Raw genomic sequence first — 55,193 nt, 5'->3', positions numbered from 1 at the left:
GGATTTGTTGCTTGAGCTGGGCCAGCAGGGGGTTGTCTTGAAACATGTGTTGGGAACCTGTCGAAATATCGGCCTGACTATACGTATTTACCCTCGAATTGCCAAGAACACCTTGTCTTTTGCACTATTTTGGTGCGTATTTTTTGGTGCATTTATCAACAACCCGGGCCATATACCAGGGTGGTATTTTGCGCTTCCGGCTGCCCCTGGGCGTTCACGCCGCTGTGCAGCAAATAGCGCAGGCTGTCGAGCTGGGCCGGGCTGTTCGGCGTCAGTTCCCCCGCCAGTTGCGCAATGTGCCGGTGGCCCAGGCCGCTTTCCAGGTTGCCCGCCAGCATCACGTCCAGCCCCTGTGCTCGAGCACCGTCGGCCAGTTGCCGGCACAGGGCGGGCTCGCCCAGCAGAGAGGGGCGCAGCACCAGGGCACGCAGCCCCTCAAAGGGCGCCGGCACCCGGCCGCCGCAGCGGTCGGCGCTGAGCGCCACCGGCCAGCCGTGTTGCCGGGCCAGTGTCCGCGTGTGGGCGTCATCGAGGCCCGGATCCAGAATCCAGTCAATGGCGCCGCCGTCAATGCGCTGCCACAGGCCGGACAACTGCGTTTCGCTCAGTCGGCCGCCGGCGTCCAGCGTCAGTTTCAGGCCGGGCACCAGCAGGGTCAGTTCGCGCACCAGGCCGGCATCAAACTGCACATCGCCGCTCAGGGTCAGCCAGGCTCGAGTGGGATGCACTCGGCGGCAACGCCAGGCGCGAATAATGGGTTCCCGCTCACCTTCCAGCAGCGGCAGGCTGGGGGCGGCCGCCGCGGTGGGAGGCGTGAGCACGCAGCCCAGACCAAAGCGAACCCAGGCTTGAGTGGCCTGGTGTTCAAGGCCTTGCGTCAGCCGCTCGCAGGCGGCCAGCAGTTCGGCTTCGGTGTCTGCCAATTCGGCGGTCACCGGCGGCGCCACCTCGCCCCAGTGGCCGTCAATATTCACGTAAAAACCGTGGCGACGGCGCACGGCAACGCCGTCAATCTGCTTTTCCTTGGTCAGCGGCAGGGCATAGCGATAAACCGAAATGGGCATGGGCGTGGCTTCCGAATAATTACTTTTATATAAAGGTAACACGCCGGCGCGACCGGCAACAGTATTCCTGGCAGTGCGACAGGCCATGCCAAAAAGTTTGCGATCGCTGCTTTTTCGGCTGTGGCGCAAGGGGGACAAGTCCTTTGCTTTTGTGAACTCGGTCTGGTTATACTGCGACCATCTTGTCGGAGTGCCCTTATGGGCTGAGACCGCGAAAGCGGGATCCGTTGAACCTGATCAGGCTAATACCTGCGAAGGGAAGCAAGTAAAGAATGTGCCACCGGATGTAGGCAGTTCTTTATCAACACTCCCGACAAGCATTTCACCAAATGGACGCAAAAGTGAGATCGCTATGTCAAAAAAAGTAAACCGTCGTGAAGTTCGCAGCCAGGCCCAGGAATACATTCACAACCTGAAGGGCGAACCCTTTCCGAACTCATCCCGTATTTATCTTGAAGGCTCACGCCCGGACCTGAAGGTCGCCATGCGTGAAATCGCCCTGGCCGACAGCTTCAAGGGCGGCAGCGAAGAAAACCCCATTTTCGAGCCCAATGCGCCGGTGCCGGTGTACGACACCTCCGGTGCCTACGGCGATCCCGAGTCCGAAATCGATGTGCGCCAGGGTCTGCCCCAGCTGCGCCACCAGTGGATTCTGGAACGCAACGACACCGAGGAGCTGGAAAACGCCACCTCCCATTTCACCCAGCAGCGCATGGCCGATGACGGCCTGGATCACCTGCGCTTTGAGCACCTGCCCAAGCCCCGCAAGGCCAAGCTGGGCCAGTGCGTAACCCAGATGCACTATGCCCGCAAAGGCATTATCACCCCCGAGATGGAATACATCGCCATTCGCGAAAACATGGGCCGCGAGCGGGTGCGGGACGAGCTGCTGCGCAAGCAGCATCCGGGTGAGAGCTTTGGCGCCAACCTGCCGGAAAACATCACCCCCGAATTTGTGCGCAAGGAAGTGGCCGAAGGCCGCGCCATCATTCCCGCCAACATCAACCACCCGGAAGCCGAGCCCATGATCATCGGCCGCAACTTTCTGGTGAAGATCAACGCCAACATCGGCAACTCGGCGGTGACCTCCTCCATCGAGGAAGAAGTGGAGAAACTGGTGTGGTCCACCCGCTGGGGCGCCGACACCGTGATGGACCTGTCCACCGGCCGCTACATTCACGAAACCCGTGAGTGGATCCTGCGCAACAGCCCGGTGCCCATCGGTACCGTGCCCATCTACCAGGCGCTGGAAAAGGTCAACGGCGTGGCCGAAGACCTGACCTGGGAGGTGTTCCGCGACACCCTGATCGAACAGGCCGAGCAGGGCGTGGACTATTTCACCATTCACGCCGGCGTGCTGCTGCGCTATGTGCCCATGACCGCCAAGCGCGTCACCGGCATCGTGTCCCGCGGCGGCTCCATCATGGCCAAGTGGTGCCTCACTCACCACAAGGAAAGCTTCCTGTACGAGAACTTCCGCGAGATCTGTGAAATCTGCGCCGCCTACGATGTGTCCCTGTCCCTGGGTGATGGCATGCGCCCGGGCTCCATCGCCGACGCCAACGACGAGGCCCAGTTTGCCGAGCTGCACACGCTTGGTGAGCTCACCAAGATCGCCTGGGAATACGACGTGCAGGTGATCATCGAAGGCCCCGGCCATATTCCCATGCACATGATCAAGCGCAACATGGAAGAGCAGCTCGAGCACTGCCACGAAGCGCCTTTCTATACGCTTGGCCCGCTGACCACCGACATCGCCCCGGGTTACGACCACTTTACCTCCGGCATCGGCGCCGCGCTGATCGGCTGGTATGGCTGCGCCATGCTCTGTTACGTTACTCCCAAGGAGCACCTGGGCCTGCCCAACAAGGAAGACGTGAAACAGGGCCTGATCACCTACAAGATCGCCGCCCATGCCGCCGACCTGGCCAAGGGCCACCCGGGTGCGCAAATCCGCGACAACGCCATGTCCAAGGCGCGCTTCGAGTTCCGCTGGCACGATCAGTTCAACCTGGCGCTGGACCCGGACACCGCCCGGGAATATCACGACGAAACCCTGCCCCAGGAGTCGGGCAAGGTGGCGCACTTCTGTTCCATGTGCGGACCCAAGTTCTGCTCCATGAAGATCACCCAGGACGTGCGCGATTATGCCGCCAGCCTGGAAAACAACATTCAGGTGCAGCTGGTGGGCATGGACGGCCAGCCCGAACTGGTGCAGGCCGGCATGGCGAAAATGTCGGAAGAATTCAAGAAACGCGGCGGTGAGTTGTATCACCAGGCCGATAAACTGGAGCGAGAATCTCTATGACAAAACCCATCGTCTGGACCATAGCCGGTTCCGACTCGGGCGGCGGGGCCGGCATTCAGGCCGATCTGCACACCATTCATGCACTGGGCGGCCACGGCTGCTCGGTGATCTCCGCCATCACCGCCCAGAATTCGGTATCGGTGTCCATGGTGGAGCCGGTACTGATGCAGGCTTTTACCAGCCAGCTGGTATCCCTCTCCACCGACATGCAGGCCGCCGCCATCAAGATTGGCCTGCTGCCCGGTGGCCTGCGTGCCGAGGTGCTGGCGCGCTACCTCAAGGAATACCGCCGCCAGTGGCAGCCCTGGGTGGTGCTGGATCCGGTGGCCATTGCCAGCACCGGCCAGTCCATGGCCGAGCCCAACCTGCTGCCGGCGATCAAGGCACACCTGCTGCCGGAAGTGGATCTGATCACCCCCAACGCCGTGGAGCTGGAAGCCCTGTCGGGCATCGCGCCCGACTCGCCCGAGCGCCTGCGGGCCGGCGCCGCCGCCCTGCGGGAAATGGGCGCGGGCGCCGTGCTGGTCAAGGGTGGCCACCTCGGCTGGACCGGGGATCAGTCCATCGACTTTTACAGCGACGGCGAGCGGGAAATCTGGCTGGCCAGCCCGCGCCTGGATACTCGGCACGGTCATGGCACCGGCTGCACCCTGTCGTCGGCCATTGCCACCGCCGTGGCCCAGGATTACCCGATTGAAGACGCCCTGGTGTTGGCCAAGGCCTACGTCAACCAGGGCCTGAAAGCCGCCGAAGCCATTGGCGCCGGTGCCGGCCCGGTGGCCCACCTGGGCTGGCCCACCAACCTCGACGACTTCCCCACCGTGGTCATGCCCGGCAGCAAGCTGGCCGAGCGGCTGGGCATCAGTGGTCCGCATCCGCAGGCCGCCTTTGCCGCCATGGACACTCACAAGCTGGGTCTGTACCCGGTGGTGACCACCGTGGCCTGGCTGGAGCGGCTCTTGAAACAAGGTGTTCGCACCCTGCAGTTGCGCATCAAGGACAAGGCCGATGCCGAGGTGGCGGAAGACATTTGCGCCGCCGTCGAGCTGGGCCGGCGTTATAACGCCCGGCTGTTTATCAACGACTACTGGCGGCTGGCCATTGAGCACGGCGCCTACGGCGTGCACCTGGGTCAGGAAGACATCGAAGTCGCGGATCTGGAGGCCATTCGCGCCGCCGGCCTCAAGCTGGGGCTCTCCACCCACGGCTATTACGAAATGCTGCGGGCCCGGGAGCTGAAGCCGTCCTACCTGGCGCTGGGGCATATCTTCCCCACCAAGACCAAGGACATGCCGTCTCGTCCGCAGGGCCTGGAGCGGCTGCACCGCTATGTGGCGCTGATGCAGGGCGAGTTTCCGCTGGTGGCCATTGGCGGCATCAGCAAGGATCGGGTACCGCTGGTGGCACAAACCGGCGTGGGCAGCATTGCCCTGGTTACCGCCATTACCGAGGCGGCCGATCCGGACGCGGCGACCCGGGAACTGCTGCACATGGTGGAGGGCTAAACATGCTCAGCGATAGCGAATTCATGCGATACAGCCGGCACCTGTTGCTGGAAGAGGTGGGTGAGGAAGGCCAACTCAAGCTGAAAAACGCCTCCGTGCTCATCGTCGGTCTGGGCGGGCTGGGCTCGCCCGCCTCCCAGTATCTGGCGGCGGCCGGGGTGGGCACCCTGTGGCTGGCCGACTTCGATCAGATTGAGGTCAGCAACCTGCAACGCCAGACCCTGTATGACACCGACAGCCTGAAAATGGCCAAGGCCGAGGTGGCTCGGGAAAAGCTGCAAAAGCTCAATCCCGAGGTCGAGCTGGTGGCGGTGAATCAGAAGATGGACGAGCACAGCCTGGCCGGCTTTGTGGGTGAGGTGGATCTGGTGCTGGACTGTACCGACAACATGACGGTACGCCAGGCCCTGAACGCCACCTGCTATGCCCAGGGCAAACCCTTGCTGGTGGGCGCGGCCATTCGCTTTGAAGGCCAGCTGCTGGCGCTGGATCCGTCCCGCGACCATGGATGCTATCGCTGCCTGTATGGCCCTGAAATGGAAGAACGGCTGACCTGCAGCAATGCCGGTGTCATTGGCCCCGTGGTGGGCACCATCGGCCTGTTGCAGGCACTGGAAGCCATCAAGTATTTAACCGGCACCGGCACCGTGCCCTGGGGTGAGCTCAAGCTGTTTGACGCCAAGGCCCACCGCTGGCACGGCCTTCGAGTGCCCAAGGATCCGGCCTGTCCGGTATGTGGACCCAAGGGGAACTAACACCATGCATATTATTCTCAACGACGAACAACATCCCCTGACCGAGGGCACCACCCTGGCGCAACTGCTGGCCGAGCTGGAGCAGGACAAGCCCGGGGTGGCGGTGGCGCTTAACCGTGAAGTGGTGGCGCGCAGCCTGTGGGCCGAACGCCAACTGGCCCCCAACGACAACATTACCCTGTTCCACGCCATTGCCGGAGGCTGACATGAGTCTGAAAATTGCCGATAAAACCTTTGAATCCCGCCTGTTTACCGGCACCGGCAAGTTTGCCAACGGCCGCCTGATGCAGGACGCCCTGCAAGCCTCCGGCTCCCAGCTGGTGACCATGGCGCTGAAGCGGGTGGACCTGAACAACCACAGCGACGACATTCTGCCGCCGCTCTTGAAGCTGGGCGTGAACCTGCTGCCCAACACCTCCGGCGCCAAGGATGCGGACGAAGCGTTGTTTGCCGCCCGTCTGGCCCGGGAAGCCCTGGGTACCAACTGGCTGAAGCTGGAGATCCACCCGGATCCCAAATACCTGCTGCCCGACCCCATCGAGACCCTGAAAGCCGCCGAGCGGCTGGTGCAGGAAGGTTTTGTGGTGCTGCCCTATTGCGGCGCCGATCCCGTGTTGTGCAAGCGGCTGGAAGAAGTGGGCTGTGCCGCCGTCATGCCCCTGGGTGCGCCCATCGGCTCCAACAAGGGCCTGGTGACCCATGACTTCCTGGAAATCATCATCGAGCAGTCCACGGTGCCCGTGGTGGTGGACGCCGGCATCGGCGCCCCCAGCCATGCCGCCTACGCCATGGAGCTGGGCGCCGACGCCGTGCTGGTGAACACCGCCATCGCCGTGGCCGGCGACCCGATTGCCATGGGCGACGCCTTCCGCCGGGCGGTGATCGCCGGTCGCATGGGCTATGAAGCCGGTCTGGCCGGACAAAGCCGGCAGGCCCAGGCCTCCAGCCCGCTGACCGCCTTCCTGGAGACCTTATGAGTTTCTTCGATGTCTGGTCATCCATGGACTGGGATGACGTCAAGATGAGCATTTACGGCAAGCAGCCCAGGGACGTGGAGCGGGCGCTGGCCAAACCCAAGCGGGATCTGAACGACTTTATGGCGCTGATCTCGCCGGCGGCCGAGCCCTACCTCGAACAAATGGCGCAGCAGTCCTACCGCCTGACCCGGCAGCGCTTCGGCAATACCGTGGGCTTTTATATTCCGCTGTATCTGTCCAACCTGTGCGCCAACGACTGCACCTATTGCGGTTTCTCCATGAGCAACCGGCTCAAGCGCAAGACCCTGAGCGCCGAGGAAATCGAGCAGGAATGCCTGGCCATCAAGGCCATGGGCTTCGATACCGTGCTGCTGGTGACCGGCGAGCACGAGGGCAAGGTGGGCCTGGACTACTTCAAGCAGATGCTGCCCATCGTCAAACGCCATTTCAGCTATGTGATGATGGAAGTGCAGCCGCTGTCTCAGGAAGAGTACGCCGAGCTGCGCCAGTACGGCCTCGACAGCGTCATGGTGTATCAGGAAACCTACCAGCACCTGACCTATGACGAGCACCATATTCGCGGCAAGAAGAAGGACTTTCGCTGGCGCCTGGAAACCCCGGATCGCCTGGGCAAGGCCGGTATAGACAAGATCGGCCTGGGCGCCCTGTTCGGGCTGGAAGACTGGCGGGCCGACAGCTTCTATGTGGCGGCGCACCTGCGCTATCTGCAGAAGCACTACTGGAAGACCCGTTATTCGGTGTCCTTCCCGCGCCTGCGGCCCTGCACCGGTGGCCTGCAGCCCAAGTCGATCATGACCGACCGCCAGCTGGTGCAGTTGATCTGCGCCTATCGCATGCTCGACGGCGAGCTGGAGCTGAGCCTGTCTACCCGGGAAGCTCAGGAATTCCGCGACAAGGTGATCCCCCTCGGAGTCACCAGCATCAGCGCCGGCTCCAAGACCCAGCCCGGCGGCTATGTGGACAACGTCAAGGAAGAGCTGGAGCAGTTCGAAATCGACGACGACCGCAGCCCTGCCGAAGTGGCCAGGGCCATTGCCGCCACCGGCCTGCAGCCGGTGTGGAAGGACTGGGACAACAGCTATTCTGCCAGCCGCTGAAGCTTAAAGCCGACCGGCAGCGCAAATCTTGCCGTAGGTTGGCGATGAGCGCAGCGAATCCCAACATTCCGCAGCCGCCTTTGGTGTTGGAATTCGCTGCGCTCATTCCAACCTACTACTGCTGCAGCCAAGGTTTTGTCAGCCCACAGATTCCAATGAAATATCGTCACCCCCGCGAAGGCGGGGGTCCATGCCGCAAACAGCTCTGTATTTTCGGTTGTGCGCAAAATTTAAACGCACGTCCTGATCAGTAGGTTGTGATGAGCGCAGCGAACCACAACATATTCATATTCAGGTCACGACGAACCGGGTCGCCGCTATGCCCACAGGCGTGGCAGTTGCCCACGGCAACGTCTAGAATGGTCGTTTTTATCACCCACCCCGAGGCAGCATGAACAACACGCACAGCAAGGTGATCGGCTACATTCTGTGGATCTTCGGGTTCATGGGCGCCCACCGCTTTTACTACGGCCGTCCCGTCAGCGGCACCATCTACTTCTTTACCCTAGGCCTGTTTTTTATCGGCTGGATTGTGGACCTCTTCCTGATCCCGTCTTTGGACAGGGCCGCCGATCAGCGCTTTGCCACCGGCCCCAAGGACTACAGCATCACCTGGATACTGATGACCTTTCTCGGTTTCTTTGGTCTGCACCGGCTCTATATGGGCAAGTGGATCACCGCCATTATCTGGTTCCTTACCGGCGGCCTGTTCCTTGTCGGTTACCTCTACGACTACTGTACCCTCAACACCCAGATAGACGAGGTCAACCGCCGCTCCCGGCGTTTCGGCTGAGCCGAATCAGGTCGCCATCAGCCGCAGGGCGAGTGCCCTGGCCTGCAGGGCGGCCTGCTTGTCGCCCTGCACCTGCGCCTGCACGATGGCGCCTTCCTTCAGCAGGCTCAGGGTTCGGGCCTGCTTCTTGGCGGCGCTCGCCTCCAGGCCCGCCTTCAATAAACAGGATGTCAGCATTCCCGTGACCGCTGTTTTGTGCCGGGCACACTGCCGGTGCAGCTCATGGCCGGGATCGCCGTACTCGGCACAGGTATTGATAAAAAAGCAGCCATGAAATGCCGTCAGGGCGACTGTTCTGTCGTTGATCCAGTCATCCAGTGCCGTGAACAGGGCTTCAATCACGCCCTCAGGGCCGGGCCCACGCCGCTCCAGGCGCCCCTCTAACCATTCCAGAAACACGCTATCCCGGTAGGCAATCACGGCGGCTACCAGCGCCTCCTTGCCGGAAAAATGGTGATACAGGGTTTTTTTGGCAATGCCCGACTCCTGCAATATCTGATTGATGCCCACGGCATGAATGCCCTGCCGGTAGAACAGGTCAAAGGCGGTGGTTACGAGCTGCTGGCGCTTATCCATGTGGTTCTCCCGTTGTTGATGACATATTGACAGGGGTAGACCAGTCTGTCTACATTGAGCGGGTGTAGACAGACTGGTCTACTTTCATTCAAGGAACAGAGCAATGAGCAGCAACGACAACGGTTTTTTTCGGTTTATCGGGCGTTATCCGGCCATGGTGGCGGGATTGGGGGCCATGTTGTGCATCACCACCCTGGCCGGGCTGGATGGCCTGCAGTCCAGCGGACTGTGGCTGATGGCACCTTTTGGCGCCACCATGGTGATTCTGTTCGGCCTGCCCGACAGTCCCCTGGCCCAGCCCCGGAACATTTTTTTCGGCCATCTGCTCACCACCCTGGTGGGACTGATCGTGCTGAACGGCCTCGGCGTGCAGCCCTGGTCACTGGGGCTGGCGGTGGGACTGGCTGTCAGCCTGATGCTGCTGACCCACACCACCCATCCGCCGGCGGGTGCCAATCCGCTGATCGTGATGCTGAGCGGTCAGGGCTGGGACTTTCTGTGGTCGCCGGTGGCGTTAGGGGCCGTTATCATCATCCTGGGTGGCCTGGTGTTTCACCGCAGCACCGGCCGGCGTTATCCCGTGCGCTGGTAACTGCGGGGCAACGTTCATGTTTTACGTGCTATCCGGTAGCATCTGGCCATAAACATGAACATGTGCAAGGGGCACCATGAACACCAAACAAATCATTACCGCGCTCAAGGCGGTGCGGGTGCAAAAGCCGCTGGTGCTGAACATCACTAATTTTGTGGTGATGAACAACAGCGCCAACGGCCTGCTGGCGCTGGGGGCCTCGCCGATAATGGCCCACTCCCGGGAAGAGCTGGCGGAGCTGGTGCCCCTGGTGGGCGCCGTGGTGATTAATATCGGCACCCTGGACAGCAGCTGGATTGAACGCATGGTGCTGGCGGTGGAGCTGGCCAACCGGCACGGCAAGCCGGTGGTGCTGGATCCGGTGGGTTGCGGTGCCAGCAGCCTGCGCACCCATACCTCACGCCGGCTGGCTGCACTGGCCGAGCGGCTGATTATTCGTGCCAATGCCTCCGAGATCATCGCCCTGGCCGGCGATTCGTCACAGGGCAGGGGGGTGGACGGCCTGGATAGGGTGGAGTCGGCGCTGGCGGCGGGGCATTACCTGGCGGATCATTATGAGGCCAGTGTGGTGATCTCCGGTGAAACCGACATCATTATTCATGAAAAAAGCGAAATCAGGCTGCGTAATGGCAATACCATGATGCCCTTTGTCACCGGCATGGGCTGCACCCTGTCGGCGCTCACCGGCGCCTTTGCCGCCGTGGGCGAGGCCTCGGGGGTGGCCGCGGCGGCGGTGATGGGGGTTGCGGGTGAGGTGGCCGGCGGCCAGTCGCCGGGCCCGGGCAGCCTGCAGCTGAATCTGCTCGACACCCTTTACCGTCTGGATGCCGAGACCCTGGACAAGCGCCTGAATATTGCGGTGAACACCCCATGAACCCCTATCGCTTATATCTGGTTACCGACGAACAGCTTTCCGTTGACCGTCTGCAACATGTGGTCGGCGAAGCGGTGGCCGGCGGCGTGACCCTGGTGCAGGTGCGGGAAAAACACGGTGATGTGCGCGCCTTTATCGAACGGGCCGAGGCGGTGCAAGACGTGCTCAGGGGTACCGGTGTGCCGCTGATCATCAACGACCGGGTGGACGTGGCGCTGGCGGTCAACGCCGACGGCGTGCACCTGGGACAGTCCGATATGCCCGCGGCTTACGCCCGGCGCCTGCTGGGGCCGGATCGGCTGTTGGGACTGTCGGTGGAAAGCGACGGCCAGTTATTAGAAGCCGAATCACTGCCGGTGGATTATCTGGGCCTGAGCGCCATCTTTGCCACGCCCACCAAAACCAACCTGATCAAGGAATGGGGGTTGAATGGGCTGAGCCGGGCGCTGACGCAAAGTTCTCATCCCATTGTGGCCATTGGTGGTATTCATGCCGGCAATTTACGCGAAGTTTCAAAAACTGGCGTGCATGGTGTGGCGCTGGTGTCGGCCATCTGCGCCGCTCCCTGCCCGAGATCGGCGGCGGCCATGCTGATTTCCCATATGGGTGAGTAGCGCGGGTGATATGTCGGTGTCACGCAGCCTGTTAACATAAAAAATTAGTGTGCAACTGTTTCGTGTTGATGGGTACTTTTACTCTATATATTCGTATTTGTTTGTAAAAAAACGAAAAATTCCTTTAGTATTGCAAGGTTTTTGCAACAAAGGAGTGCACGTGTGAGCAAGCAAAAAATCGCGATTTTGGGCGCCGGACCCAGTGGTCTGGCACAGTTGAGAGCGTTTGAAGCGGCTCGCAGGGCAGGGGTGCAGAACCTGCCGGAAATCGTTTGTTTTGAAAAGCAAAGTGATATCGGCGGCATGTGGAACTACACATGGCGCACGGGACTGGATAAGAACGGCGAGCCGGTTCATGGCAGCATGTATCGGTATTTGTGGTCCAATGGCCCGAAAGAGTGTCTGGAGTTTGCCGACTATTCCTTTGACGAGCACTTTGGCCGGGCCATTCCTTCCTACCCGCCGCGGGCCGTGCTGAAAGACTACATCATGGGTCGTATCGACAAGCAGGCCATTTCCAAATACGTCCGTTTTGAGTGTCCGGTGCGTTGGGTCAGCCATGACGACCGCACCGGCAAGTTCACCGTCACCGTGATGAACCACAAGACCGGTGAGCAGGAAAGCGACGAATTCGACTATGTGGTGGTGGCCACCGGCCACTTCTCCACCCCCAACATGCCTTACTTTGAAGGCGTGGAGCAGTTCCCGGGCCGAGTGCTGCATGCCCATGACTTCCGTGACGCCTTGGAATTCAAGGACAAGAACGTGCTGCTGGTGGGTGCCAGCTACTCGGCGGAAGACATCGGCTCCCAGTGCTACAAGTACGGCGCCAAATCGGTGACCATCAGCTATCGCAGCAACCCGCTGGGCTTTGACTGGCCAGAGGGCATGGAAGAACGGCCGCTGCTGGCCCACTTCGATGGCAACACCGGCTATTTTGCCGACGGCTCCACCAAGGAGTTTGACGCCATCATCATGTGCACCGGCTACCTGTTTCACTTTCCGTTTCTGCCGGACGCGCTGCGGCTCAAGACCCATAACTGCCTGTATCCGGACAACCTGTACAAGGGTATTTTCTACCAGCACAACCCGAAGATGATCTATCTGGGCATGCAGGATCAGTATTTCACCTTCAACATGTTCGACGCCCAGGCCTGGTATGCTCGCGATGTGATCCTCGGCAAAATTACCCTGCCGGAAGCGGAGGAGCGCCGCCAGGACATGGCCCACTGGCTGGATCGCCATGAGCGGCTGGGTGGCTGCTGCGACGCCATCGACTTTCAGGCCAGCTACATTCGCGATCTGCTCGGCCCCACCGACTACCCCGAATTCAGGGTGGAAGATCAGGCCGCCTTGCTCAAGGAGTGGCAGCAGGACAAGCAGGCCGGCATCATGAACTTTCGCGAGCAGTGCTATCGCTCTACCGTAACCGGCACCATGGCGACCCGCCTGCCGGCCAGCTGGCTGGAGATCAAGGACGACTCGCTGGAAAGCTTTATGTCCCTCGACTTTATTGAGAACAAGCGTTTCGACAAGGTCGACTGAGGCCTGGCCCGGCAGGAAAAAGCCCGCTTAGGAAGCGAGCTTTTTTTTGTTGCCGGGCTGGCTACCCTTCGAGATCGAGGATCTCATGTTGCACTGCAATAAGGATCCTTGCACTCGGATCCCCGCAAGATCCGAGTGGGGATCCAGATCTGCAGGCCAGTACAGCGTTCAGTTGAACCGGGTGCGGAAACGGCGGTAGTCGCGTAGTGCCTGCTCCTGACTGATGGCGCGCAGGCGCAGCTCGCTGCCCGGCGGGCACTGGGCCAGGCGGGCACAGGCCAGCGGGCTGAGGGTGCCGAGGCGGGGGTAGCCGCCAATGGTTTGTCGGTCATTGAGCAGTGCGATGGGCTGGCCGTCGGGGGGCACCTGCACCGCTCCCAGGCTGATGCCTTCCGACACCATGGAGGTCAGCTTGCACTTCAGGGTCGGGCCAAGCAGGCGCACGCCCATGCGATCGGCCCGGGTGTCGACCTGCCAGGGCCGGTTAAAGGCCTCAAACAGGCTGGCGCCGTCAAATTCGGCAATCTGGGCGCCGGGGATCAGTCCGAGCACCACGGGCTCGGCGTAATCGGGCAGTGCGTTCACCGGCAGGGGGCGGGCCTGACCGCCGCCGGCGAAGGCCAGCCTGTCCCCTTCGGCCAGCTTGCTGCCGTCCCCTCTGTGACCACCGAGGCCGTCGCGTACCACGCAGGCGGCGCTGCCCAGCACCGGCTCGGCAACGAAACCGCCGGCCACCGCCAGATAGCCGCGCACACCCTGCCGGCACATGTCCAGGCTGAGCCGCTGGCCGGCCTTGAGGGTAAAGGATTGCCAGCCGGGCTGGGGCTCGCCGTTGCGGCTGGCCTGCATGTCGGCACCGGTCAGTGCCAGCAGGCAGTCATGCTCGGCAGTCAGCTCCAGCCCGCCCAGGGTGATCTCGACGGCGGCACTGCCCCAGGGATTGCCCACCAGCCAGTTGGCCCAGGCCCAGGCGTGCAGATCGGCCGGGCCGCCCTGAGTAATACCCAGCCGGCGTATGCCAAAGCGACCGGCGTCCTGCACCGTGGTCAGGGGGCCGGGGCGGTTGATGGTGATGAATCCCGCGCTCATTTAACGCTCCTCCATGGGGGTGGTGTCGCCGCCCAGCCGTTCGAATTCGGCCTTGCCGACCGGGGTAAAGCGTACCCGATCACCCACCTGCAGCAGGCTGAGTGCTTCGCTGGCCGGATCGAACAGGCGGGCGCTGGTGCGGCCGAGCAAATTCCAGCCGCCGGGTGAGGCCTGGGGGTAGGCGGAAGTCTGGCGGCCGGCAATGGCCACGCTGCCCGCCGGCACTCGCCGGCGCGGCGTATCGAGCCGGGGCAGTTCCAGCGCTGGCGGCACCGAGCCCATAAAGGCAAACCCGGGGGCGAAGCCAAGGGCAAACACTCGGTAGGTGTGCTCACTGTGCAGGGCGATAAGCCGGGTCGCATCCAGACCGGTGCTTTGTTCCAGCCGGGCCATGTCGGGGCCCACGCTGGGGTGATACCACACCGGCAGCTCCTTGATCGGGACCTCTCCTTCATCCTGATCCGGACGCAACCGGGCCAGAATGTCCGCCAGCAGGCGGCGAGCCTCGGCATGGTCCAGGATCAGGGCATCGAACTGCACCAGCACCGTGGTGTATGAAGGAATGAGGTCAATCAGCCGGGGGCCAAAGGCCTGTTCGCAGGCACGCACCAGGGCGGTGATCCAGCCCATGTTGCGCTCGTCGATATGATCGAACAGGCGCACCAGCCAGGCGTCCATGCCGGCATTCTCCAGCCGGGGCAGGGCACTCACGACAGCGACTCCAGTGCCTGGCGAATGGCCTGAATGGCGGCGATAGACTCCGGGTTGTCGCCGTGCACGCACAGGGTATCGGCAACGAGGCGCAGCGCGCTGCCGTCGCTGGCGACCAGTGTTTCGCCCTGGGCAATGCGCCGGGCTTGCTCGACGATCACTTTGGCATCGTGATGCACGGCGCCGGCCTGACTGCGCGGCACCAGAAAGCCATCGGCGTCGTAGGCCCGGTCGGCGAAGGCTTCAAACCAGAGGGTAACACCATGCTGGTCGGCCAGCTCCCGGGCCGGACGAGGGTCGGCGGTGGCCATCAGCATCAGCGGCAGGCCGGCGTCAAAGGCGGCCACGGCGCGCATTACCGCCGCCAGCCGGTCGTGATCACGCATCATGTCGTTGTAGAGGGCGCCGTGGGGTTTGACGTAATGCACTTGTGTGCCCTCGGCCCGGCAGATGGCGTTAAGTGCCCCCAGTTGGTAGAGCACCATGTTTTCCACTTCGGTGGGAGAACAGGCCAGGGAGCGGCGGCCAAACCCTACCAGATCCGGGTAGGCGGGATGGGCGCCCACGTTCACCTTATGCTTCAGGGCCAGGCGCACGGTACGGCGCATGGTGTCCGGGTCGGCGGCGTGAAAGCCACAGGCCACGTTGGCCAGATCGACAAAGGGCATCACCGCCTCGTCCATTCCCATTTTCCAGGGGCCGAGGCTCTCCCCCATATCGGCATTCAGCAGTAGTTTTGGCATGGCGGCCACTCTCTCCGTGATGGTTACTCTGCCTATCTTACTGTGCCCGGCCAGGCCGGGCACCCCGCTTAGCAGCAGGCTTTTTTCAGCGCCGGCCAGTCAACCCGCTGCAGATGCATGCCATGGTTGCCCTTGTAGGGGGCAGGTTGGGGTGATGACCAGTCCGCCAGCAACGCGGGCTCGACTGCATAGATCTCCACGTCCAGCGGGTTACAGGTTTCCAGCGGGTCGCGTGCTTCCGGTCCCCACAGGTCGATGGACAGATCTCCGCCCGGGCAGCAGGACATGGCGCACAGCAGGTCGATTTCGGCGAAGAACTCCAGGTAGTCTCCCTTTTGGGCCGGACAGGCCTTCATGAAGTACTGGTCGTCGTCGTTCAGGCCGGTGCACTGGAACACGTTGAGCACGTCGTGCACGTCCAGTTCGGTAAGGCCGTAAGGCTGTACCGCCCGTACCAGGTTGGAGTGGCAGTGGAAGTCAAAGTCCTCGCCGGTGAGCAGGCGGTTCACATAGGGATCGCAGCGGGTACCCAGCAGGTCATGTACTCGGCCGCCGTCTTCGTCGACACCGTAGTCGGCCAGGCTGTCGTCGATGATGGTAGCCATGGGTCTCAGATAGGGCAGGGTGGACCACAGCCGATCATAGGTGCTGACGTGGGCACGCTGCAGCTGGCGGGTGCGCGAAGCCCACATCCGCTCGCGAGGGTTGTGCAGGTTCCACATATTGAAATCCCCTACCTGAGGGCCTTCGGTCACCTTGATGCGAAATACGTGACCGGCGGGCACCACCCAGGCCTGGCCGTCGCGCATCGGTACGGTAACCGTTTCGAGCAGGGTGCGCTCGGTGTTGGCGGCGGTGAGCCGGTCGTAGAAGGCTTTATCCACATCCAGTATGGATCCCTTGGTTGCCTGATAGGCTGCGGGTACTTTGGCCATGTTGGCTGACTCCTGTTGATGATGAATTAGTGGCTGGTGGTCACGGCGGCCGGAGTGGCACGGTTGCCCAGGGCCTGCAGTAGGGTGTCAAAGCGGCGCTGTTCGCGTTCGGCGCCACCCAGGCGGCTGACCACCACTATGGCCAGCAGTGAAGCGAAGAAGCCGGGAACCACCTCAAAGATGTCGAAGATGCCGGCCGGGCCGCCGCTCAGCGGCTTCCACAGGGCCACCACCAGGGCGCCGGTGAGCAGGCCGGCGATGGCGCCGTTGCGGCTCATGCTGCGCCAGAACAAAGACAGCAGAATGACCGGGCCAAAGGCAGCACCGAAACCGCCCCAGGCGTAGGCGACCAGCTCCAGAATGCTGCTGTCTCGATCCGTAGCCATGATGCCGGCGATCACGGCCACCGCCGCTACACTCAGTCGGCCAACCCAGACCAGTTCCTGCTGGCTGGCTTGAGGCCGCATAAAGCCACGGTACAGATCTTCGGACAGGGCGCTGGAGCAGACCAGCAACTGGGAATCTATGGTGCTCATGATGGCGGCCAGCACCCCGGCCAGTACGAAGCCGGCGACCCAGGGGTTAAGCATCAGATGGGCCAGATCGAGAAACACTCGTTCGCTGTTGTCCAGGTTGCCGCCGAACCACTGAAAGCCGAACACGCCGACCGCCACCGCGGAGCCCATGGTGATCACGGACCAGCCCAAGGCGATGCGACGGGACACGGCGATGTCTTCACGTTTGCGTACCGCCATAAAGCGCACCACCACGTGGGGCTGACCGCAGTAACCGATGGCCCAGCCGGCCAGAGAAATCATGCCTATCAGGCTGATATCGTCCCAGAAGCCCTTCATGGCGGGAGCCTGGGCCGGCAACTTGGTGTCGACGGGCAGGTTGAGCCAGGTCATCACTGCTACTGACAGCAGCGCCAGGGCCATCATGATGCCCTGCACCAGATCGGTCCAGGAGGCGGCGAGAAAGCCGCCGAGAAAGGTGTAGGAGACTATGATCAGGGCACCGGCCCACAGGGCTGTGTGGTAGTCGATCTCGAACAGGCTTTCAAACAGCACGGCGCCGCCGACCATGCCGGCCGACACATAAAACGTGAAGAACAACAGCATGACCAGGGACGACAGGGTACGCAGTATGCGGTTGCGATCATCGAAACGGCTTTCCAGGTAGTCGGGTAGGGTCAGGGCGTTGCCGGCAGCCTCGGTGAACACCCGCAGCCGTTCGGCAATCAGGGTCCAGTTCAGGTAGATGCCGATCACGGTCCAGATGGCGATCCAGGCCTGACCCAGGCCCTGGGAGAAGATGGCGCCGGGCAGGCCCATCAGGGCCCAGCCGCTCAGGTCCGAGGCGCCGGCACTGAGTGCCGCCACGCTAGGGGGCAGGTTACGGCCGCCCAATATGTAGTCAGACAGGTTCTTAGTGGCCCGATAGAAGTAAAATCCGATGCCGAGCATCATCAGCAAATAGAGTCCGAAAGAGACCAGCACTGCCGTGTCCATAGAGATACCTCGTTGTTTCTTCCCTGATTGAGATCGGTGTGACCGGGGCATGGCCGGGGCGCCACCCCTGGCGCAAAACCTGATGAGAACGAGGTTATATATGTTTTTAATTATCTAAAAGTGATATAAATTCGATCATTATATGAATTTAAGTCATGTTTTATGGTGCGCCCCAGCCTGTCTTCCCTGAAAGCCTTTGATGCCATCGTCTCGACCGGCAGCCTGAGGGCGGCGGCTCAGGCCTTGAGCATTACCCAGTCGGCAGTCAGCCACCAGCTGCGCCGGCTGGAAGACAGCCTGGGAGTCGCCCTGGTGGCCCGCAGCGGACGCGGCGTGGTGCCGACCGCCGAAGGGCGGCGGCTGGCGGAAGGGTTGCGTGAAGGGTTTCGCCTGCTCGACCAGGCGGTGGATGGCCTGTTGAGTAAGGAACAGGGGCAGCGATTGCGGGTGCGCTGCCTGCCCTCTGTGGCGGTGCGCTGGCTGATCCCGCGCCTGAGTGGCTTTCGCGAGCGCTACCCGGAGCTGTCCATTAGCATTCAGTATGCCGATTACCTCTATGCTCCCATCGATGCCGAGGCCGATGTGCTGATCAACTGGCTGGATGGCGAGCCGCCGGCACAGGCCGAGGGGCAGCGGTTGTTTTCCGGGGCCACCTATCCGGTGGCCAGCCCCTTGTATCTGGATCGAGTGGGGGAAGCCCGTCAGCCGGTGGACTTGCTGCACTGGGAACTGCTGCACGATCATTCCCACCAGCCCTGGCAGCAGTGGTTTCGGCACCACGGGCTCAATCCGGCTACCCTGAGCGACGGCGGCATTTACCAGGAATTCAACCTGCTCAGCGCCGCTGCCATTACCGGTCAGGGAGTAGCCTTGTGTCCGCTCCGGCTGATCGAGGACGAACTGCTTCAGGGCACCCTGCTGACCTTGTTCGATCAGCCGGTGAATGAACAGCGGGCGTACTGGCTGTTCCATCATCCCCAGCCGTCGACGGCGGTGCAGGTCTTTTGCGATTGGATTCGGGAGCAGGCTGCGAACGGGGCGGTCCAGGGGGGTGATCCCGGGCTCAGCCCCCGGCCGAGCAGATAATCGAAATACTATTGCCAGCGGGCGTTTTCCGATTATGATATGCGCTCATTTTAACCAAGAGGTCCGGCCAAACGCCGGTGTACTATATGGACTGCTCGCGAAGTTGCTTGCAACACGCTGTTAATCACTCATTTTCCTGCCTTTCCCCGCTTTTTCCGGCGTCCGCCGTTTTGTTCCGACCCGCTCGCTGCCGTGACTATACTCACGTTTCCGGCCTGGCGCGCGTGATTCGCTGATCCGCTTAACCACATTCTCTCAACGAGGTAAAACATGGAATTCCTGATGGATCCGTCCGTGTGGGCGGGTTTGCTGACACTGGTTATTCTTGAAATCGTACTGGGTATCGACAACCTGGTATTTATTGCCATTCTGGTGAAAAAACTGCCGCCTCATCAGCGGGAAAAAGCACGGGTGATAGGCCTGACCCTGGCGCTGGTGATGCGCCTGGGCCTGTTGAGTGTGGTGTCCTGGCTGGTGACGCTGACCACACCGCTGGTGACCCTGGGCAGCTTCAGCTTCTCGGGGCGGGACCTCATTCTCATGGCCGGTGGTCTGTTCCTGCTGTTCAAGGCCACCTCCGAGCTGCACGAGCGGCTGGAAGGCAACATGCAGGAAGAGGAGAAAAGCAATGTCTATGCCGGCTTTGGCGTGGTGATTGCCCAGATCCTGGTGCTGGATGCGGTGTTTTCGCTCGACTCCATTATTACCGCCGTGGGCATGGTCGATAACCTGGCGGTGATGATGATCGCCGTGGTGGTCGCCATGGCGGTGATGCTGGCGGCATCCAAATCCCTGACCGACTTCGTCAACGCCCACCCCACGGTCGTGGTGCTGTGCCTGAGCTTCCTGCTGATGATCGGTTTCAGCCTGGTGGCGGAAGGCTTTGGCTTCCACATTCCCAAGGGTTATCTGTATGCGGCCATTGGCTTCTCGATTCTTATCGAGTTCTTTAACCAGCTGGCCCAGCGCAACAAGGTCCGCCAGGAAGCCCACCGGCCCCTGCGGGAACGCACCACAGACGCCATTTTCCGGCTGATGGGGGGCAAGCTGAAGGCCGAAGACGAGTCTGAAGAAGCGCCCCAGCAAACCGAGCAGCAGGGCTTTGTGGAAGAAGAGCGCAATATGATAAGCGGCGTGCTGTCGCTGGCCGAGCGCTCCATTCGCACCGTGATGACGCCCCGCTCCGACATCGTCTGGCTGGACGTGAACGACACGCGGGAAGAGCAGGTGGCGGAGCTGATGGCTTCGTCCCACAGCCAGTTCCCGGTGTGCGACGGCGAGCTCGACAACCTGCTGGGCGTGGTGCGGGCCAAGGATCTGATGGCCGGCCTGAAGGCTGGCAAGACCCTGGCGGAGCTGGCGGAAGGCGGCGCGCCCATTATCGTGCCCGACAGCATCAGCGTGATCCGACTGCTCAACGTGCTGCGCGACGCCCGCGGCAACATGGTGCTGGTGAACGATGAGTTCGGCACCGTGCAGGGTCTGGTCACGCCCCACGACCTGCTGGAAGCCATTGTCGGCGAGTTTCTCGACGAAGACGAGGATCCGGAAGTGCTGGTGGAAGACAACGGCTGGCTGGTCAAGGGCAGTACCGATCTGCACTACCTGGAGCAGGTACTGTCACGCAAGGGATTGGTGGATCCGGATGACGAATACGCCACCCTGGCGGGCATGCTGCTGGCGCTGGCCGGTCAGCTGCCGGAAGCCGGTGCCGTGTTTGAGCACGAGGATCTGCGCTTTGAGGTCACGGAAGTGGAAGACTTCCGCATCGCCCAGGTGCGCATCACTCCGCTCGCCGCCTGAACCGGTGACTGATCAACAAGGGAGCACGTCGGTGCTCCCTTTTTTTGTGTCCGTTACCGCGCCGGTTACTGGGCGAGGATCAGGTCGGTGACCGCCTGGCCAAGCTCCTGGGTGCTGGCCGTGCCGCCCATGTCCCGGGTCAGGGAGAGTCGGTCGCGAATGGCGGCTTCCACCGCGCTCATGATGGTGTCGTGCATGGCCTGGCTGCCCAGGTGCTGCATCATCATGGCCGCTGCCCAGATGGTGCCGATGGGGTTGGCGATGTTCTGGCCGGCAATATCGGGGGCCGAGCCGTGCACCGGCTCAAACATGGAGGGAAAGGTTTTCTCCGGGTTGATATTGGCGGACGGCGCAATGGCAATGGTGCCGGTGCAGGCGGGACCCAGATCGGACAAAATATCCCCGAACAGGTTGGAGCCCACAATCACGTCGTAGAATTCCGGCATTCTCACCAGGTTGGCGGTGAAGATGTCGATATGGAACTGGTCCACCTTAAGGTCGGGGTAGTCTTTCGCCATGGCCGCCACCCGGCTGTCCCAGTAGGGCATGGAATGAAACAGGCCGTTGGACTTGGTGGCCGAGCTGAGGTGTTTCTTGTCCCGGGAGCGGGCCAGCTCAAAGGCATATTTCAGAATGCGGTCCGTGCCCTTGCGGGTAAAGATGCTTTGCTGGGAAACCACCTCGTCCTCGGTGCCTTCATACTGAATGCCGCCGATGGCGGAGTATTCGCCCTCTACGTTTTCGCGTACCACATAAAAGTCGATGTCACCGGGCTGTTTGTTGGCCAGCGGTGACTGCAGCCCTTCAAACAGGCGCACCGGACGCAGGTTGACATACTGGTTGAAGGCGCGGCGAATCGGCAGCAACAGGCCCCACAGGGAGATATGGTCGGGCACGCCGGGAAAGCCAACCGCCCCCAGGAAAATGGCATCGAACTTGCTGAGCTGCTCCAGGCCGTCGTCCGGCATCATTTTGCCGGTGCTGTGGTAGGTCTCGCACGACCAGTCGAAATGGGTGAACTCCATGCTGATGCCGTGCTTGCCGGCGGCGGCCTGCAGTACCTTCAGGCCTTCGGGAATGACTTCCTTGCCGATGCCGTCGCCGGGAATGACGGCGATATTGAAATGTGTTCCCATGATTACCCCTGGCTGTTCAAAGTGAGAATTTAGGCAACCAGTTTATGATCTGCTCTGATAAGATGTAGGCACGAAATGTAATCTTTGGGTTTACGGTTTATGGACAAGCTGCCCGCCCTGGAAGACATCAGGGTGTTTGTCACCGCCGCCCGCCTGATGAGTTTTGCCCGCGCGGCGGAGCAGTTGATGGTGTCTCCGGCCTATGTGTCCAAACGCATCAAGCTGCTGGAGGAAAACCTGGGGCTGGTGCTGTTCTTTCGCTCTGCCCGCGCCATCAGTCTGACCCCGGAAGGGGAAATCGTGCTCGGCACCGGCGAACAGCTGCTGCAGCAGCTGGCGCACATGAAGGCCGCACTGGGTGCCTGTCGTGAAGAGATTAGCGGTGTGCTGCGCATCAGCTGCAGCACCGGCTTTGGGGCGGCATACCTCAACCCCTTTATTCTGTCGCTGCGCGCGCGCTATCCACAACTGGGCATTGATCTGACCCTGGTCGACAGGCCGGTGGACCTCATCGGTGAACGCATGGATCTGGATCTGTGCATCGGCGGCACCCTGCCGGAGCAGCACATTGCACGGCGCCTCGCCAACAACATCAGGATCCTTTGTGCCTCGCCCGACTACCTGGCCCGGCACGGCCGGCCCGAGCATCCCAAGGAGCTGGAGCGGCAGCATACCTGCATCTGCATTCGCGAGCGCAATCAGGCCCCGGCCGCCTGGAAAATAGAGCGCGGAGAAGAGCGCATGACGGTCTCTCCCAACAGCAGCCTGAGTGTCAATAACGGCGACGTGGCCAAACAATGGTGCCTGAACGGTGAAGGCATATTGCTGCGCTCCATCTGGAGCGTGGCGAAGGAGCTGGAACAGGGGCTGCTGGTCCGGGTGCTGCCGGCGTGGTATCAGACCGCCGATGTGTATGCGGTATATACCCGCAGTGTCAGAACCAGCGCCAACCTGCGCGTGTTTATCGAGAGCCTGGAAACGTACCTGGCGGACAACATGCAATGGAAGGGTCAGGACGAACAAACACAAGGTAAACAAAGATAAATGACGAGCACCAATGAATTTGGAAAACGCCTGCTGGCCCTGCTGAAACAAAAGAAAATGAGCCAGCTCAGGCTGGCCGAGGCCCTGGGGGTCTCCCGTACCGCGGTCAACAAGTGGACCAAGGGGGGCATGATCGATGAAGGCAACCTCGACCGCCTGGCCAGCCATCTGGAGGTCGACAAGATCTGGCTGAAGTACGGGGAATATACCAACGTCCAGCCGGAGCAGGGCCAGCAGCAAGCCGATACCGGACAGACCCGGGTCAGCAATATCACCGAGTTACACCTGCAGGAATCGGCCGAAATCGTCACCTGGGAGTGGGACCTGCTGACGGATGAGCTGCAATACTCCGACAATGTGGAAGCCGTTTATGGCGTGCGCCTGAACACCAACGATGACTTCTGGGCCCTGATGAACGATGAGGCCCGCGACAAACTGGTGAACGGCTACTCCAGGATTATTCGTGAAGGTGGCGCCCATGAAATGGACTTTAAAATCGAGCGTCATGGCCAGCATCGCTGGATCACTTCCCGGGCCACCGGGGTCAAGGGGCCCAACGGCAAGGTCACCAAGCTGCTGGGCATCAGCCTCGACAACACCGAGCGCAAGAATAACGAGCTGCGCCTGCGCAAGATGAAGCAGTATTTTGATGTGCTGCTGGCGCACATGGATCACCCTGTGGTGTTTACCGACAAGGCCGGCGAGATCCTGGTCAGTAACCGCCAGGGGCAGGCCGACAGTCTGGATTATCTGGAGCTGCAACGGTTGTTGTATCAGCTGGTGATGAACAACAAGGCATGGCTGGAGCGAGTGTGCGAAACCGGAAAGGGCCGGCTGCAGTTTCAGGGCTGGGAGGTCACCGCACACCACCACCTGGACGATGATCAGCAGTCGTTTCTGATGTTCGAGTTCGAGCAGGAAGCGGGCCGGGCGGCCAAATAATGGCGCCCCGGGCAGGGCGCCAATTAATATCAGAGATCCAGCACCAGGCGTTTGCTGCGGGCCCGTGAGACACAGATCATCATGGTCTGCTGAGAGGCGCGTTCATCGTCGTCCAGGTAGTGATCGCGGTGATCGGCTTCCCCTTCCAGAATGGCGGTTTCGCAGGTGCCACACACGCCGTTGCGGCACATGCAGTCAATCGCGATACGCTTGTCGGCCTCGATGGCCTGCAGGATGGACATGTTCTCGCCCACCTCCAGGGTGAAGCCGGAACGCTGAAAGTGCACCTCAAAGGAGTCGCCGTTGCTGGCCACTTCGCCAAAGTTCTCGAAGTGGGTCTGTTCTTCTCCCAGCAGGGCATTGCCGTGCTCAATCACCGCGTTGATCAGCGGCTGGGGACCACACACATAGAGATGAGTGTTCTTGCCCTGGCGCGCCACCAGTTGCTCCACCGACAGGTGCTGATCCTGGGCGTTGTCATACACATGCAGCCGATCACCAATGCGCTCGCGCAGATGATTCACATAGGCGGCATTGGCGCCATCGCGAAAGCAGTAATGCAGCTCAAACTCCATGTCCGCCTGTTCCAGCTCATAGAGGTAGGACAGGAAGGGCGTGATGCCGATGCCGCCGGCAACCAGCACATGCTTGCAGGTATTGTCATGAACCAGCGGAAAGAAGTTCTCTGCCGGTGACAGGAACAGTTCATCCCCTTCCGCCACGCTGTCGTGCATGTAGGCGGAACCTCCCTTGGAGCTTTCATCCCGCAGCACCGAAATGCGGTAGTGCTCGGGACGATCAGGGTCGCTGATCAGCGAGTAGGCGCGTCTGATCCCCACCTCATCCATGTGTACGGTGACATGGCTACCGGCACGAAAGGTACTCAGGGGAGTATCCTTGGCGGTAAATTCAAACATCTTGATGTTGGGGCTCAGTCGTTCGATCTTGCTGACGCTGACGGCAATTTTTTGCTGGTGCATAACGGTACTCGCTTTATTTCAAATCAGGCGATGTCGATACAGAGGTACTTCACTTTCAGGTAGTCCTCAATGCCGTATCGGGAGCCTTCCTTACCCAGGCCGGACTGCTTGACCCCGCCAAAGGGCGCGACTTCATTGGAAATCATGCCGGTATTGATGCCGACCATGCCGCTTTCCAGTCGCTCTGCCACGCGGTATACCCGGCGCACATCCTGAGAGAAGAAGTAGGCGGCCAGGCCAAAAATGGTGTCATTGGCCCGGTTCAGCACTTCGTCTTCATCGGTGAAACGGATCAGGGTGGCAATGGGGCCGAAGATTTCTTCGTGCACTATGTCCATGGAGTCATCCACATCAACCAGGATCTTCGGGTTGATGTAGTTGCCCTGCTCCTCGATTTCGGTGCCGAGATCCACCAGGCGGGCGCCCTTGGCCAGGGCATCTTCCAGCAGCACATTCATGCCCTCAATGGCACGCCGAGTGATCATGGGGCCGATATCGGTGTTTTGCTCCAGCCCGTTGCCCACCCGCAGTTCGGCGACCCTGGCGGTGAATTTTTCCAGGAACTCGTCATAAACGGCGTCGTGCACGTAAAAGCGGTTAACACAAACGCAGGTCTGGCCGCCGTTACGGAATTTCGCCAGCATGCCGCTGGCCACGGCCTTGTCGATATCGGCGTCGTCAAACACGATAAAGGGCGCGTTGCCGCCGAGCTCAAGGGAGGTTTTCTTGATGGTTGAGGCGCACTGCTCATAAAGCTTGCGGCCAACCTGGGTGGAGCCGGTAAAGGAAAACTTGCTGATCAGCTCATGCTTGGTCAGGGGTTCACCCAGGGTGCGGGCATCGCCGGTGATCACGTTGAAAATGCCGGCGGGAATGCCCGCCTGGGCGGCCAGTTCGGCCAGGGCCAGGGCGGTGAACGGCGTTTCCGAGGCCGGCTTGATGATGATGCTGCAGCCTGCCGCCAGGGCGGGCGCGGCCTTGCGGGTGATCATGGCGGCTGGAAAGTTCCAGGGCGTGATGGCGCTGCACACACCGATAGGCTGCTTGATGGTAGACAGGCGATTGGTGCTGACGGTCTGCGGAATGGTCTCGCCGTAGACACGCTTGCCTTCTTCGGCGAACCACTCGATAAAGGACGCCGCATAGCGGATCTCGCCCTTGGCCTCCTGCAGCGGCTTGCCCTGCTCCAGGGTCATGATGGTGCCCAGATCGTCGATATTGGCTTCGATCAGTTCAAACCAGCGCTGCAAAATCTTGGCGCGCTCCTTGGCGGTCCGTGCGCTCCAGCCGGCCATGGCGGCATGGGCCTGCACAATGGCGTCGTTCACCTGCTCCACGGAGAGGCTGGGCACGGTGCCCAGCACCGACTGGTCGGCCGGGTTGGTCACGGCAATGCCGTTGTCGCCATCAATCCACTGACCGTTGACGTAGCAGGCCTGCCGGAACAGGTCCTGATTGCTGAGAATATTCATCTTGTAATGCTCCTTGATGGGGAAGGCGTGCCGTCAGTCCTGATGTGCACCGGCAACCAGCTTGTGGAAGTGGGCCACACCGTGCTCACTGATGCCGCTGCGCTGGCGGTCGGCCATGATGCGGCCCTGACCCCGGTAACCCCGGGACTTGAGGCCGCGCTGTACGCTCTCGACCAGGCGCAGATCTTCCGGGCGGAATACATCGCGATACCAGTCGACCAGGTTTTTCTGGTATTCGGTCAGCTCTTCGTTCAGGAAGTAAATGTCGTAATGCTGCAGGGTCTCGCCGGCGCTGATCGGAAACTCGTAGATCACCGTCATGAAGTCGCCACCCGGGGGCATGTTGAACATGGTGCTGGGCCAGATCCAGAAGCCGGAGAAGCGCGGATCTACCAGTGAACTGTCGAACTGGTAGGAAGATTCGGACGGCTTGGCCTTGCCGATCTGCACGGTCCAGTTGTCATGCAGTTGATGGTCATACACGTTCACGTCTACCGAGCTGGCAAAGCTGACATGGTTGGTCGGGCAGTGATAGCACTCGATATAGTTGTCGACGATGGTCTTCCAGTTGGCCGGAGTATGGCTGACAAAGCGGGCCGCCAGCTTCAGATCCCTGATGACGGCACAGGCTTCTTCCATTTTCTCGGCCAGGCCGGGCAGCTGTTCCTCGATGGGTTGGGGCTCGCCCCGGGTCAGGTTGACGTAGATAAAGCCGGCGTGCTCAACCACGTGGAAGCTGCTCAGGCTCATGGCATCCGCTTCGAAGTTGTTGACGTTTTCGCAGTTGTTGGCGTGGGCCAGCTGGCCATCCAGCTTAAAGGCCCAGGCGTGGTAGGGGCAGGTGATCACGTTTTTGGCCTTGCCCGACTCACCGCTCAGCAGTTGATGACCACGGTGGGGGCAAACATTGTAGAAGCCGCGCAGCACGCCGTCCCGGCCCCGCACAATAACCAGGCTCTCGCCGATCAGCTCACGGGTGATATAGGCGTTCTTGTCGGCCACTTCACTGCAATGGGCAACACAAACCCATGAGTTTGCAAAGATTTTTTCCTTTTCAAACTCAAAGACGTCGTCCGAAGTGTAGTAACGGGCGGGTATGGTCCAGGCGTTGTCGATATCGCTGTGGTCCTTGATGGAAATGACTTTGCTTGCATTGCTCATGGCTTCTTTTGCTCCCAGTGTAAACTATGGGTTGACGTTTTATGCGGATGTTAGGTCTCCATCCTCTTGTTAGTCAATGGGAATCTTTGAAAAAATTAACCAAGTTAACACTTATTTTTGGTTTTTATTTATAAAACAGTGGTTTATGTGTTTTTGTGTTGTTTTCTTTCGGTTAATTTTTTGTTGACGCACACTGTCTCCATCGCTATCTTTTGTCAACCTTCGGTGTCGTTTACGCGGTGCGGCGGCGTACCCGTGGGAGCATATGGAGTGAGGAAAATGGAGAGGTCGTATCATGATGAAAAATAAGAAATCGGTATTTTATATATCGTTAATTCTTAGTCTTATGTTGATAAGTACTGGAATTTTTATACCTGAGAAGCTGGAGTCGTTTTCGAATGGATCTTTAGGTTTTATTTACAATAACCTGGGCTGGTTCATTCTTGGTTGTGTGTTTATTTTCTTTGCATTTTGCATGTATTTGGGCGTATCAAAATTCGGAAATATCCGCCTGGGTGATGACCACGATCGCCCAGAATATAATACTGCGACCTGGATTGGCATGCTGTTCAGTGCCTCCATTGGTATCAGTCTTGTGTTCTGGGGCATTGCCGAGCCGGTTTCCTATTACATCGATCCCCCTGTCGGTGAAGGGTATAGCGAGCAGGCGGCCAAAACCGCCATGCAATATGTTTATCTGCACTGGGGCGTTTCCGCCTGGGCCTGTTATGCCCTGGTGGGGGTGTCTCTGGCCTTTTTTCAATTCAGGAAAAAACTGCCGTCTTCACTCAGTTCGGTCTTTCATCCGTTAATCGGTGATCGAATCAAGGGGCCCATGGGCAAGTGGATTGATATTATTGTTATTCTTTCCATTGTGATCGGAATTGCAACGTCCCTGGGCTTTGGCACTTTGCAGGTGAACAGCGGCATGAATGCGCTCTGGGAACTGCCAGTTAACATTTCCACCCAGGTTGTCATTATCGGCATTGTGACCGTGGTCTATATCGCCTCGACCATTTCCGGTCTGCAGGGCGCCATCAAGCATTTGTCCAACCTGAACATGCTGCTGGCCTTTGCGCTGCTCGGCTTTGTCATTCTGATGGGACCGACCCAGACCATTTTCAAAATCCTGTTCCAGGGGGTTGGCGATTACGTTCAGAACTTTATCAGCATGTCGTTCAGAACCGAGCCCTACAGTGACGGCACCTGGATTGCCAGCTGGACCCTGTTCTATTTTGGCTGGTGGATTGCCTGGGCTCCCCTGGTGGGCAGTTTTGTGGCCCGCATTTCAAAAGGCAGAACCATTAAGGAATTCATGATGGGTGCGGTATTTATTCCGGCCCTGGGCTCCTTTGTCTGGTTTGCCGTGATGGGCGGCTCCGCCATTCACATTATTCAGAACCTGGGTGAAGTGGCCCTGGCCGAGGCGGTGAAAACCGACGTGACCTCGGCGCTGTTCAAGTTCCTGGATTACTTCCCGATGGGAACCCTGCTCAGCATTCTGGCCATGGTGCTGGTACTGGTGTTCTTTGTGACCTCGGCCAACTCCGCCGTCTTTGTGCTGGGCATGGTCAGTGAGAACGGTAACCCCAACCCGTCCAGCGTGACCAAGGTGATCTGGGGCGTGGTGATTGCGGGCATTTCCGCCGTGCTGATCATGACCGGCGGCCTGTCGGGACTGCAGTCCGCCCTGGTGGCCACCGCCTTGCCCCTGTCGGTGCTGATGCTGCTGATGTGTTATTCCACCTACAAGGGCCTGAATGAAGAGATTGGAGCCATGCAGTCCGGCCAGGGGCCGCTGGACGAGGTGGCGGAAGGCGCCGTGACTCCCTGAGCCTCACTGGCATCTGCCAGATCCCTTGGGGCGGCGAGATTGCCGCCAATAATAATGCAATGCCGGCCCTCGGGTCGGCATTGCTGCGTTTGCACCGGTTACAATACCTTTTCGATGGCGGCCTGCAGCCGCTTGTTCTCGGGCCCGGTAATGCTGGAAAACACCTCGGTCACCCGGCCGCTCCGATCAATCACGAACTTGTAAAAGTTCCAGCGGGGCTGCTTGCCACTCTGGCGCGTGATCTCCTTGAAAATGGGGTGAGCCTGGTCGCCCTTCACGCTTACCGGTGCCGCCATGTCAAAGGTGACGCCGTAATTCACAAAGCACATCTCTGCCGCTTCGGCCTCGCTTTTGGCTTCCTGCTTGAAGTCGTTGGACGGAAAGCCCACCACCTTTAATCCCTGATCCTTATATTGCTGATACAGGGCCTCAAGGCCTTCAAACTGGCCGGTAAAGCCGCAGTGGCTGGCGGTGTTCACCACCAGCAGCGGCTGGCCGGCAAACTGGCTCATATCGAGAAGTTCGCTGGAATGCAGCCGGGGCAGCTGGTGCTGATAAAGGGCGGCGGTATCGGGCTCGGTGGCGGAGGCTGTGTGACACAGCAGCAGGCCGCACAGGCCACAGAACAATTTCTTCATTCGACTCTCCTTTCAGGAATCAGCACGGGCATGGCGTAAGGTTACTGACAAAAAATGACCCCGGCGAATAACAAATGCTTGCACTCGGGCTGGGCGGCAAAGGTAAAATGTGATGTTATATTGTAACCATATTGATTGTTCACCCTTCCGTTTCAGGTAGCCCCCATGATGCAACCCCGTTCGATCCTGCTCGGTGCCGGCCTGCTGGCCGTTACCGCCGTTTCTCATGCCACCGAAGGCGTGCTCGACATCGTCGCGCCCTGGGAGATTGGCAGCACTGACCCCGCCAAGGCCGGTTATGTTTACACTCGGCTGCAGATCAGCGAGACCCTGGTAGAGGTCGACGATCGGGGCGAGCCCGAGGCCGGCCTGGCCGAAATCTGGACACTGTCTGAAGACCGGCTGACCTGGCGCTTTCGCCTGCGCCCGGGCGTACAGTTTCACGACGGCAGCCCGCTGACCGCCGAGGTGGCCGTGCAGGCGTTGAAACTGGCCCTGGCCAAACCGGGCATGCTGAGCCAGGCGCCGGTGGCGGCCATTGCCGCCGAAGGCAACGAGGTGGTGGTGCGGCTGCGCAGTCCCTTTGCGCCGCTGCCGGCCCTGCTGGCGCACAGCTCGGTGCAGATACTGGCGCCGGCGTCCTACAACGAGGCGGGCGAAGCCACCCAGGTCATTGGCACCGGCCCCTACCGCATTGAACAGCTGCAAATGCCGCAAAAGCTGACCGCCGGAGTCTTTCAGGATTACTGGGGTGAAACCCCGGCCATTGAACGGCTCAGCTACCTGGCCGCCGGCCGGGGCGAAACCCGGGCACTGATGGCCGAAAGCGGCGATGCCGATGTCGTGTTTACCCTGGATCCGGCAAGCCGAGCCCGGCTGCAGCGTAATGCCAAACTCGCCGTGCAGGCCGTGGCCATTCCCCGCACCGTGACCCTGAAGGTAAACGCCGGGCATCCCTTTTTGGCCGAGCCCGAGGCGCGCCGGGCCCTGAGTCTGGCGCTGGAGCGCACCGGCATGGCGGTGGCCCTGCTGCGCACCCCCGAGGCCGGTGCCGGCCAGCTGTTTCCGCCGTCCATGACCGACTGGCACCTGAGCCAGGTGAGCGGTGCCGAGCGGGATCTGCAACAGGCCAGGGCCCTGCTTGCCGGGCTGGGCTGGCAGGCGAACGACAAGGGCATGCTCAGCCGCAACGGCACGCCCTTTAAACTGACCCTGACCACCTTCTCCGACCGGCCCGAGCTGCCCCTGCTGGCCACCGCCATTCAGGATCAGTGGCGGGAGCTGGGGGTGGAGCTGGCGGTGAACGTGGCCAACTCCAGTGAAATACCCGCCGGTCATCGGGACGGCACCCTGGAGCTGGGGCTGATGGCCCGCAACTTTGCCCTGGTGCCCGATCCTCTGGGCACCCTGCTGCAGGACTTTGGACCGAACGGCGGCGACTGGGGCGCGATGAACTGGCACTCCGAGCGCCTGGGCGAGATTTTGCAGCAACTGCTGACCGCCACCCAGGACCAGGATACCGCCGCATTGCGCCGTGAAGCCGCCACCATTTTGCATGAGCAGCTGCCGGTGATTCCCGTGGCCTGGTATCAGCAGACCGCCGCCGTATCCAGGCAGGTTGAGGGCTTCAGCATGGATCCCTTTGAGCGTAGCTATCGCGTGAGCGACATGAGGTGGGCCCAGTGATTCCGGTATTAAGCTATCGGCTGATGCAGGCGGTGCTGGTGGCGCTGATGGTGGGCGTGCTGACCTTTGTGCTCACCCAGGCGCTACCCGGCGACATGGCTTTTCGCATTGCCGCCGGCCGTTATGGTTATGACCATGTGAATGCCGCCGCCGCCGCCGCGGTGCAGGCCGAGCTGGGACTGGGCCTGCCCGCCTGGCAGGCCCTGGGCCAGTGGCTGTGGGATCTGCTGCGACTCGATTTGGGCAACTCCCTGGTGAGTGGCGACCCTGTCATTGAGGAATTGCGTCACCAGCTGGGCCACTCCTTCACCCTGGCCGTGGCCGCGGTGGGCCTGTCGCTGTTGCTGGGGCCGCCCCTTGGCCTGCTCGCCGGGCTCAGGCCCGGCGGCCGGCTGGACCGGCTGACCCTGGTGCTGGCCACCGTGCTGCGGGCCCTGCCTCAGTTTGTGATCGGCATTTTGCTGGTGATGTTGCTGGCGGTGCAGCTGGGCTGGCTGCCCGCCGCCGGCCATGGCACCGCCGCCCACACCCTGCTGCCGGCGCTGACCCTGGCCCTGGGGCTGGCGGCGGTGGCCTGCCGAGTGAGCCGCAACGCCATGCAGGGCGTGGCCGGCTCCGCCTATTACGCCTTTGGCCGCACCAAGGGGCTGAGCGAGGGCCGAGTGTTTATGCGCCATGGCCTGCGTAACGTGGCGGTGCCGGTGCTGGCCCATCAGGCCATGCAACTGGTGTATCTGATCGAAGGCGTGGTGGTGGTGGAAACCCTGTTTGCCTGGCCCGGCATCGGCCATGCCCTGGTGCACGCCATCGTGGCGCGGGACGTGCCCATGATCCAGGGCACCGCCCTGGTGCTGGGGCTGATGTTCGTGCTGCTGAACGCCCTGGTGGACCTGTTGTGCCACCGTATCGATCCGAGAAGGAGAGAAGCATGACTCAGGCTACGACCCTGACTGCCCCGGCGGCCCAAGCCGGCGGTCGCCGGTGGCTGAACACCCGTCAGCGCTGGGGTTCCGGCCTGTTGCTGGCCCTGGCCCTGTTTGGCTTTGTGTTGCCGCTGGTGATGGATCTGGATCCGGTAAAGCAGAATTACAGTCGCATTTTGGCCGCGCCGGGAGCAGCCGAACCGTTTGGCACCGATCACCTGGGCCGCAGCATGCTGGCGCGCATGAGCTCGGCGGTGCAGTTGTCTTTGGGCCTGTCGTTGCTGGGCGTGGTGACCGCCGCCGTGCCCGGCGTGCTGCTGGGCGTGCTTGCCGGCTGGCGCGGCGGCTGGGTAGACCGGGCGCTGGGCGTGCTGGCCGACACCCTGCTGGCCCTGCCCGGGCTGTTGCTGGTGCTGCTGCTGGTGGCCCTGGCGCCGGGTAATTTCTGGACCCTGTATGTGGGCATTGCCCTGGTGCTGTGGATTGAATATTTTCGCGTGGTGCGCCTGACCACCCGTACCCTGATGGCATCGCCGCAAATCGAGGCCTCGCGCCTGCTGGGCTTTGGCCCCGGCTATATAGTGCGCCGTCACCTGTGGCCGGCGCTGGCGCCCGTGGTGCTGACCCTGGGTGCCTTTGGCGCCGCCACCGCCATTCTGGCCATTGCCGCCCTGGGTTTTGTCAGCGTCGGGCTGCGCCCGCCCACCGCCGAGCTGGGCCTGATGATGACCGAGCTGTTGCCCTATTACCACGAGGCCCCCTGGATACTGCTGCAACCCATAGCGGCGGTGTTTCTGCTGGTGCTGGCCCTTAACCTGCTGGCGGGAGGCCGCAAACCATGACCGAATTGCTGAAAGCACAGCAACTGGCGGTGCCCGGCATAGTGCGGCCGCTGTCGTTTACCCTGACCGCCGGACGGCCGCTGACCCTGCTGGGGGAAACCGGCTCCGGCAAGAGCCTGATCGCCCAGGCCATTATGGGCAACCTGCCGGCGGCGCTGCGGGTGGAAGGCCGGCTCTGGCTGCGGGGCGAAGAACTCAGCGGCCGGCCCGCCGCCGAGCGGCGCAAACTGTGGGGCCGCCGGCTCACCATGCTGCCCCAGGAGCCCTGGCTGGCGCTGGACCCCACCATGAAGGCGGTGGATCAGGTGGCCGAGGGCTATCGCTACCTGGCGGACCGGGACTGGCCTGAAGCCCGGCGGCTGGCCAAAGAGGATCTGACCCGGCTTGGCCTGGGTCATGCCCTTGATCGGCTGCCGGGCCAGCTCTCGGGGGGTATGATGCAGCGGCTGGCCTTTGCCGCCGCCAGCACCGGCGGCGCCGATATCGTGATTGCCGACGAGCCCACCAAGGGCCTGGACGCCGGCAGCCGGGATCAAGTGACCGGCCTGCTCAGGCAGGTGGCTGAGGCGGGGGGTGGCTTGCTCACCATTACCCACGACATTGCCGTGGCCCGCCAGCTCGGCGGCGAGGTGATGATAGTGCGCAATGGCGAGGTGCTGGAATCCGGCCCGGCGAAAGCCGTGCTGAAGGCGCCGGTGAGCGACTATGGCCGGGCCCTGCTGGCGGCGGAGCCCGATGCCTGGCCGGCTCTGGCGCCAACCGGCGCCGGTGAGCGCGTGCTGCAAGTGGAAGGGCTGGCCAAGTCCCGGGGCGGCCGCAGCCTGTTCAGTGATGTTTCCTTTGAGCTGAACGCCGGCGAGATCATGGGGGTGGTGGGCCCGAGCGGCTGCGGCAAGAGCACCCTGGGCAGCATTTGCTTAGGCGTGCTGGAGCCGGACGCCGGCACGGTATGGCGCGATGCCAGCCTGCCTCGCACCCGCTACCAGAAGCTGTATCAGGATCCGCCTGCCGCCTTTGCCCCGGAATGCCGCCTGGGCCAGGGCCTGCAGGATCTGGTGAAACTGCACCGCAAGGACTGGGCCGAAGTGGAGCGGCTGCTGCCCCGCCTGGGGCTGTCTCTGAATCTGCTGGATCGCCTGCCCCGGGAAGTATCGGGGGGCGAGCTGCAGCGGCTGGCAATCCTGCGCATTCTGCTGCTGGAGCCGGTGCTGCTGTTTGCCGACGAGCCCACCTCGCGGCTGGATCTGGTGACCCAGCAGCACACCATCAAATTGCTGACCGATCTGGCCCGGGAACGGGGCTGCGCCCTGCTGCTGGTGAGCCACGAGGCGGCGCTGGTGAACAAGGTGGCGGACCGGGTGCTTACCCTGGGCTGACTTACCACCAGCGATTGCGGTGCAGCCAGAACCCCAGGCCGCCGCCCAGGGCCAGCAGGCTCAGGCAGAAAATCCAGAAGGCGGCGGGGTGATCGGCCCCCGGCATGCCGGCCAGGTTGATGCCGAACAGGCCGGTAAGAAAGCTGGCGGGCAGAAACAGCAGCGCCATGATCGACATCTGATAGGCGCGCTGGTTGGTGGCCTCGGCCATCAGGTTATTGACCTCGTCCGCCAGCACCGCGGTGCGCGCCACACCGGCGTCGAGATCATCCAGCCAGCGCCTCAGCCGGTCGGCAATATCGAGCAGGCGGCGGCGATCGTCGTCGTTGAGCCAGCCGATTTTCTCGCTGGCCAGCCGCGCCACCAGATCCCGCTGAGGAGAAAGGTAACGGCGCACCAGAATCAACTGTTTACGAATACGGCCCAGCTGGCCCTGGGCCGGACTTTCCCGCTCCAGAATGCGCTCTTCCAGCTCCAGAATTTGATCGTGCAGGCTTTCCACAAACTCGCCGGCCCGGTCGGTGAGGGCGTCGCACATTTCCACCAGCCAGTCTCCTTGCGTGACCGGGCCCTCGCTGTCGGCGAGCTGCTCGTATACGTCCTGCTCCGATAGCAGGGGCCGGTGCCGGCTGCTGATAATCAGCTGGGGCGTGATGTAAATGCGCAGCGCCACCATCTCTTCCGGGCTGTCGCCCTGGTTGTGGTTGATGCCCCGCAGGGTCAGCAGCAGGTTATCGCCCTGGCGCACCAGCTTGGGCCGGCTGCTCTGGCCCAGCAGGGTGTCCCGGGCGCTGTCGTGAATCAGCGGCGTGGTATGCAACCAGCCGGCACTTTCGGGCTGCTCATAGTCCAGATGCAGCCATACCGGCGCCGCCGCCGGCTCACTTTCTGCCAGCGGCTGCAACCCGTTCTCCCCCCCAAGCTGCAGGCGATAAATGCACTGTTGCGGTAGCGGTTCCATCGGCCTTCCTCCCCGGCGCGAGAAAGCCCCAGCTTAACGCAAGCATGGCGTGGTTTCATGTGAAACGCGTCAATCCTTGGCTATTGCGCATTGCCTTTTATCGATGAGGCAATAGGTTGAGATTTAATAAAGTGTCTTTGGATGTGCATAAATGAGACAGGTCAGTAAACAGGTATTAGGCGCGGGCATAAACGGGAACAAGGCCCGTGTCTCTATCCTATGATTGACCCTACGTACTGTGCAAAAAGGAGAACATCATGAAATCTTGGATCCACAGCGTAGCTGTCATCCTGGTCGGCTCTGTTATCGCTGTATCTGCGAGTTGGGCGCAATCAGATGGTCATCAAATGATCATCCCGAGTGATCTCAAGTGGAACGATGTTCCCTCCTTGCCACCGGGCGCAAAGATCGCAGTGCTTGAGGGGCCGATGAACGAAGCGGTTCCCTTTACGGCGCGCCTCAAGTTCCCCGCCAACTATAGCCTTCCAGCCCACATGCACCCGGCCGTCGAGAGGGTCACCGTCCTGTCTGGCACCTTTCATATGGGTATGGGCGACAAGCTTGATCCTCAGAAGACCTCAGCTTTGGGGCCGGGGAGCCTGATGATCATTCAACCCAATACGAACCATTTCGCGTGGACTAATGAGGAGGTGATCGTGCAGCTCAACGGGATGGGACCATGGGGGATCACCTATATCAACCCTGCCGATGACCCTCGGAAGTAGTGAACTCTTTTGCCGCACGGTCCGTATGGGGCGTGCAGCCCATTGGAAAGAAGGAGCAGAGCTAGAGCTATAGTTGAAAAGGGCGCCATACAATGTTCTCGCCTAACGTCAGATTGACTCATTCAAATAAAGAAATGAAGGAAACATGGCGAGGTCATATGTTCTAACAAGTCAAAGCGCCGCGCAGATGTTTGACACGTTACTCATCAAGCAAAACGGGCCCATCGTGGCCCGTTTTGCTTTTCTTTATCTGCAATACTCAAGAATCATCCCCATCGCCTGAGAATTCACTATGCACCTTTGGCTTGTACTGCTGCTTGCCTTGCTCTGCACCGGCTGCGGTGCGGCGAGTGAGTGGCGGCCGGCGAAGGAGCGGGGGCAAGATTTGTATCTGGTGGATCACGGCCGGCATGTGGGGCTGGTGTTGCCGGCGGTGGGATTGCAGCGGCATTTGTCGGAACTGAAAGCAGCCTTTCCTGCCGCCCGGTTGATTGAAGTGGGCTGGGGTGATCGGGCGTTTTATCAGCATGAGCGGGCGGGGGCCGGGCTGGCATTGCGGGCCCTGCTCTGGCCCACGGATACCGTGCTGCACCTGGTGCCGTTGTCGCAGTCACCGGCGGTGGCATTTGCCGGGCTGCCGGTGCTGGAACTGAGCGTACCCCCCGCCGGCATGGAGCGGCTGCTGGGCGAGGTGGCGGCGTCCTTTGCCCGCAACGAGGCGGGCAATTTAAGGGACGTGGGCGCGGGGCGCTATGGCGGCGGCCGCTTTTATGCCTCGGTGGAGTCCTATCATCTGTTGCACACCTGCAACACCTGGGTGGCCCGGCGGCTGGTGGCGGCGGGGCTGCCCCTGCGCCCGGCGCTGGCGTTTACCGCCGGGGCACTGATGCGCCAGGCCCGTTCCGCCAAAGGGGAGTATGCTCAGGGGTATTCTTCACACAACTGACTGACCCATGCGCCGAGGCTCGTACCACCCGGATATGGATGACGCCACCATCAATATTCGCACCCTGAAAACGCTTGTTCCTTACCTGCTGGCCTACAAGGGCCGCATTGGCCTGGCGCTGTGCTGCCTGGTGGCGGCCAAGCTGGCCAGCGTGGGCCTGCCCTTTATTCTCAAATACATTGTCGATGGCATGGACACCGCCGTCAGCACTGTGGTGGCGCTGCCCCTGGGGTTGCTGCTGGCCTACGGCACGGTGCGCTTTGCCAACGTGCTGTTTGGCGAAATTCGCGATGCCCTGTTTGGCCGGGTTACCGAGCGGGCCATGCGCCGCATTGGCCTCGGCGTGTTCAACCACCTGCACCGGCTGGAGCTCGACTTTCACCTCAACCGCAGCACCGGCGGCCTGTCGCGCGACATAGAGCGGGGCGTGACCGGGGTGGGCTTTTTGCTGCGCTTTATGGTGTTCAATATCGTGCCTACCTTGCTGGAGATCGGCCTGGTCACGGCGCTGCTGCTGATCAACTACTCGGTGTGGTTTGCACTGATCACGCTTGGCGCCGTGGTGGCGTACGTGGCCTGGTCGGTGGTGGCCACCGACTGGCGCACCGGCTTTGTGCGCGCCGCCAACAAGGCCGACTCGCAAACCCACAGCCGGGCGGTAGACAGCCTGCTCAACTTTGAAACGGTGAAATACTTCAACAACGAGCAGTACGAGGCGGGCCGCTACGACCAAGACCTTGCGGAGTGGGAGCGGGCCCGGCGCAACAACCGGCTCAGCCTGTTTGCCCTGAACGGCGGCCAGGCGCTGATCATTGCCGTGGCCATGACCGCCATGATGGTGCTGGCCGGCCAGCGGGTGGTGGCGGGCACCATGACCCTGGGCGACTTTGTGCTGATCAACGCCTTTATGATGCAGCTGTTTCTGCCGCTGAATTTTCTCGGTTTTGTGTACCGGGAGATGAAGGGCTCGCTGGCCAACATTGAGCGCATGTTTGCCCTGCTGCGCCGCCGGCCGCAAATCAATGATGTGGAGAATGCGCCCGAGCTTAAGGTCACTCGGGGCGAAATCGAGTTTCGTAACGTCAGCTTTGGCTATCGCCCCGACCGGCAGATTCTGCATGAGCTGAGCTTTACCCTGAGGCCCCGGCAAAAGCTGGCGGTGGTGGGGGCCAGCGGCTCGGGAAAGTCCACCCTGGTGAAGCTGCTGTTTCGCTTTTACGAGGTGGGAGAGGGCGCCATTTTGATCGACGGTCAGGACATTCGTGAGGTGAGCCAGGCTTCGCTGCGCCGGGCCATCGGCATCGTGCCGCAAGATACGGTGCTGTTTAACGCCTCCATTTACGACAACATTCGTTATGGCCGCATCGACGCCAGCGAGCAGGAGGTGAACGAGGCCATACGCCTGGCGCACCTGAGTGACTTTATCGCCAGCCTGCCCGAAGGCAGCGCCACCCTGGTGGGGGAGCGGGGGCTGAAACTCAGCGGCGGCGAAAAGCAGCGGGTGGCCATTGCCCGCACCATTCTAAAGCGCCCGCCGATACTGGTGTTTGACGAGGCCACCTCGTCCCTGGACAGCCGCTCCGAGCGCAGCATTTTGCGCGCCATTCGCGAGGTATCTCAAGGTCAGAGCAGCCTGGTGATCGCCCACCGGCTGTCCACCATAGTGGACGCCGATCATATTCTGGTGATGCAGGAAGGACGCATTGCCGAGCAGGGCAACCATGAGCAGTTGCTGGCAAAGGATGGGCGCTACGCCCAGCTATGGCGGCTGCAACAGCAGCAGCGCTTTCGGGGCGAGCCTTAGCAAAACGGCGGGCCGGGGCCCGCCGTGGGTGAGGTGGTCAGGCGGGTTCGGTGGCGGCCTCGGCGGTGCGTGCGCGCAGCAGATCGATCAGCACAAACAGCAGCAGGCTGGCGCCCATCAGCGGCAGGCTCCAGCCCAGAGCCAGGGCCAGCAGCAGGCTAACGAGGCGCGCGGGCAGGCCAAGGCGGGCCCAGCTTTGGCACAGCAAGGCCTGAGTGGCACCGGGAGCGGGGCGGCGACGCCACCACATCCAGTAGCCGAGCACCGTCATGGCGCTAAGGGCCACGCCAAAGGCCGCCAGCAGCAACTGGTTGGGCAGGCCGAACAAAATGCCCATATGGGCGTCTATGCCCCAGCGGATCAGCTTGGCCACCAGCGAATAGTCGGCAAAATCGGCCCGGCTGGTAATGCTCATATCGCGCGGGTCGACCGCCACCGCATCTACCTGGGTGGGCCAGGAGCGGTCCAGCTCTTTGACCTGCCAGGCGCTGTCGGCATTGGCGGCGGGGCTGATTTCCAGCTTGCCGGCGTCGATGCCGGCGGCCCGGGCGCTGGCCAGCACCTGGTCCCAGAGCGCCAGGCTGGTGGGCATGGCGGGCGCACCATGGGTGCCGTGATCGCCGTGGCCGGCGTGTGCGCCCTGAGCGTGATTCGCGGGGGCGGTGCCGTTGAGCTGCACCGACAATGACGGGGTGACCCAGCCCATCTGGGCACGCAGCGCGCCTATGTTGCTGCCAGCCCATTTGGACCAGGTCAGCCCGGTGGCCGAAAAGAACACCAGCCCCACCACAAGCCACAGTCCGGTCAGGCTGTGCCAGCGGCGCAGCCTGCGCCGTGGGCTGCGGCCGGCACCACGACCGCCCCGGCCGGTGCGCCACCACATCCATACGCCGCCCAGGGCGGCAATCCACAGCCATGAGGCGGCCAGCTCGCTGTAAATGCGGCCCGCTTCCCCCAGCATCAGGTGGCGGTGCAGATAGTCGAGAACAATGCGGGCGGGCAGGGTGCCGCTGGTGCCGTAGCTGACCAGGGTTCCCTTTACTTCAAGGGTGACCGGATCCACAAACACCGCCAGGTGTTCATAGTCGTTCAGGCCGGGCTGATGGAACATCACTCTCGTGGTGGTGCCGGGCGCCGGTGCCGGGCGCACCTTGGCCAGGGTTTCCTCGCCATGCAGGCTGGCCTGGGCGGCGGCAATCTGCTCCGCCAGTGGCCTCTGCGGGCCGGTAGAGTCTGTGGTGAGCTGATCGGCATACAGCCGGTTTTCCAGCTGGGGGGTCAGCACATAGAGGGTGCCGGTGAGGGCGGCCACCAGAATAAAGGGGCCCACGAAGAGGCCAATATAAAAATGCAGCCGGGTCAGAAAGGCGGTCAGGGCAGTGGCCCGGGCCGCGTTGCCTGAGCGTTGCCGGGCTGGGGTTGATGATGCCATAAGAATTCCTTGCGGGGCGCCGCCGAGCATGGCGCGCGCCAACATAAGGGCGTTTCGACGCAGCGAAACACCGTCAAAAAGATTGCCGTGCCGGTGGGCGCGGACATAAGCAAGAGCATCAACTCGGTGGCGGGGCGCGGGGCTGAAAGGGGGCGTGCCCCCGCGCCAGCGGCGGCGTGGCCGGCTCGTACAGGGCCGGGGGCACGGTCGCGGGTGCCACGGCGGCGGCGGCAGGCCGGACGACACACCACCACAGCTGGCCCAGCAGGGTGCAGTAGCCGCAAGCCTCGTGACCGGCATGGTGGTCGGTGGCCGGGGCATGGTGGCCGTGATGACCGGCGTCATGATGGGATGAATGGTGCGCCGAATGATGAGGCGACGTTGCCACCAGTCGCTGGGAAACCAGCGGCGCCGCATAGATCATCAGGGTCGCCAGCAGCGCCAGCCAGGCGGCGGCACGGCAAACGGGCTGATGAAGGCGCGGCACGGGTAACATTCAGGATCGGCGTAGGCGAAAAGAAATGCATTTTAGCGGGATTCTGACGGGATAACAGCCCGTTACCGCGGCCCGGGCCGGCTTGACAGGTCGGCGAGGGTGGTTAGCATTCGAGTCTCATTCATTCCACACAGGGAAGAACATGAAGGCAGCGACGCTTTTCGCCCTGGCCACTGGCGTGGTCACCCCCGTGGCCGTGATGGCCGATACCCTCGAACAGCCGGTTTCCGACACGGTAATCGAGCAACAACGTCAGCGCTTGTCGCAAAACACCACCGGTCAGGGTTTTGGCCCGCAATCTCCTCGAGACATCGATCGGCTCAAAGGCAGCAACCCCGTCGTCTTCAGTCCGGCGCCGCCGGCCAGCCGAATGAACCTGTGCAATATTCACTTTCACAAGAACGCCGAGCACAAGGGCGGGCAGTTCACCCGCTTTGCCGGCAACGGTGACGGTCGCGGTTATCAGGGCGGCTATCGTTATTCGGGCACCCTGAGCGAGCGGGAGCTGGCGCCGGTGCAGGGCGACATCTGCCCCGGCCGTCATGGCAGCCTTTACCCCGGCGACACCATAGAGGTGCACTATGTGCATTCCAGCGCCCAGGTTACTCCCGGCCCCACCCTGGCCGCCTGCCTGAGCCAGGCCGGGCAAAATCCGCAACTGCGGGTGGAGGCCCAGGTCTATGTGCTGGTGAACGACGCCGGCGCCGCCGACTTTGGCGAGCTGGCCGCCCACGGCGTGCGCCAGGGCCGCCATCAGGGCCTGAATATTCCCGCTAACACCGGCACGCCGGTGCAGTATGCCGGTTCCACCACGGGCCCGGCCTACAACGAGAAGGGCTCACCCTTTCAGGTGACCTGGGGCGTGCGCCCCGAGGTGCTCAAGGTCAACATTGCCTCTGTGGGCGAGTGGTGCCGGCAGAACGACTTTAACGAGGATCACGCCCACGGCGTGCGCAACCTGGTGAGCAACCCGCAGCTGTTGTCTGACGGCACCTTCTGATCCGGCAACGGCTTAACGGTTCACGTCCACCACCAGCCGGCCACGCACCCGGCCGGCCAGCAACGCATGCGCGGCGTCAATGGCTTCGCTCAGGCCAATTTCCCGCGTGTTTTGCTCCAGCCGGTCGGTGTTCAGCTCTTGCGCCAGCCGGGTCCAGGCCTGCTCCCGCTCGCCCTGGGGCCGGGTCACGCTGTTAATGCCGAGCAGGGTCACGCCGCGCAGAATAAAGGGCGCCACGGTCGCCGGAAAATCCATGCCCTGGGCCAGGCCACAGGCGGCCACCAGGCCGTCTTCCCGAGTCTGGGCGCAGGCATTGGCCAGGGTGTGGCTGCCCACCGAGTCCACCACGGCGGCCCAGCGGGCCTTGGCCAGGGGTTTGCCGGGGGCGGAGAGTTCGTCTCTGTGCATGACCTCGGCCGCGCCCAGGGCGGTGAGGTAGTCCTTTTCTTCCATGCGGCCGGTCGAGGCCACGACTCGATAACCCCGCTGCGCCAGCAGCATGATGGCCAGGCTGCCCACGCCACCGTTGGCGCCGGTGACCAGTACCTCGCCCTGCTCCGGGGTCAGGCCGTGACGTTCCAGCGCCATCAGGCACAGCATGGCGGTGTAGCCGGCGGTGCCAATGGCCATGGCCTGGCGGCCGCTGAGGTCTGTCGGCAGCCGGGTCAGCCAGCCCGCCTGCATTCGAGCCCGCTGGGCCAGGCCACCCCAGTGCTGCTCGCCCACGCCCCAGCCGTTCACCAGCACATGGTCGCCGGGGCGCCACTGGTCACTGTTGCTGTGTTCCACCACGCCGGCCAGATCCACGCCGGGCACCATGGGAAAGCGCCGTACTATGGGGCCTTTGCCGGTAATGGCCAGGGCGTCCTTGTAATTGAGGGTGCTCCATTCCACCCGCACCAGCACCTCGCCCTCGGGCAAATCGTCGCAGGGCAGGGGCGTCAGGGCGGCGTGAGTGGCCTTGTCGTCAGCCTGGGTGAGCAGAATGGCGTTAAACATGGTGTGCTCCTTTCATTTAGACCAATCGTCTATAAATGGGTGTTAAAAAACGCTCAACGTGGCAGCCGGGCCAGAAACTCCTGGCCGAACAGCGCCATGGGGGCATCGCTTTGTACTATGCGGGCCCGTTGCACGGCCCCTTCCCAGCCAATCCAGAACAATTCCGCCAGTCGGTCGCAGTCGGCGTCGGCGGCCAGATCGCCCCGTTCGGCGGCCAGTCGCAGGCAGGCCGCCAGCCGTTGTTCCCAGCTTTGCAGTATGGCCTGCAGCTGCTCGCGGTAGCTGTCCGGCAAAATGGTCACTTCCTGGCACAGGTTGCCCACCAGGCAGCCGCGCCGAAAATGGTGGCGGGCCATGCCGGCCATGGCGTCCTGCATAAAGTGGTCAATGCGCTTCAGGGGCGGGGTGTCGTCATCCAGCAGCCAGCGGTCCAGCTTGGCGGCGAAATAGGCGGCGTAGCGCTCCATGATCGCACGGCCAAAGGCTTCCTTGCTGTCGAAATAGTGGTAAAAGGAGCCTTTGGGCACCCCCACCTGCTTCAGCACGCCGTCGATGCCGGTAGAGACAAAGCCCTGCTCGGTCAGCACCGCCACGCCGCAACGGATCAGGGCGTCGCGGGTGTCGGGATTATCGCGGGGCTGCCTGGGAGGCCGGCCCCGGCGTTTGGGGGTGGAAGCATTCATGGGACATAATTTAGACTGGTTGTCTATAAAAGGCAATGCACACAGGAGAAACACATGATTCGGGTCTATGCCGGGCTGGCGCTGTGGTATCTGGTGCTCAGCCTGGTCACCTTTGGGGTTTACTGGTGGGACAAACGCGCCGCCCGGCTGGGGCAGTGGCGGGTGCGTGAGCGCACCCTGCACGGGCTGGCATTGCTTGGGGGCTGGCCCGGTGCCTGGCTGGCCCGCCACCTGCTTCGGCACAAGTCGCGCAAGCCCTCGTTTCAGGCGGTGTTCTGGTTCACCGTGCTGGCCAACCTGCTGCTGCCGGTGGCGCTGTGGTGGGCGCGCTGGGAGTAATACCTATACTGGCAGAAGATCCTTTTTGCGGAAATCGCCATGCGCCCTCGTCTGTTTGCCATATTGTTGTCCTTGCTGGTTGCCATACCGGCGCAGGCGCTGACCTTTACCCCGGCCGATATGCTGGGCTGGAAACAAAAACGCTTTGAGGGCAGCACCGCTTACCGGCTGGCGCCGGATGCCGGGCTGGGGCGGCAGGTGCTTCGGGCCGAGAGCCGGGGCGCGGCCTCGGGCCTGTTTTACGAAGGGCGTATCGATCTGCAGGCTACCCCCTGGCTCAGCTGGCAATGGCGGGTGGAGCGGTTTTCGGGCACCGCCAACGAGCGCGGCAAGGCCGGCGACGATTTTGCGTTGCGGGTTTATGTGGTGGTGCGCGATGGCTGGACCCGGCTCAGCAGCAAGGCCATCAGTTATGTGTGGACCCGGGAGGTTGCGGCGGGCCGGCACTGGCCCAATCCCTTTACCGGCGACAAGGCCATGATGCTGGCGCTTCGACAGGGGACAGACCCGGGCTGGGTGCGGGAAAAACGCAACCTCAGGGACGATCTGCGCCGGCTGTTCGGCAAGGACTTTCGCTACCTTGAGGCGGTGGCCATCATGACCGACGCCGACAACGGCGGCGGCACCGCCATCGGTTATTATGGGGAACTGGTGTTTAGCGCCGATTAACCGCAACAGAAGAGAAACGAGTCATGCCGGAACAGTCAAAACACGCGCAGTACATGGCGCACACCGAAAACTGGGTGAAGCAGGTGATCATGAAATACAACCTCTGCCCCTTTGCCCGGCGGGAGGTGGAGCGCGCCAGTATTCGCTATGTGGTGGTGGAAGAGCACAAACCGGCCATGGTGCTGCAGGCACTGCTGGCAGAGTGCAGGCTGCTGGATGAACAGCCGGAGGTGGAAACCACCCTGGTGATCCTGCCCCGGGGATTTGAGGGGTTTTATGCCTATCTGGATCTGGTCGATCTGGCCAACGACTTGCTGTTCGATCAGGGGCTTGAGGGAGAATATCAGCTCGCCAGCTTTCATCCCGACTATTGTTTTGATGGTGAGCCTCAGGATGACGCTGCCAACTACACCAACCGCTCGCCTTATCCCACCCTGCATATTATTCGTGAAGCCAGCATGGAAACAGCCCTGGCAGACTATGACGATCCCGAGTCCATTCCCGAGCGCAATATTCAGTTTGCCCGGCGCAAGGGCAACGACTTCTTTGTCCGGCTGCTGGCGCAGTGCACCCGGTCACCGGATTCCGAATAACAAAACGGCACCCCGGGATGCCGTTTTGTTACTCGGGCAAGACCATCCAGGGGAATGGCGATAATCAGTTCGCCCACTCGAGTTTGCTGTAATCGATGCGGTTGGCGGCGGGGGAGCCCGCAATGGCCAGCACATCGGCACGCTTGTACAGCAGCATATAGCCGGCACAGGCAAAGAACAGCCCGATCACCAGGGCGCCCACCCACTGAATCTCCAGGAAATCGAGCCGGAACAGCAGGGTCAGGCCGGCCAGCGCCACCAGGTTGCCGGCGAAGTAGCGCACCTTGCCCAGCCGGGACACCGACAGGTTGAGGTTGTCGGTATAGAGTCTTATCAGCGAGTCCAGCGAGTTGATCACCATGGAGATTCCCACCACCACCATGGCCCAGTTGAAGAAGCCGGCGGTGCTCAGCTCGTTCAGGTGGAAGTAATAGAGCACGCTGAACCAGGTGGCGATGGCCAGGGACGGAAAGACCAGCATGGCCGCCAGCAGTTGCCAGGTGCGCAGGCCACCCACAAACCGGGCGGTAAACTGGCCGATCATGATGCTCCAGGAGAACCACCAGTACAAATAGAACTCGTGATAGTCATTGATGGGCAGAACAAAGCGGTGCAGGTTGCCGAAATAGTCCCCCAGCAGGGCAAAGGTGCCGACAAACTCGCCCAGGGCATTGCCGGTGCCGATAAAGGCACTGCCCCACATGGCAGCAATCAGGGCGATAAACAGCCAGCTGGTGCCCAGGCTGAGAATTTTGACGTAGCGCAGGCTGGTGCTGGAATACACCGCGGCGGCGATGACCAGCAGCACGATCAGGTAGAAGCCGCCTACCACACTGCTGCCGTCGCCCATGTCCGGCATGTACCAGGGCAGGTTGCTCAGCAGCAAAAAGGCGGTAAAGGCGCAGGTGCCGATGATCACCATGTTGTTGATGAACTTGACCGGCGCCAGCTCAAAGAAGCCCACCCGCGGCTCGATCACACAGAAATAGAAGCAGGTGAGAAAGTAGAAGCCCCAGATCAGAAAGCCCCAGAAACCGAACTCAATGGCCAGCGGGTTGCTGAAGCCATATTCCGGGCTGGCGGCCAGATCGGCGTAGCCGGCGAACTCGGTCAACGGGAACATGATCAGTCCCACGTCCAGGCCGGAGGTAAAAAGAATGGCGATAAAGGTGAAGGTGCGCACCGGGGTGACGCCGATGCAGCGAATATTGCCCCAGCGGTAAAGGATCAGGGCAATGGCGGCGAAGGTAAGCAGAATCCCTGCTGACAGCAATGTGGTCATTGTTGCTCGCCTCCGGTTATTTCCTTATTCATCAAAGACACTGTGTTTTCTCCTGTTGTTGATACACAAAAGGAGCTTCCATCTGCGCAGTGAGGCGCAGATCAGGTCTTAACTATCGCCCGGTCGATGGCACATGCCGCGATTGCGATAGGTAAAAACTGAATGGATGCTCTGGCTGGTCTGAAAACTCCTCGAAGCAGATGGCATGCGGGCTGTCTGCCTGCCCGAACGCTGCCGTTGTTCACTGTTGCGTGTTGCGATAGTGCTCGCCACTCATTAATTGAACGTTCAATTAATTGTGAGTAGCCTAAAGGTTAGGGTTGTAATGATCAAGCGATAAGGACTAAAAGCGTGATCTTTCAACTCGAGGGATAATATAAGTGGTTGTTTAGTAGTGTGTTGATCTCGGGCGCGTGCCGGCTGAAGCCATCAAATTTGATTAGTGTCGTTATGTTTACCGGTGGCGCGCCTTAGCGCACCACCAGTACCGACACCTCGGCATGGTTGGCCACGTAACCTGCGTTGGAGGCAAACAGATGCTCGGCCAGGCCGGGAACGTGGGAAGCCATGATCACCAGATCGGCGCCGCTGTCTTTCACCGCCTTGAGCAGGGTGCGATCCAGGTCGACGGCGGGATCCTTGCTGATGCAGGCGGCGCTGCTGACCTTGGGCAGCTGGTGCCGGGCCGCCTGATCGGTGGCAAAGGCCTGCAGCTTGCGCTCAAATTCCCGAGGATTGTGGGCCACCTCGGACGGGGCGTTGGACGACACGCCCACATAGCAGACCGTCGCGTCGTAAAGCCGGGCCAGGTCGGCACCGGTTTGCAGTGCCGTGTGTAGCCGCTCCACGTGGGCCAGATCCACCGGAATCATGATGTGCTGATACATGTTGGGCTCCTTGTTACCGAATGACGGGGCTGATTTGCCCTGTATTTCAGTATTGCAGAGCTGGCCGGGAGTGAAGACGCATTTGCCGTGGTAGGCATCACGGGCGAGCCGCGATTCGGTTATTTTCGGTAACTTGCGCTAGATCCCGGCGAACGGGTGAGATACCGTTGAATGCCTACTAAAAAGGGTGCCTTTTGAGCACCTTGTTATTCCTTTTTCTTCAGGAGCACAGCAATGTTGAAAAAAGCACTGATGGTGGCCGCAACCGGCCTGTTTGCCAGCTCGGTCTTCGCCCAGGCCGATCTGTTCAAGCCCGAAGACGCGGTCAAGTACCGCCAGTCCCTGTACCAGGTGATGGCCGCCCAGGCGGGTGTGATTGGTGGCATGGCCAAGGGTGACATCGACTTTGACGCCGCCGCCCTGCACCAGCGCGCGATTAACATGAGCAATGCCGCCAGCCTGCTGGGTGAAACCTACTTTCCCGAAACCCGCGAGGTAAAGGAGAGCAACCTGCTGCCCAAGGCCTGGGACGATATGGAAGGCATGCAGGCCAAGGGCAAGGACTTTGGTGACGCCCTGAAGAACCTGGTGCAGGTGTCCGGTGAGGAGGGCTTTGATCAGGCTCAGGCTCGTCAGGCCGCCGGCCAGCTGTTCAAAACCTGCAAGGGCTGCCACGACAACTACCGTAAAGACTAAGGCGCTGTCGTCTGGCCAATAAAAAACGCCGGGGCTTGCCCCGGCGTTTTTTATTTACAGCTGAAATAACGCCGTCACCGCGCCCCAGGCGACACCGGCGGTGAGCACAAAGCGCACCCAGGGAAAGCGTGCTTCATGCCGCAGGTGGTCGGCCACCCTGTCGGCGGGGGCCTGCTTGCGGCCGGTGATCATGGGGCCCACCAGGTTTTCACCCCGTAGCCTATACAGCAGCACCGCCAGCACGTGCAGCCCTACCAGCGCCAGCAGTCCCCAGTAGAACCAGCGCTTGTGCCAGCGGGTCATTTGCTCGGCGGTGTCTCCGGTGACGTAGTCGTAGAGCGGGCCGGTGTAAAAGATGTCGTCGGTGGCAAAGAGCCCGGTGCCACCCTGCAGCAGCAGGCCGCCCAGCAAGACCAGCACCATGACGCCGCCCAGGGGATTGTGGCTGAGGTAGACGGGTTTTTGCGGGCGCAGGCTGGCGCGCACATAGGCCAGCACATGGCGCGGGTGATAGAGAAAGTGGTTAAAGCGGGCGTAGGGGGTGCCCACAAAGCCCCAGATCACCCGGTAGAGCAGCAGCCCCAGCAGCAGCTGGGCAAACAGCATGTGCTTGTCCATGTCTTCGCCGGCGTAATACCACAGCAGTGCCAGCAGCACCGGCATGCTCCAGTGAAACAGGCGAACCGACCAGTCCCATACACGGACGGGGGGAAGTGTTTCTGTGCTCATTCGAGGATTCTCCAGCTGACTGTGCCGCGCCATTAACGGACGTGTTGGTATGACCATTCACTGCGACGGAGAGTGCCAAAATAAAACATCCCGGTAAAGACCGGGATGTCAGTATGGAAAAGGACGTGGGTAATGACTTACTGGGCCTGTTCACCCTGGCGGGCACTAATCTGGGTCAGGGCCTGCTCCAGTCCCTGACGGAACTGGTTGCGGGTGAGGGCGTCGATTTCCTGCCACTTTTCCCGGGGCGCGAAGTTCACCTGGGTTTCGGTGGTGACATCCCGGCCCTGCAAAGCTATCCAGCGCGGATCATAGCCGCGGCTCTGTTCGCTGTCCCATTTCAGCACCTGGGTCACGATGGAGCGCAGCCGAGTCGGGTTTTCCAGGGAGTGGGGGCCGATGCGCACGCCAAACTGCTGGTTGAGCCGGGTAACGGCGGCGTGGGTGGTTTCATCCCCGGACTTGTTGGCGTCGCTGCGGGCGCGCAGCTGGGCGGCGTAATACCAGAAGGTGCCCTGATCCTGATAGTCGTTGTCGAACATGATGGCCGACATCAGATACAGCACCGGCGGCGCATAGTCGTTGGGGCTTTGCAGTATCTTGTTGATGGTGTCGGCCTTGCCGTCGGCGATCTCGTCCATCGCTTCCCGGGAACGGCTGACATCGATCTGTGCAAACTCACCCTTGGGGGTGACCTGCTGTTCCTGTTCGGCCGCCTCCGTGGTCTTGGCGGTATCGGCGTCGGTATCGGAGGCGGGCTTGCCGGCGCAGGCGGCCAGCAGGGCGCATAGCAGAAGCGGGCTGAGTTTCTTCATCATGCAATCTCTTGATAAGGGAATATGTCCAGCAAAGCGGGAAACGGAAAACAAGTCAAGGATGGGACTCATAACTGGCCCTTTGGTTCGCTCGAATGCGGCTGTTTTTGCCAGAACAGGCGAATGTCCTGCCGGTAGGAAGCGGGAATGCTGCGGGAGCACATCAACACCACGCCGTTGCCGCGGCGAATGCCGCGCACCGTGCCTTTGAGCGTGCGGGCGTCGTCGGCCACGCGCCGGCAGTGGCTCAGCAGCGCCTGGGGCGGTGCGCCCCGTTTCACCTGCAGGCGCATGCCGTGAATGGAAATACAGAAACTTTCCTGTCGCCGGCGCAGCAGATAAAGCAATACAAACAGCGCGGCAGAGGTTGCCGCTAGTATGCCAAACATGGTTTTCTTCCCTGAAAACGTTCAAAACAAAATGATGACATTTTAAGCGACAAAGGCAATAACCCCGAGTGCAAAAAATACGAATTGCCACCTTCAACATGGCCCTGGACCGGGCTTCGCCCGGCGCCCTGGCGGCGGAGATCGCCGGGGCCGGAAGCCCTCAGTTGCGCCACCTGGCCGCCATGGTACAGGGGGTTCGGCCCGATATTCTGCTGCTGAACGAGTTTGATCACGATGGCGAGGGCACCGACGACCGCCACCTGCAGGCCTTCGTGCGTCACTACCTGGCGGCGGGAGAGCGCGGCATTGACTACCCCTACCGCTATCTGGCACCGGTCAACACCGGCCTGGCCGGGCCGCGGGCACTCGACGGCGGCCCGGCGCCCGAGCTGCCTGGGGACGGCCTGGGTTTTGGCGCCTTTCACGGTCAGTACGGTTTTGCCATTTTGTCGCGTTTGCCGCTGTTAACCGACAAACTGCGTACCTTTCGCCGTTTTTTATGGACGAACATGCCCGGCGCTCGCCTGCCTCAAATCGACGGCCGACCCTTTTACCCAGCCTCGGTGCTGAACTTTCTGCCGTTGTCGTCAAAGAACCATGTGGATCTGCCGGTGTGCCTTCCCGGCGGCCGCGTGTTGCACCTGCTGGCCTGCCACCCGACACCCCCCATCGATGAGGGCCCGGAGCGACGCAACAGCTGCCGCAACCACGATGAGCTCAGGCTGTGGCACGACTATATTCGCCCGGGCAAGGGGGATTATCTGGTGGACGATCACGGTCGTGCCGGCGGCCTGGCACCCGGCGCCGATTTTGTGTTGCTGGGGGATCTGAATGCCGATCCGCAGGACGGCAACGGCTTTCGCGCAAAGATCCGCGCCCTGCTGGCGGATGCGGCGCTGAACCAGACGGTCAGCCGGGGCCGGCTGCGGCCTGCCTCGGCGGGGGCGCGCCGGCTGCGCCCCGTTGACGTGCGCCGGGGGCCGGCCCGGCTATGGACCCATGTGCACGGCCTGCGGCTGGACTATGTGCTGCCCGGGGCCGGAGTGGAAGCCAGTGCCAGCGGTGTGCTCTGGCCCGCTCCGGAGCAGGATGAGGCCGGTTGGTTCTGGCGGGGCAACGGGCGCCCGGCGCGCCGGGCCATGGGCTCGGATCACCGACTGGTGTGGGTGGATATCGTACCGTGATGTGAGAATCTTCACGCTTTTACCGGGCTGGCAGGCAATAACGCGAGCGATATCAAACATTGAAAATGAAAGGCTGGGAACCGAGGCGTTTTGGCGATTAAATGCTGTTCGAGACCCTAGATTGCTTTCGAAGTTTCAGTTGTACGGGTTGGTGACCCGCACAATCCGCTGATATTCTTCATGTCAGGGCAGGCCGTTTGGCCTGCCCTTTTTTCTGTCCGTTTTTTACCCTTTCCGCCGCTCCGGTCACCTCTTTTCCCCTGAGAAAAATGTGTCATTTTTTTCACATTCGTGGAATAAGTGCATTTAAATTGCGTTTATTTATCACATTGTGAGAATCGAGATTTACTTAGCTCGCTTTTCGAGCGAAGGTCGCGCCCCCCAGGAGGACACATGCCGGAAAAAACATCATCCCAGGACAAGGTTTTCGCCCTGCTGTCGGCCCTGGCCGTGGCGCCCGAGCCGATCACGGCCCGCGAGCTGGCAGAGCAGACCGGTTTGCCGTTGTCGAGCACCTACCGCTATCTGGCGGCACTCAGCCGCTGGTCCATGGTGCAGGAGCGCCACAGTGGCCATTACGCCCCCGGGCCCATGGCGGTGCAGCTGGCGGCGGGCTTTGAGCAGCATAACAGCGTACTGACCTGGGCCCGGCCCCTGCTTAGCGAGCTGGCGGTGCGCACCGGCGAAAGTGCGGCGCTGATGATGGTGTCCGGCCGGCGCGCCTTGTGCGTGGAAATGATCGACAGCTCCCAGGCGCTGCGTTGCTGCTACCAGAAGGGGCAGTCCCAGCCGTTGTTGCGCGGCGCCAGCGCCAAGGCGCTGCTGGCCTTTGCCGACGAGGGCCTGCGTGAGGCGGCACTGGCCGGTCTGGCGCTCACGCCGCGCCAGGAGCTGGAATCCGAGCTGCGGCACATTCACGCCCAGGGCTATGCGGTGTCCGAAGGGGAGATGGATCCCAACATCTGGGGCGTCAGTGCCCCGGTGCTGAGCAGCCGGGAGCAACTGCTTGGCGGCATCAGCCTGATGGCGCCGGCGGAGCGAGTGGGTCCCGCCGCCGCCCAGTGGATTCGCTGGACCTGTGAGGCGGCCCAGCGTCTGGGCGCCATGAGTTATTGAACAAGAGTGCAGGAGTCAAGATGAAGCAAACCACCTACAAGATCGCCGACATGAATCTGTGGCAGGGCCGGGTTGACGCCGAAGAGGGCCCGCTGGCCCGGCGCTGGCACCAGCAGGTGCAGTCGCTGACCGGGCCGTCGGCGGCCGGGGTGGCGCTGCTTGGCTTTTGCAGCGACGCCGGCGTGCGCCGTAACCAGGGCAACCCCGGCGCCGCCATGGGACCCAAAGCGCTGCGCACCGCCGCCGCCAATCTGTCCTGGCACGGTGAGCTGCCGCTCTATGATGGTGGTGACGTGTTCTGCCACGAGGACGAGCTGGAACTGGCCCAGTCGCTCTATGCCGAACAGGTGGCCCGCCTGCTCAACAGCGGCCACCGAGTGATTGGCCTTGGGGGCGGGCACGAGATTGCCTTTGGCAGCTTTACCGGCCTGATGCGCCACCTGCAGGACAGGGGCAGCCAGCCCCGGGTCGGCATCATTAACTTTGATGCCCATCTGGATCTGCGTCGTTCCGCCCGGGCCAGCTCCGGCACGCCCTTTAACCAGTGTGCCCTGCTGTGCGAGCAGCTGGGCACGCCCTTTCATTACACCTGTATTGGCGTCAGCCGTTGCCACAACACGGCGGCGCTGTTTGACCGCGCCGAACAGCTGAACACCCGCATTGTGCTGGATGAGCAGCTGAACGGCTGGAACCCGGTGCCCTTGTTTGACGCACTGGATCAGGCGCTGGCCGAGGTGGATGTTATCTACCTGACCATTTGCCTGGACGTATTGCCCGCCAGCCTGGCCCCCGGCGTAAGCGCGCCGGCGGTGCGGGGCATGGACATGGGCCTGCTGGAAGCTGCGCTGGAGCGCATCAAGGCCAGCAACAAGGTGATGATGGCCGATATTGCCGAGCTCAATCCGGCACGGGATCACCATTCACTCACGGCCCGTGTGGCCGCGCGCCTGTTGGCCCGCCTGGCCGGCTGACAGGCCCCTCAAGCTGTATCTATAGGGAAGTTTTATGAACGTGATGACCTTTGACGTGATGACCACGACCACCCTGGCCGCGCTGCTGCTGATGCTGGGCATGTACCTGCAACGGCGCATTCCGGTGCTGCACCAGCTGTGTGTGCCGGCGCCGGTGATTGGCGGCTTTGGCTTTGCCGTGTTCGCCTGGCTGGCCCGGGACTGGGCCCAGGTGGAGTTTAAATTCGATCTGGCGCTGCAAAGCCCGCTGATGATCGCCTTTTTCGCCACCGTGGGCCTGGGCGGCAGCCTGGCACTGCTGAAAAAGGGCGGCAAGGTGCTGGGCGTGTATTTGGTGGCCTGCTGGCTGCTGGCGCTGATGCAGAACGGCATCGGCATCGGCATTGCTTCCGCCCTGGGTGAACACCCGCTGCTGGGCCTGATGGCCGGTGCGGTGTCGCTGGAAGGCGGCTTTGGCGCCGCTGCCGCCTTTGGTCCCGAGGCCGAGGCCCTGGGCGTGACCGGTGCCACCACCGCGGCGCTGGCGGCGGCCACCTTTGGCATGGTGGCCGGCGGCCTGCTGGGCGCCCCGGTGGCCCGGTTGCTGATCAAGCGCCACAACGTGGCCATTGAGGCCGAGCAGGTACACGAGCTGGAAAAGCTGAAAGAGTCGGAAAAGCCGAGCCGCGAACCGGTGACCGGCACCCTGCTGCTCAAGAGCGTGGCCGTGGTGCTGTGCACCATGGTGGCCGGCCTGTGGCTGAGCGGTAACCTGCGCGAGCACCTCGACATTATTCTGCCGTCTTACGTGGGCGCCATGTTTGTGGCCATCGTGATTCGCAACCTCAACGAAGTGGTGCGGGTGCTGCCGCTGTCCGACAGTGCCAACAACGTGGTGGGGGATTTCTGCCTCGGCATTTTCCTGACCATGGCGATGATGTCGCTGAAGTTGTGGCAGCTGGCGGATCTGGGCGGGTCACTGCTGGTCATTCTGGCGGTGCAGACCCTGGCCATTATTGTGCTGGCCTATTTTGTGATGTTCCGCCTGATGGGGGGCAACTACGACGCCGCCGTGCTTTGTGCCGGTTTTGTGGGCCATGGTCTGGGCGCCACCCCCAATGCCGTGGCCAACATGGGCGCGGTGTGCGACCGCTACCGAGTGTTCTCCCACAAGGCCTTTATCGTGGCGCCCTTGTGCGGAGCCGTGCTGATCGACATCGTGGCCATCCCCGCCATTACCTGGTGTCTGAACGTGTTCGGCTGAGCCTGACGGTCAGCCAGCAAAAAGGCCGACGCTTGCGTCGGCCTTTTTTTGTGGTGTGTGCCGCCGGCATTTACTGCTGGCGCTGGCGCAGAAAGGCGGGAATATCGAGGCCTTCCGGCTCGGGTCCGTCCTGGCGCGTCGGCTGCGCCGGCTTGGGCGACTGCACCGGGGCGATGCTTTCCTTGGCCGGCTGAATGCCGGTGGCGATCATGGTGACCTGAATACTGTCGGTCAGCTCCGGATCCAGGGTGATGCCGGAGACCACGGTGGCGTCTTCGCCCACACACTCGGCCACCCGGTCGCCGATCTTCTGAAAATCGTCGAGGCCGATGTCGGCCGAGGCCACCACGTTGAGCAGCACGCCCCGGGCCCGGCCCAGCTCCACCTTTTCCAGTAGCGGGTTGTTCAGGGCCTGCAGGGTGGCTTCTTCCACCTTGTTTTCGCCCCTGGCCAGGCCGATGCCCATGACCGCCTTGCCCTGCTGGCTCATGATGGTGCGCACGTCGGCAAAGTCGATGTTGATAAGACCGGTCTGGCCAATGATGTCGGCCAGGCCGCGCACCGCGTTCTGAATCACCTTGCTGCTTTCGGAAAAGGCCTT

General features: G+C 61.8%; 56 protein-coding genes and 1 riboswitch (2 of these 57 cut by a window edge). Of the genes, 32 read left to right on the top strand and 24 right to left on the bottom strand.

Features of this window, described 5'->3' with window-relative positions:
* Both B6S08_RS13275 and B6S08_RS13270 read right to left on the bottom strand, forming a co-directional pair.
* Positions 1-46, bottom strand: the 5' end (the start) of a protein-coding gene (locus tag B6S08_RS13275) for an exoribonuclease II (RefSeq protein WP_094201285.1). 1,934 nt of this gene lie to the left of the window's left edge; 46 of the gene's 1,980 nt are visible here — the first part of the coding sequence; it begins with the start codon at positions 44-46; its stop codon lies off the left edge, out of view.
* A 109-nt stretch (positions 47-155) separates the two neighbouring features.
* Positions 156-1,064 (bottom strand): enolase-like domain-containing protein, encoded by a 909-nt coding sequence (locus B6S08_RS13270; RefSeq protein WP_094201284.1) that lies wholly within the window; start codon positions 1,062-1,064, stop codon positions 156-158.
* A 176-nt stretch (positions 1,065-1,240) separates the two neighbouring features.
* A riboswitch (TPP riboswitch) is annotated at positions 1,241-1,342 on the top strand.
* A 74-nt stretch (positions 1,343-1,416) separates the two neighbouring features.
* On the opposite strand from B6S08_RS13270, the gene thiC reads away from it, so the two are divergent.
* The 7 genes from thiC (at position 1,417) to B6S08_RS13235 (ending at position 8,520) form a co-directional block, all read left to right on the top strand.
* A complete protein-coding gene (gene thiC / locus B6S08_RS13265; protein WP_094201283.1) occupies positions 1,417-3,372 on the top strand; it encodes a phosphomethylpyrimidine synthase ThiC in 1,956 nt (651 codons plus the stop codon).
* On the top strand, positions 3,369-4,877 hold the full coding sequence (thiE, locus tag B6S08_RS13260) for a thiamine phosphate synthase (RefSeq protein WP_094201282.1): 1,509 nt from the start codon (positions 3,369-3,371) through the stop codon (positions 4,875-4,877). Before thiC ends, thiE (B6S08_RS13260) begins: the two co-directional genes overlap by 4 nt.
* 2 nt (positions 4,878-4,879) lie before the next feature.
* A complete protein-coding gene (locus B6S08_RS13255) occupies positions 4,880-5,632 on the top strand; it encodes a HesA/MoeB/ThiF family protein (protein WP_094201281.1) in 753 nt (250 codons plus the stop codon).
* 4 nt (positions 5,633-5,636) lie between these two features.
* Entirely contained in the window at positions 5,637-5,837 is a 201-nt protein-coding gene (thiS, locus tag B6S08_RS13250) for a sulfur carrier protein ThiS (RefSeq protein ID WP_094201280.1), read from the top strand.
* A 1-nt stretch (position 5,838) separates the two neighbouring features.
* Positions 5,839-6,609, top strand: a complete 771-nt coding sequence (locus B6S08_RS13245) for a thiazole synthase (RefSeq protein ID WP_094201279.1) — start codon at positions 5,839-5,841, stop codon at positions 6,607-6,609.
* On the top strand, positions 6,606-7,727 hold the full coding sequence (thiH, locus tag B6S08_RS13240) for a 2-iminoacetate synthase ThiH (RefSeq protein WP_094201278.1): 1,122 nt from the start codon (positions 6,606-6,608) through the stop codon (positions 7,725-7,727). Before B6S08_RS13245 ends, thiH begins: the two co-directional genes overlap by 4 nt.
* 391 nt (positions 7,728-8,118) lie before the next feature.
* Complete coding sequence (locus tag B6S08_RS13235) at positions 8,119-8,520, top strand: NINE protein (RefSeq protein WP_094201277.1); 402 nt, start codon at positions 8,119-8,121, stop codon at positions 8,518-8,520.
* A gap of 6 nt (positions 8,521-8,526) precedes the next feature.
* Here the strand turns inward: B6S08_RS13235 and B6S08_RS13230 are convergent, their stop codons facing one another.
* Positions 8,527-9,096 carry a TetR/AcrR family transcriptional regulator gene (locus tag B6S08_RS13230; protein ID WP_094201276.1) on the bottom strand — a complete coding sequence of 190 codons (570 nt, stop codon included), beginning with the start codon at positions 9,094-9,096 and terminating at the stop codon, positions 8,527-8,529.
* Positions 9,097-9,199: 103 nt separating this feature from the next.
* On the opposite strand from B6S08_RS13230, the gene B6S08_RS13225 reads away from it, so the two are divergent.
* The 4 genes from B6S08_RS13225 to B6S08_RS13210 all read left to right on the top strand — a co-directional run bounded on the left by B6S08_RS13225 (position 9,200) and on the right by B6S08_RS13210 (position 12,721).
* On the top strand, positions 9,200-9,688 hold the full coding sequence (locus tag B6S08_RS13225) for an HPP family protein (protein WP_165660947.1): 489 nt from the start codon (positions 9,200-9,202) through the stop codon (positions 9,686-9,688).
* A 76-nt stretch (positions 9,689-9,764) separates the two neighbouring features.
* Positions 9,765-10,562 carry a hydroxyethylthiazole kinase gene (gene thiM / locus B6S08_RS13220; RefSeq protein WP_094201275.1) on the top strand — a complete coding sequence of 266 codons (798 nt, stop codon included), beginning with the start codon at positions 9,765-9,767 and terminating at the stop codon, positions 10,560-10,562.
* Positions 10,559-11,176: a thiamine phosphate synthase gene (gene thiE / locus B6S08_RS13215; RefSeq protein WP_094201274.1), complete on the top strand. Its 618-nt coding sequence runs from the start codon at positions 10,559-10,561 to the stop codon at positions 11,174-11,176. Before thiM ends, thiE (B6S08_RS13215) begins: the two co-directional genes overlap by 4 nt.
* A gap of 162 nt (positions 11,177-11,338) precedes the next feature.
* Positions 11,339-12,721, top strand: coding sequence for an NAD(P)-binding domain-containing protein (locus tag B6S08_RS13210; protein ID WP_094201273.1), 1,383 nt, complete (start codon positions 11,339-11,341; stop codon positions 12,719-12,721).
* 168 nt (positions 12,722-12,889) lie between these two features.
* On the opposite strand, the gene B6S08_RS13205 is transcribed toward B6S08_RS13210, so the two are convergent.
* The 5 genes from B6S08_RS13205 to putP all read right to left on the bottom strand — a co-directional run bounded on the left by B6S08_RS13205 (position 12,890) and on the right by putP (position 17,716).
* A complete protein-coding gene (locus tag B6S08_RS13205; protein WP_094201272.1) occupies positions 12,890-13,810 on the bottom strand; it encodes a 5-oxoprolinase subunit C family protein in 921 nt (306 codons plus the stop codon).
* On the bottom strand, positions 13,811-14,521 hold the full coding sequence (gene pxpB, locus B6S08_RS13200; protein WP_094201271.1) for a 5-oxoprolinase subunit PxpB: 711 nt from the start codon (positions 14,519-14,521) through the stop codon (positions 13,811-13,813).
* Positions 14,518-15,264 carry a 5-oxoprolinase subunit PxpA gene (locus B6S08_RS13195; RefSeq protein WP_094201270.1) on the bottom strand — a complete coding sequence of 249 codons (747 nt, stop codon included), beginning with the start codon at positions 15,262-15,264 and terminating at the stop codon, positions 14,518-14,520. The genes pxpB and B6S08_RS13195 overlap by 4 nt, the downstream gene beginning before the upstream one ends.
* A 68-nt stretch (positions 15,265-15,332) precedes the next feature.
* The gene (locus B6S08_RS13190; protein WP_094201269.1) at positions 15,333-16,199 is read right to left on the bottom strand and encodes an urea carboxylase-associated family protein; all 867 of its coding nucleotides are present in this window, start codon (positions 16,197-16,199) and stop codon (positions 15,333-15,335) included.
* Between the two features lie 26 nt (positions 16,200-16,225).
* Complete coding sequence (gene putP, locus B6S08_RS13185; protein WP_169716406.1) at positions 16,226-17,716, bottom strand: sodium/proline symporter PutP; 1,491 nt, start codon at positions 17,714-17,716, stop codon at positions 16,226-16,228.
* 156 nt (positions 17,717-17,872) lie between these two features.
* Here putP and B6S08_RS13180 point away from each other — a divergent pair, with 156 nt between their 5' ends.
* Positions 17,873-18,796 carry a LysR substrate-binding domain-containing protein gene (locus tag B6S08_RS13180; RefSeq protein ID WP_094201267.1) on the top strand — a complete coding sequence of 308 codons (924 nt, stop codon included), beginning with the start codon at positions 17,873-17,875 and terminating at the stop codon, positions 18,794-18,796.
* Between the two features lie 270 nt (positions 18,797-19,066).
* A complete protein-coding gene (locus B6S08_RS13175; RefSeq protein WP_094201266.1) occupies positions 19,067-20,599 on the top strand; it encodes a TerC family protein in 1,533 nt (510 codons plus the stop codon).
* 65 nt (positions 20,600-20,664) lie between these two features.
* On the opposite strand, the gene B6S08_RS13170 is transcribed toward B6S08_RS13175, so the two are convergent.
* Complete coding sequence (locus tag B6S08_RS13170) at positions 20,665-21,735, bottom strand: tartrate dehydrogenase (protein ID WP_094201265.1); 1,071 nt, start codon at positions 21,733-21,735, stop codon at positions 20,665-20,667.
* A gap of 99 nt (positions 21,736-21,834) precedes the next feature.
* Here B6S08_RS13170 and B6S08_RS13165 point away from each other — a divergent pair, with 99 nt between their 5' ends.
* Both B6S08_RS13165 and B6S08_RS13160 read left to right on the top strand, forming a co-directional pair.
* Positions 21,835-22,779 carry a LysR substrate-binding domain-containing protein gene (locus B6S08_RS13165; protein WP_094201264.1) on the top strand — a complete coding sequence of 315 codons (945 nt, stop codon included), beginning with the start codon at positions 21,835-21,837 and terminating at the stop codon, positions 22,777-22,779.
* A complete protein-coding gene (locus B6S08_RS13160) occupies positions 22,780-23,721 on the top strand; it encodes a helix-turn-helix domain-containing protein (RefSeq protein WP_094201263.1) in 942 nt (313 codons plus the stop codon).
* Positions 23,722-23,750: 29 nt separating this feature from the next.
* Here B6S08_RS13160 and B6S08_RS13155 read toward each other — a convergent pair whose 3' ends face one another.
* The 3 genes from B6S08_RS13155 to B6S08_RS13145 are packed head-to-tail and all read right to left on the bottom strand — an operon-like array spanning position 23,751 to position 27,334.
* On the bottom strand, positions 23,751-24,701 hold the full coding sequence (locus B6S08_RS13155; protein WP_094201262.1) for a PDR/VanB family oxidoreductase: 951 nt from the start codon (positions 24,699-24,701) through the stop codon (positions 23,751-23,753).
* Positions 24,702-24,724: 23 nt separating this feature from the next.
* Positions 24,725-26,173, bottom strand: coding sequence for an NAD-dependent succinate-semialdehyde dehydrogenase (locus B6S08_RS13150; protein WP_094201261.1), 1,449 nt, complete (start codon positions 26,171-26,173; stop codon positions 24,725-24,727).
* A gap of 33 nt (positions 26,174-26,206) precedes the next feature.
* Entirely contained in the window at positions 26,207-27,334 is a 1,128-nt protein-coding gene (locus B6S08_RS13145; RefSeq protein WP_094201260.1) for an aromatic ring-hydroxylating oxygenase subunit alpha, read from the bottom strand.
* 295 nt (positions 27,335-27,629) lie between these two features.
* Between B6S08_RS13145 and B6S08_RS13140 the strand changes: the two genes are divergently transcribed.
* Positions 27,630-29,168 (top strand): BCCT family transporter, encoded by a 1,539-nt coding sequence (locus B6S08_RS13140; protein WP_342744148.1) that lies wholly within the window; start codon positions 27,630-27,632, stop codon positions 29,166-29,168.
* A gap of 98 nt (positions 29,169-29,266) precedes the next feature.
* On the opposite strand, the gene B6S08_RS13135 is transcribed toward B6S08_RS13140, so the two are convergent.
* The gene (locus B6S08_RS13135) at positions 29,267-29,806 is read right to left on the bottom strand and encodes a glutathione peroxidase (protein ID WP_094201259.1); all 540 of its coding nucleotides are present in this window, start codon (positions 29,804-29,806) and stop codon (positions 29,267-29,269) included.
* A 165-nt stretch (positions 29,807-29,971) separates the two neighbouring features.
* Between B6S08_RS13135 and B6S08_RS13130 the strand changes: the two genes are divergently transcribed.
* Genes B6S08_RS13130 through B6S08_RS13115 form a run of 4 tightly spaced genes read left to right on the top strand, consistent with a single transcriptional unit; the run spans position 29,972 to position 34,633 of the window.
* Positions 29,972-31,492 (top strand): ABC transporter substrate-binding protein, encoded by a 1,521-nt coding sequence (locus B6S08_RS13130; protein WP_094201258.1) that lies wholly within the window; start codon positions 29,972-29,974, stop codon positions 31,490-31,492.
* Positions 31,489-32,424, top strand: coding sequence for an ABC transporter permease (locus tag B6S08_RS13125; RefSeq protein WP_094201257.1), 936 nt, complete (start codon positions 31,489-31,491; stop codon positions 32,422-32,424). The genes B6S08_RS13130 and B6S08_RS13125 overlap by 4 nt, the downstream gene beginning before the upstream one ends.
* The gene (locus tag B6S08_RS13120) at positions 32,421-33,257 is read left to right on the top strand and encodes an ABC transporter permease (RefSeq protein ID WP_094201256.1); all 837 of its coding nucleotides are present in this window, start codon (positions 32,421-32,423) and stop codon (positions 33,255-33,257) included. The genes B6S08_RS13125 and B6S08_RS13120 overlap by 4 nt, the downstream gene beginning before the upstream one ends.
* Positions 33,254-34,633 (top strand): ABC transporter ATP-binding protein, encoded by a 1,380-nt coding sequence (locus B6S08_RS13115; RefSeq protein WP_094201255.1) that lies wholly within the window; start codon positions 33,254-33,256, stop codon positions 34,631-34,633. Before B6S08_RS13120 ends, B6S08_RS13115 begins: the two co-directional genes overlap by 4 nt.
* Position 34,634: 1 nt before the next feature.
* Here B6S08_RS13115 and zntB read toward each other — a convergent pair whose 3' ends face one another.
* Positions 34,635-35,594, bottom strand: a complete 960-nt coding sequence (gene zntB / locus B6S08_RS13110; RefSeq protein ID WP_094201254.1) for a zinc transporter ZntB — start codon at positions 35,592-35,594, stop codon at positions 34,635-34,637.
* A gap of 257 nt (positions 35,595-35,851) precedes the next feature.
* Here zntB and B6S08_RS13105 point away from each other — a divergent pair, with 257 nt between their 5' ends.
* The 3 genes from B6S08_RS13105 (at position 35,852) to B6S08_RS13095 (ending at position 39,069) form a co-directional block, all read left to right on the top strand.
* Positions 35,852-36,319: a cupin domain-containing protein gene (locus B6S08_RS13105; protein WP_094201253.1), complete on the top strand. Its 468-nt coding sequence runs from the start codon at positions 35,852-35,854 to the stop codon at positions 36,317-36,319.
* A 292-nt stretch (positions 36,320-36,611) separates the two neighbouring features.
* A complete protein-coding gene (locus B6S08_RS13100) occupies positions 36,612-37,265 on the top strand; it encodes a DUF2459 domain-containing protein (RefSeq protein ID WP_094201252.1) in 654 nt (217 codons plus the stop codon).
* Positions 37,266-37,272: 7 nt separating this feature from the next.
* Complete coding sequence (locus B6S08_RS13095) at positions 37,273-39,069, top strand: ABCB family ABC transporter ATP-binding protein/permease (protein WP_169716405.1); 1,797 nt, start codon at positions 37,273-37,275, stop codon at positions 39,067-39,069.
* Between the two features lie 37 nt (positions 39,070-39,106).
* Here B6S08_RS13095 and B6S08_RS13090 read toward each other — a convergent pair whose 3' ends face one another.
* On the bottom strand, positions 39,107-40,501 hold the full coding sequence (locus B6S08_RS13090; protein WP_211284229.1) for a PepSY-associated TM helix domain-containing protein: 1,395 nt from the start codon (positions 40,499-40,501) through the stop codon (positions 39,107-39,109).
* Positions 40,502-40,619: 118 nt separating this feature from the next.
* Positions 40,620-40,997 (bottom strand): DUF2946 family protein, encoded by a 378-nt coding sequence (locus B6S08_RS13085; protein ID WP_094201249.1) that lies wholly within the window; start codon positions 40,995-40,997, stop codon positions 40,620-40,622.
* 142 nt (positions 40,998-41,139) lie between these two features.
* Here B6S08_RS13085 and B6S08_RS13080 point away from each other — a divergent pair, with 142 nt between their 5' ends.
* The gene (locus B6S08_RS13080) at positions 41,140-41,997 is read left to right on the top strand and encodes a delta-class carbonic anhydrase (RefSeq protein WP_094201248.1); all 858 of its coding nucleotides are present in this window, start codon (positions 41,140-41,142) and stop codon (positions 41,995-41,997) included.
* Positions 41,998-42,009: 12 nt separating this feature from the next.
* Here B6S08_RS13080 and acuI read toward each other — a convergent pair whose 3' ends face one another.
* Together acuI and acuR are read right to left on the bottom strand one after the other, a co-directional pair.
* Positions 42,010-42,996, bottom strand: coding sequence for an acrylyl-CoA reductase (NADPH) (gene acuI, locus B6S08_RS13075; protein WP_094201247.1), 987 nt, complete (start codon positions 42,994-42,996; stop codon positions 42,010-42,012).
* Between the two features lie 53 nt (positions 42,997-43,049).
* A complete protein-coding gene (gene acuR, locus B6S08_RS13070; protein WP_094201246.1) occupies positions 43,050-43,679 on the bottom strand; it encodes an acrylate utilization transcriptional regulator AcuR in 630 nt (209 codons plus the stop codon).
* A 54-nt stretch (positions 43,680-43,733) separates the two neighbouring features.
* On the opposite strand from acuR, the gene B6S08_RS13065 reads away from it, so the two are divergent.
* The 3 genes from B6S08_RS13065 to B6S08_RS13055 are packed head-to-tail and all read left to right on the top strand — an operon-like array spanning position 43,734 to position 45,280.
* Positions 43,734-44,018: a DUF1294 domain-containing protein gene (locus tag B6S08_RS13065; RefSeq protein WP_094201245.1), complete on the top strand. Its 285-nt coding sequence runs from the start codon at positions 43,734-43,736 to the stop codon at positions 44,016-44,018.
* Positions 44,019-44,057: 39 nt separating this feature from the next.
* Positions 44,058-44,687 (top strand): DUF3047 domain-containing protein, encoded by a 630-nt coding sequence (locus B6S08_RS13060; RefSeq protein WP_094201244.1) that lies wholly within the window; start codon positions 44,058-44,060, stop codon positions 44,685-44,687.
* 53 nt (positions 44,688-44,740) lie between these two features.
* On the top strand, positions 44,741-45,280 hold the full coding sequence (locus B6S08_RS13055; RefSeq protein WP_094201308.1) for a DUF1415 domain-containing protein: 540 nt from the start codon (positions 44,741-44,743) through the stop codon (positions 45,278-45,280).
* Positions 45,281-45,344: 64 nt separating this feature from the next.
* Here B6S08_RS13055 and B6S08_RS13050 read toward each other — a convergent pair whose 3' ends face one another.
* Both B6S08_RS13050 and B6S08_RS13045 read right to left on the bottom strand, forming a co-directional pair.
* Positions 45,345-46,562 (bottom strand): choline transporter, encoded by a 1,218-nt coding sequence (locus B6S08_RS13050; RefSeq protein ID WP_094201243.1) that lies wholly within the window; start codon positions 46,560-46,562, stop codon positions 45,345-45,347.
* 470 nt (positions 46,563-47,032) lie between these two features.
* Entirely contained in the window at positions 47,033-47,449 is a 417-nt protein-coding gene (locus B6S08_RS13045; protein ID WP_094201242.1) for a universal stress protein, read from the bottom strand.
* A 234-nt stretch (positions 47,450-47,683) separates the two neighbouring features.
* Between B6S08_RS13045 and B6S08_RS13040 the strand changes: the two genes are divergently transcribed.
* Positions 47,684-48,145 (top strand): c-type cytochrome, encoded by a 462-nt coding sequence (locus B6S08_RS13040; protein WP_094201241.1) that lies wholly within the window; start codon positions 47,684-47,686, stop codon positions 48,143-48,145.
* A gap of 54 nt (positions 48,146-48,199) precedes the next feature.
* Here B6S08_RS13040 and B6S08_RS13035 read toward each other — a convergent pair whose 3' ends face one another.
* The 3 genes from B6S08_RS13035 to B6S08_RS13025 all read right to left on the bottom strand — a co-directional run bounded on the left by B6S08_RS13035 (position 48,200) and on the right by B6S08_RS13025 (position 50,078).
* The gene (locus B6S08_RS13035) at positions 48,200-48,874 is read right to left on the bottom strand and encodes a cytochrome b/b6 domain-containing protein (protein ID WP_094201240.1); all 675 of its coding nucleotides are present in this window, start codon (positions 48,872-48,874) and stop codon (positions 48,200-48,202) included.
* A gap of 137 nt (positions 48,875-49,011) precedes the next feature.
* Positions 49,012-49,692: a hypothetical protein gene (locus tag B6S08_RS13030; RefSeq protein ID WP_240919614.1), complete on the bottom strand. Its 681-nt coding sequence runs from the start codon at positions 49,690-49,692 to the stop codon at positions 49,012-49,014.
* Positions 49,693-49,757: 65 nt separating this feature from the next.
* Positions 49,758-50,078 carry a DUF3634 family protein gene (locus B6S08_RS13025; protein WP_094201239.1) on the bottom strand — a complete coding sequence of 107 codons (321 nt, stop codon included), beginning with the start codon at positions 50,076-50,078 and terminating at the stop codon, positions 49,758-49,760.
* Positions 50,079-50,146: 68 nt separating this feature from the next.
* On the opposite strand from B6S08_RS13025, the gene B6S08_RS13020 reads away from it, so the two are divergent.
* From B6S08_RS13020 to gltS, 4 genes are all read left to right on the top strand, one after another.
* Positions 50,147-51,262, top strand: a complete 1,116-nt coding sequence (locus B6S08_RS13020; RefSeq protein ID WP_094201238.1) for an endonuclease/exonuclease/phosphatase family protein — start codon at positions 50,147-50,149, stop codon at positions 51,260-51,262.
* Positions 51,263-51,655: 393 nt separating this feature from the next.
* Positions 51,656-52,378 carry an IclR family transcriptional regulator gene (locus B6S08_RS13015; protein ID WP_094201237.1) on the top strand — a complete coding sequence of 241 codons (723 nt, stop codon included), beginning with the start codon at positions 51,656-51,658 and terminating at the stop codon, positions 52,376-52,378.
* Between the two features lie 20 nt (positions 52,379-52,398).
* The gene (gene hutG, locus B6S08_RS13010) at positions 52,399-53,349 is read left to right on the top strand and encodes a formimidoylglutamase (RefSeq protein WP_094201236.1); all 951 of its coding nucleotides are present in this window, start codon (positions 52,399-52,401) and stop codon (positions 53,347-53,349) included.
* A 34-nt stretch (positions 53,350-53,383) separates the two neighbouring features.
* Positions 53,384-54,592: a sodium/glutamate symporter gene (gene gltS, locus B6S08_RS13005; RefSeq protein WP_094201235.1), complete on the top strand. Its 1,209-nt coding sequence runs from the start codon at positions 53,384-53,386 to the stop codon at positions 54,590-54,592.
* A gap of 70 nt (positions 54,593-54,662) precedes the next feature.
* Here gltS and ftsZ read toward each other — a convergent pair whose 3' ends face one another.
* Positions 54,663-55,193, bottom strand: partial view of a cell division protein FtsZ gene (ftsZ, locus tag B6S08_RS13000; protein WP_094201234.1) — the 3' end only. Its footprint extends 552 nt past the window's final position; the window shows 531 of its 1,083 coding nt (coding positions 553-1,083); its start codon lies beyond the right edge, outside the window — the gene reads right to left on this strand; the stop codon is at positions 54,663-54,665.

Source organism: Oceanimonas doudoroffii (assembly GCF_002242685.1).
Lineage (GTDB): Bacteria > Pseudomonadota > Gammaproteobacteria > Enterobacterales > Aeromonadaceae > Oceanimonas > Oceanimonas doudoroffii.
This window is presented reverse-complemented; position numbering and strand designations above follow the sequence as displayed.

Excerpts from the sequence above, each read along its gene's own strand:
- B6S08_RS13270 (WP_094201284.1), bottom strand. The coding sequence starts at position 1,064 with ATGCCCATTTCGGTTTATCGCTATGCCCTGCCGCTGACCAAGGAAAAG.
- thiC (WP_094201283.1), top strand. The coding sequence starts at position 1,417 with ATGTCAAAAAAAGTAAACCGTCGTGAAGTTCGCAGCCAGGCCCAGGAA.
- thiE (WP_094201282.1), top strand. The coding sequence starts at position 3,369 with ATGACAAAACCCATCGTCTGGACCATAGCCGGTTCCGACTCGGGCGGC.
- B6S08_RS13255 (WP_094201281.1), top strand. The coding sequence starts at position 4,880 with ATGCTCAGCGATAGCGAATTCATGCGATACAGCCGGCACCTGTTGCTG.
- thiS (WP_094201280.1), top strand. The coding sequence starts at position 5,637 with ATGCATATTATTCTCAACGACGAACAACATCCCCTGACCGAGGGCACC.
- B6S08_RS13245 (WP_094201279.1), top strand. The coding sequence starts at position 5,839 with ATGAGTCTGAAAATTGCCGATAAAACCTTTGAATCCCGCCTGTTTACC.
- thiH (WP_094201278.1), top strand. The coding sequence starts at position 6,606 with ATGAGTTTCTTCGATGTCTGGTCATCCATGGACTGGGATGACGTCAAG.
- B6S08_RS13235 (WP_094201277.1), top strand. The coding sequence starts at position 8,119 with ATGAACAACACGCACAGCAAGGTGATCGGCTACATTCTGTGGATCTTC.
- B6S08_RS13230 (WP_094201276.1), bottom strand. The coding sequence starts at position 9,096 with ATGGATAAGCGCCAGCAGCTCGTAACCACCGCCTTTGACCTGTTCTAC.
- B6S08_RS13225 (WP_165660947.1), top strand. The coding sequence starts at position 9,200 with ATGAGCAGCAACGACAACGGTTTTTTTCGGTTTATCGGGCGTTATCCG.
- thiM (WP_094201275.1), top strand. The coding sequence starts at position 9,765 with ATGAACACCAAACAAATCATTACCGCGCTCAAGGCGGTGCGGGTGCAA.
- thiE (WP_094201274.1), top strand. The coding sequence starts at position 10,559 with ATGAACCCCTATCGCTTATATCTGGTTACCGACGAACAGCTTTCCGTT.
- B6S08_RS13205 (WP_094201272.1), bottom strand. The coding sequence starts at position 13,810 with ATGAGCGCGGGATTCATCACCATCAACCGCCCCGGCCCCCTGACCACG.
- B6S08_RS13195 (WP_094201270.1), bottom strand. The coding sequence starts at position 15,264 with ATGCCAAAACTACTGCTGAATGCCGATATGGGGGAGAGCCTCGGCCCC.
- B6S08_RS13190 (WP_094201269.1), bottom strand. The coding sequence starts at position 16,199 with ATGGCCAAAGTACCCGCAGCCTATCAGGCAACCAAGGGATCCATACTG.
- B6S08_RS13180 (WP_094201267.1), top strand. The coding sequence starts at position 17,873 with ATGGTGCGCCCCAGCCTGTCTTCCCTGAAAGCCTTTGATGCCATCGTC.
- B6S08_RS13175 (WP_094201266.1), top strand. The coding sequence starts at position 19,067 with ATGGAATTCCTGATGGATCCGTCCGTGTGGGCGGGTTTGCTGACACTG.
- B6S08_RS13170 (WP_094201265.1), bottom strand. The coding sequence starts at position 21,735 with ATGGGAACACATTTCAATATCGCCGTCATTCCCGGCGACGGCATCGGC.
- B6S08_RS13165 (WP_094201264.1), top strand. The coding sequence starts at position 21,835 with ATGGACAAGCTGCCCGCCCTGGAAGACATCAGGGTGTTTGTCACCGCC.
- B6S08_RS13160 (WP_094201263.1), top strand. The coding sequence starts at position 22,780 with ATGACGAGCACCAATGAATTTGGAAAACGCCTGCTGGCCCTGCTGAAA.
- B6S08_RS13155 (WP_094201262.1), bottom strand. The coding sequence starts at position 24,701 with ATGCACCAGCAAAAAATTGCCGTCAGCGTCAGCAAGATCGAACGACTG.
- B6S08_RS13150 (WP_094201261.1), bottom strand. The coding sequence starts at position 26,173 with ATGAATATTCTCAGCAATCAGGACCTGTTCCGGCAGGCCTGCTACGTC.
- B6S08_RS13145 (WP_094201260.1), bottom strand. The coding sequence starts at position 27,334 with ATGAGCAATGCAAGCAAAGTCATTTCCATCAAGGACCACAGCGATATC.
- B6S08_RS13140 (WP_342744148.1), top strand. The coding sequence starts at position 27,630 with ATGATGAAAAATAAGAAATCGGTATTTTATATATCGTTAATTCTTAGT.
- B6S08_RS13135 (WP_094201259.1), bottom strand. The coding sequence starts at position 29,806 with ATGAAGAAATTGTTCTGTGGCCTGTGCGGCCTGCTGCTGTGTCACACA.
- B6S08_RS13130 (WP_094201258.1), top strand. The coding sequence starts at position 29,972 with ATGATGCAACCCCGTTCGATCCTGCTCGGTGCCGGCCTGCTGGCCGTT.
- B6S08_RS13120 (WP_094201256.1), top strand. The coding sequence starts at position 32,421 with ATGACTCAGGCTACGACCCTGACTGCCCCGGCGGCCCAAGCCGGCGGT.
- B6S08_RS13115 (WP_094201255.1), top strand. The coding sequence starts at position 33,254 with ATGACCGAATTGCTGAAAGCACAGCAACTGGCGGTGCCCGGCATAGTG.
- zntB (WP_094201254.1), bottom strand. The coding sequence starts at position 35,594 with ATGGAACCGCTACCGCAACAGTGCATTTATCGCCTGCAGCTTGGGGGG.
- B6S08_RS13105 (WP_094201253.1), top strand. The coding sequence starts at position 35,852 with ATGAAATCTTGGATCCACAGCGTAGCTGTCATCCTGGTCGGCTCTGTT.
- B6S08_RS13100 (WP_094201252.1), top strand. The coding sequence starts at position 36,612 with ATGCACCTTTGGCTTGTACTGCTGCTTGCCTTGCTCTGCACCGGCTGC.
- B6S08_RS13095 (WP_169716405.1), top strand. The coding sequence starts at position 37,273 with ATGCGCCGAGGCTCGTACCACCCGGATATGGATGACGCCACCATCAAT.
- B6S08_RS13090 (WP_211284229.1), bottom strand. The coding sequence starts at position 40,501 with ATGGCATCATCAACCCCAGCCCGGCAACGCTCAGGCAACGCGGCCCGG.
- B6S08_RS13085 (WP_094201249.1), bottom strand. The coding sequence starts at position 40,997 with ATGTTACCCGTGCCGCGCCTTCATCAGCCCGTTTGCCGTGCCGCCGCC.
- B6S08_RS13080 (WP_094201248.1), top strand. The coding sequence starts at position 41,140 with ATGAAGGCAGCGACGCTTTTCGCCCTGGCCACTGGCGTGGTCACCCCC.
- acuI (WP_094201247.1), bottom strand. The coding sequence starts at position 42,996 with ATGTTTAACGCCATTCTGCTCACCCAGGCTGACGACAAGGCCACTCAC.
- acuR (WP_094201246.1), bottom strand. The coding sequence starts at position 43,679 with ATGAATGCTTCCACCCCCAAACGCCGGGGCCGGCCTCCCAGGCAGCCC.
- B6S08_RS13065 (WP_094201245.1), top strand. The coding sequence starts at position 43,734 with ATGATTCGGGTCTATGCCGGGCTGGCGCTGTGGTATCTGGTGCTCAGC.
- B6S08_RS13060 (WP_094201244.1), top strand. The coding sequence starts at position 44,058 with ATGCGCCCTCGTCTGTTTGCCATATTGTTGTCCTTGCTGGTTGCCATA.
- B6S08_RS13055 (WP_094201308.1), top strand. The coding sequence starts at position 44,741 with ATGGCGCACACCGAAAACTGGGTGAAGCAGGTGATCATGAAATACAAC.
- B6S08_RS13050 (WP_094201243.1), bottom strand. The coding sequence starts at position 46,562 with ATGACCACATTGCTGTCAGCAGGGATTCTGCTTACCTTCGCCGCCATT.
- B6S08_RS13045 (WP_094201242.1), bottom strand. The coding sequence starts at position 47,449 with ATGTATCAGCACATCATGATTCCGGTGGATCTGGCCCACGTGGAGCGG.
- B6S08_RS13040 (WP_094201241.1), top strand. The coding sequence starts at position 47,684 with ATGTTGAAAAAAGCACTGATGGTGGCCGCAACCGGCCTGTTTGCCAGC.
- B6S08_RS13035 (WP_094201240.1), bottom strand. The coding sequence starts at position 48,874 with ATGAGCACAGAAACACTTCCCCCCGTCCGTGTATGGGACTGGTCGGTT.
- B6S08_RS13030 (WP_240919614.1), bottom strand. The coding sequence starts at position 49,692 with ATGATGAAGAAACTCAGCCCGCTTCTGCTATGCGCCCTGCTGGCCGCC.
- B6S08_RS13025 (WP_094201239.1), bottom strand. The coding sequence starts at position 50,078 with ATGTTTGGCATACTAGCGGCAACCTCTGCCGCGCTGTTTGTATTGCTT.
- B6S08_RS13015 (WP_094201237.1), top strand. The coding sequence starts at position 51,656 with ATGCCGGAAAAAACATCATCCCAGGACAAGGTTTTCGCCCTGCTGTCG.
- hutG (WP_094201236.1), top strand. The coding sequence starts at position 52,399 with ATGAAGCAAACCACCTACAAGATCGCCGACATGAATCTGTGGCAGGGC.
- gltS (WP_094201235.1), top strand. The coding sequence starts at position 53,384 with ATGAACGTGATGACCTTTGACGTGATGACCACGACCACCCTGGCCGCG.